Genomic DNA, 57,671 nt, shown 5'->3' with positions numbered 1-57,671 from the left:
GTGAACAACCGCACGTCGAGGGCGCGCTCGAGGGCGGCGATCCGCTTCGACACGGCCTGCTGCGTCACGCCCAGCTCCTCGGCCGCGTGCTGCAACTGCCCGAATTCGGCCGCTCGGACGAACGACCGCACCGCCTCGGTATCCACCGGAACATCATCCACCCGCACAACAGATGGTTGTGACGCGCCTGGACGTCGGTTGTTTGCGCCGACGTCGGCGGCGCTGGTGTGCTGCCCGGACCCGAACGTCGGTTGTCACGAGGGGGGCGGATGCGCGCGCGGTTGGGGTCCAGTTTCGGTTGGCTGTGGTCGGCGTACGCCGTCAGCACGTACGGCACGTGGATCGCCTTCGGCGCGTTCCCGTTGATCGCGGTGCGCGTCCTGCACTCGCCGGCGTTCGCCGTGTCGATCCTGGCGGCGGTCGGGCCGGCCGTCGCGGCGGTCGTGGCGTTCTCGCTCGGGCCGTGGGTCGAGCGCCGGGCGAAGCGTCAGGTGCTGGTCGCCATGGACCTGCTCCGGTTCGTGGCCATGGCGAGCGTCCCGCTCGCGTACGCCTTCGGTCTGCTGTCGTACGGCCAGTTGCTTGTCGTCTCGGTCCTCTCCGGGGCCGCGGGCATCGCCTTCGCCGCGGCGTCCGGGGCGTACCTCAAGCATCTCGTCCAGGGTGATCACCTGGTGGTGGCGAACGGACGGTTCGAGGCCACGAACTGGGCGGCGGTCGCGGTGGGTCCGCCCCTCGGTGGCGCGCTCGTCGGGCTGCTCGGGCCGGTCGTCACCGTCGCCGCCGACGCCGTCAGCTATCTGCTGTCGGCGCTCGCGGTCCTGCGCATCCGCGGCGGCGACGTCGCGGCGCCCCCGGACCGGGCCGGCCGGCTGCGCGGTGCCGATCTTCTGGTCGGCTGGCGGTTCATCCGGCACGACCGCGTCGTGCGAGGGCTGTTCCTCAACTCCATCCTGGTCGGCGGTCTCATCATGGCGACCGCTCCGCTCCTGGCTGTCCTCCTGCTGGGCCAGTACCACCTGCCGGCCTGGCAGTATGGCCTCGCCTTCGGCGTCCCGGCGCTCGGCGGCCTGGTGGGCGCCCGCCTGTCGTCCCGCCTCGTGGCCCGCCACGGTCAGCACCGGGTCATGATCGTCTCCGGGTGGCTGCGCTCGGTCTTTCCCCTCGGTCTCGCGTTCGTCCAGCCGGGCATCCCCGGACTCGTCACCGTGATCGTCGTCGAGGGCCTGCTGATCACCTGCATGGGCGTCTTCAACCCGATCTACGCGACCGAGCGACTGCACCGCACCCCACTCGGCCACACCGCCCGCGTCCTCAGCACGTGGAGTGCCGCCAGCAGACTCGTCCAGGCGGCCCTGGTGGTGATCTGGGGAGTCCTCGCGACGCTCACCAGCCCTCTCGCGGCGATCACCATCTCCGGCGTTCTCCTGCTCGCGACCCCGCTCCTGCTGCCCAGGAGGACACCGTCGGTGGTCGCCGAACCCGCCGCCTCCGCGAGGGACGTTCGGGTCGGATGAACGGGTGGCTCACCCTCCGTGCCCGCCACCTTCATATTTCCAATCATCGATGTTAACGTTAACTTAACTCCGTCGTCCGCCGGTCGACATGATCTCCGGCGGAGGCCCGCTGAGATCGGAGAACGCTCATGACCACACCCGGCAGGGTTCTTCGCGTGCGCTCGGTGGCGGTGGTGACCGTGTGCGCTCTCGCAGCCGCAGTCCCGATGGCCTCCGCCGCGTCCGCCTCCGCCTCCATCACCGTGGCCGCCGACGGCAGCGGCAACTACACGACCGTGCAGGCGGCGATCGACAGTGTCGCGGCGAACAACAGCGTTCCGGTCACCATCACCATCAGACCCGGCACCTACCGGGGCGTGGTCACCATTCCCGCCAACAAGCCCTACCTCACCCTGGTCGGCGCGGGCAGCTCCGCCGCCCAGGTGGTGATCGTCGAGGGGCACGCATCCGGCCAGACCAAGCCCGGTGGCGGCACGTACGGCACGTCCGGCAGTGCCTCGGTCTTCGTCAACGCCAACGACACCACGATCAGCAATCTGACCATGTCGAACGACTTCAACGAGGCCGCCAACGCCCTCGATGCCGAGCAGGCCGTCGCCGTCAACACCTCCGGCGACCGGGTGCAGTTCGACAACGTCCGCATCCTCGGCAACCAGGACACCCTCCTGGTCAACGCGCCGAGTGTCAGCTCGGTCCGGCGTCTCTACGTCCGTAACTCCTACGTGGAGGGTGACGTCGACTTCATCTTCGGGCGGGGCACCATGGTCTTCCAGAACGGCACCGTGCACTCGCTCACCCGGGGCTCGTCGTCGAACAACGGTTACATCACCGCGGCGGCCACCGACATCAACAACAAGTTCGGCTTCCTGTTCTGGGGCACCACCCTGACCAGCAACGCTCCCGCCAGGACCGTCTATCTGGGCCGACCCTGGCACCCCAGCGGCGACGTCAACGCCCGCGGTCAGGTCCTCTACCGGGGCGTCGCGATGGGCGCACACATCCGCACCGATCCCTGGACCGACATGTCCGGCTTCTCGTGGCGGACCGCCCGGTTCGCCGAGTACAGCAGCACCGGGGCCGGCGCCGGCGTCAACGCCAACCGCCCCCAGATGAGCGCCTCCACCGCCACCCAGTACACGCCCACCGCCTACCTGGCGGGTAACGACGGCTGGAACCCCATCCGATGACGAAGATCCGTTCCCTGCGTACCGCGGCCCTCATCGCAGTCGCCGCCGGCGTGCTCGCCGCAGGTCTGCCGGCCCTCAACGCCGAGGCCGCGGTCGGTGACGGCACACCTGCCGACTCGAACATCAGCTTCGTCGGCCGGTGGAACAAGACCAACGCCTCGGCCTACGTGCCGTACTGGGCCGGCGCGTACCTGCGGGTCGGGTTCACCGGTAAGACGGTGAAGCTCCGGCAGCGCAACACCATCCAGCTGTGGGCCAGCATCGACGGTAGGGCGTTCACGTCCTTCACCGGCTCCGGCACGATCAACCTGACGCCGACCGCGCTGGCGGCCGGCAACCACACGTTGATCGTCAGTTACCGGCAGGTGGCCGGCTCCTACACCGGTGACGCGGTCTTCCAGGGGCTGATCCTGGAGTCGGGCGCTGCCACCTTCGCGCCACCGGCCCGCCCCAAGCTTGTCGAGTTCGTCGGTGACTCGATCACCGCGGGCGCCACGAGCAGTCAGCTCGCCGTGACGGACTACGGCTTCAAGGTCGGTGAGAGGCTCGGCTACGACCACACCCAGATCGCGATCGGTGGCATGTGTCTGGCCGAGACGACCGACGGGTGCTGGGCGCAGGAGACCCGCTACTGGATGTCGTCCGGTGGCCAGGCCGGCACCGACCCGTGGGACTTCTCCCGCTACACGGCCGACGGCGTGGTGATCAACCTGGGGACCAACGACAAGAGCCATGGCGTGAGCGCCACGGCCTTCCAGGCGACGTACACCACCTTCCTCACGCGGATCCGGGCCAGGTTCCCGAACGCCAAGCTCTTCGCCATGCGGACGTTCATCGGTCGTTATGCCGCGGAGACGGAGGCGGCGGTGCGGGCACGCAACGCCGCAGGCGACGCCAACGTGTTCTACGTGGACACCACCGGCTGGCTGCCGTCCGGTGGTCTGAGCGACTCGGTGCACCCGAACGACGCGGGCCACCAGGCCATCACCGACCGGCTGGCCCCGGTCCTCAGCGCACGATTGACCACAACCCCGGACCCCACGACTCCGGCCCCCACGAGCCCGGTCCCCACGACTGCGCCGACCACACCTGCGCCTACCGCTCCCGCGGGCGGGGCCTGCGCCCTCACCTACCGCAAGACCGGTGACTGGGGTACGGGTGCCCAGTTCGACGTGACGCTCAGCAACACCTCCACCGTGCCAGTCAACGGTTGGACGCTCACCTGGTCCCTGCCCGGCAGTCAGCGGATCACGCAGTCCTGGAATGCCACAGTCACCCAGTCCGGCAGTGCGGCCACCGCGGTGAACGCCGCCTGGAACGCGGTGATCCCGGCCGCCGGTTCGACGAGCTTCGGATTTGTCACCGACAGCCCGCTCGGCGGAGCGACCGGGTTCGCCCTCAACGGCTCCCCGTGCGCCGCCGCCACCTGACGGCGCGCATCTCCGATCGAGGCAGGAGTAACCCGATGAAGGTTGGCCGATCGCGTCTCGTGGTCCTGGCGGCAACGGTCCTGACCGTCGCGGCCGGCGGGCTCGGCATCGCCACCGCCCGGGCCGCCGCCCCGGCGTGCGGTGTCGCCTATCGGGTCACCAGCGAGTGGACCGGCGGATTCGGAGCCGATGTCGTCGTCACCAACCTCGGTGACGCGGTGACCAGTTGGACCCTGGGCTGGAGTCTCGCCCCCGGGCAGGGTGTGACGCAGGCGTGGAACGCCACAGTCACGGTCACCGGCACGGCGGCGACCGCGACCAACGTGAGCTACAACGGTGCCGTCGGCTCCGGCGCATCGGTCAACTTCGGCTTCACCGGCTCGTGGAGCGGCAGCAACCCGGTGCCGTCGTCGTTCTCGTTCAACGGCGTCACCTGCGCCGGCCCACCGGCCGCGACCCCCACCGCACCGACTCCGACGCCGACACAGACGCCCGGGCCAACGCCCTGCCCCGAGCCGAGCACACCGCAGGCGACCCCTTCCACGTCATCGCCACCCGCGCCGATCAGGGTGTGGATGGCCGGCGACTCCACGATGATGAATGCCAGCGCCTGTCCGATCGGCTGGGGCAGCCAGTTCGCGTCCTACCTCACCTCGAACGTCACCGTGCAGAACAGCGCCGTCGGCGGTCGCAGCATCCAGACGTGGCTGTACGAGGGCAACGTGACCTCCACCAAGAACTCGGCCGGCGAGTGCACGCTCAGCTCGACCGCCTACAGCGCGCGGTGGTCGGCGATGCTGGACACCGCCAACGGCTTCAAGACCGGTGACTATCTGATCGTCCAGTTCGGCATCAACGACGGCGACTCGGCCTGCCCGCGACACGTCGGCAGCAACCGCTTCAAGGAACTGCTCGGCGTCATGGCGACGGCCGCCAAAGCCAGAGGGGTGAAGCCGATCTTCGTCACCCCGGTCGCGGCGATCACGTGCAGCGGCGGCACCGCCGTCGGCAATCGCGGTTTCGTCACCGAGACGACGGCCGCGGCCGCCGCCAACGGCGTACCGGTCATCGACCTGCATGCCAGGAGCGTGGCGCTCTACAACACGCTCCGGCTGTGCCCGAACAACGGTGACTACTCGACGGGCGCGGTCGGCGCGTTCTTCTGCAACGACCACACCCACTTCGAGGCCGCCGGCGCCCGACAGATCGCCGGCCTGATCGCCACCGCCCTCAAGGCGCAGAACATCCCGCTCGCCGCCTACCTGAAGTGACGCCACACCTCCCGCAGCGCTAGCCGACGACGGGAGCCAGCCGACTCCAGGTAATCAATTCGTCAATTCGGGGCCTGACGTCACGCCGCCGCGATCGGATATCCAATCGCGGCGATGTCCTCGCGCAGCCGGCCAACTGTCACTTCCGGGTTGAGGGCTTGGACGACGGCGTCGGTGAGTGGACGGTACGTGACGACGTGCTCGACCACCCTCGGATCCACCTCGATCCGGTAGTAGTCCTCGGCGAACTCGACGTACCGGTCGACGATGTCGTCGAGCAGGATCTCGAGCAGGCCGGCGCCGTCCGGGTCGTTGTCGCCGTGCGGTCCACGGAGCGGGGGGAACGTGATGCCTTCGCCGGCGTGCCAGCGGTCATCACTGGAGAGCCGCCACAGCACAGCGGTGGCGACGAACAGGCCCTCTTCGTCGCCGAACGCCGGCTCCTCGATCAGCGGACGGAACGCCGACGGGATGCCGTCGAGGAGCCCGGTCCACAGGTCGTGGTGCGGATCGCGGTAGGGACTCATCGCCGACTCGTGGTCGAACACGCGGATGAACGCGCCCGCAGTGGTGAACACGACGGTCCACTCATCGCCGCTACCGTTGTCCATCAGCGCCGCTTCGTCGTCACCCCACCTGCGGGTGTAGGCGTAGTAGGGCTCGCCACCGTCGATGATGCGCTCCAGCACGGCGAGTGCCTTGCAGCGGTCCCGCAGCACCTCGATCGGGGGCAGTCTGGCGGCGATGTCGTACACGGTCACCCGGTGAACCTACGCCCAGTCAACGCCCGGGCTCGTCGGTGGAGTCCGACGCCGTCGCCAACGGAGCGCGACGACTCGGGCAACGCGCCGCAGCGCCGGATGAGAGAGGATGCGCCGGTGCGTCACCAGCATCACGTCTTCCACAACCCGCCGCCATCAACACCGGACGAGGTACGCGCCGCGCTCGACCGCGGCGACCTGTCGGCCGCGCTGGACGCCATGGTCGGCACCGCCCTGTACGGCGACGGGGACTGGCGGGAGCTGCAGGAACTGCACCTTCGGTTGCTCGAACACGACGATCGTCAGGTCAGTGCGCTCGCCGCGACGTGCCTGGGGCATCTCGCGAGGGTCCACCGTCAACTGGATGAGCGCCGGGTGGTCACCGCGCTGCGCCGAGCCCGGGCGCTGCCACACCTCGCCGGTACCGCCGGTAACGCGCTGGAGGACATCGAGGTCTTCCTCCACCCGCGGCGCGCACGGATGCGCGGACGGGTGTGGAGGGCGATCCGCCCCTGGACGTGGCTCTGAGTCGAACGCGGAGGCGCCACCGACCCGTGGTGGAACCCCATCGGGCCCTCAACTCTGCTGGTAGTTCACCGCCGCGAACCCGCACGGCTGGTGCAGGTGCAGGTAGTAGGCGCCCTCGCCGTATTCGTCCAGATCGGCGCCGGCGATCAGACCCACGTAGTCCATCGGTTCAGCGCAACCGGGGCAGTCGGCGTGCTCGGCGTCCTGGATCCACTCGGGCCGGCCGCCCAGTGTCGATCCACCCTGGTTCCAGGCGCTGACCTGGTACGGGCTCGCCAGGGCCAGACCGAGGACCGGCGTCAGCGTCGGAGGTTCCTCCGGTTCGTCGGCGTCCGGGAGGTAGCTCGGGCGGGCGTTCCCGGCCCACCAGGTGGCGCCACCGGCCGGAGTGACGTGGCTGTACAACGTCGTGTAGCAGGCGCAGAAGTGGCAGGTCTCGATCACCAACCGCCCGGACCAGCCGGTGTGGGCCAGCGCCGCGGCGATGGCGGCATCGGTGGTGTCGAGGTCTGCGGCAACCCACAGCGGCGAGGCGCACCAGGGGCAGCCGGGCCGATCGGGGCCGGTCGCTGTTTCGCGCAGGAGCCACCGGTACGCGGTGTCCCCGCACAGGTCCCGTCGCCGGCCGTCCGAGCCGACCGCCCAGCCGCCCTCGTGAGCGTAGCTGAGCGCATCGACGTGCAGCTCGCCCGAACCCGCGGGAGGCTGCGCCGTCCAGCGGCGTAGTGCGCTCTCGGCGTACGGGTGAGCACTGTGCGCCAGGACCATGAGCAGGTGGTTGAGCCGATCGGGCGTGCGGCCGCTGTCGACCTGCTCGACGACCCGACGGACCACGTCGGCGTCCGCAGCGCGGTACAACTTCGCCGGGTACAGCACATCGAGGTCGAGCAGGAGACCCAGGTGCGGGGTCAGCCTTCGGGGGTCGGTGTCCGCGATCGCGCACAACTCCTCGATCGCGTCGTCGTCCTCGGCGGCAGCACGTCTGATCAACTCCTCGATCACGACAGGATGGTAGCCACGTTGATCCGTCCGCCATCCAACGGATCGATCTCTCTCCGGTGTCGCAGATCAATGGCAGACCGATCATGAGACACCGTCCACATCGGCTTCGTTCGGCGACGGTCCGACTGCTACCGTCCAGCACCGGAGTGACGATCATGATGAATGCTGGGGGAGTTGACGTGGATGCGTAGGAAGCCGAGTACGCGGTTGGCGGGTGCCCTGGTCATGGTGCCGACGACAGTGGCCCTCGTGCTGGTCGGAACCGCCTCGGCGGCGTCGGCGGCCACGGGCACGCCGAGCGGTGCGCCGCCGGCGGCCAACGGTGTCGACGTGTGGTGCGTGTCGACGACCGGCGCCAAGGCATGCTTCGCCGCGTACGGGGACCGGGTCTGGGTGAAGGACACCAAGGCGAACGGCGCGTCGGCCGCCGGCACGATCCAGGGACCGGACTGGAGTCGGCAGTGCTTCAACGGCAGCGGAGCTGACGCCGGCTGGGTCATGTGCAACTTCGACGTGCCGGAGTACGACGAGGGCCTGCTGTGGGCCGTCAACAACCCGTTCATCGGCAACGAGAGCAGCACGAGGATCTACACCAGCGGCCCGATCTGACGCTGGCGTTCGCCTAACGGGCCCCGGTCCGTCAGACCAGGGGCGCCTGCGCGGATCGGCCGCCGTCGTCGGCTGCGCGGACGCCCCCGGGAGCGGCGATCGGGGCGGTGACGATCCGGCGCGGCAGCACCGGCGCGTCGCGGCCGGTGCCCCGCCGACCGTTTCCGGTCGACTGCTCGTGGTAGTCCTGCTCCACGTTGACCGACCAGACGTCGTGGGTTGCGCCGGTGGCGATGTTCTCGACGGTCAGCATCGCGGTGAGCATCGAGTGGTCCTGATTGTTGTAGCGGTGCATGCCGTTGCGCCCCACCGGGTGCACGTTCGGCACGGCCTCCGCCAGCCAGGCCCGGATCACGTCCACGTTGTGCTGGTAGCGCTCGTCGTACACCGGGTAGGCCTTGGGCATCCGCACCACGTGCCCGGCCTCGACCACCCCCGGGCGGACCAGGCCCAACCGTTCCAGCTCCGCGGTGGCCAGGGCCACGAGGTCGGCGTCCGGGGTACGCCACATCTCGTCGTCCTCGAACACGAAGTACTCCAGGCCCAGGCAGGTGCGCCCGTCCTTGACCAGGTAGGGCGACCACGAGCCGAAGTTCTGGATCCGGCCCACCCGCACCGCCGGGTCGTGTACGTAGATCCAGTTGTCCGGGAACGAGAACTCGGCCGGCACCACCAGGGCGACCGTCAGGAAGTCGCGGTAGCGCAGGTCGGCGGCGCAGGCCAGCACCTCCGGGGGCGCCGGCGGACGCAGCGCGGCGACCAGCTCCGAGATCGGCATCGACGAGATCACGTCGTCGGCCGGCTCGGTGCGCTGCCCGCCCGCGCCGTTGAGCGTCACGCTGATCGCCCGTCGTCGTTTCGGGTCGCGGTGCACGGCGGTCACCCAGGTGCCCGTCGACACCTCCCCGCCGCGCCGACGCACCTCCTCGGCGCAGCGCTCCCACATCATCCCCGGCCCGTACTTCGGGTACTGGAACTCCTCGATCAGACTTGTCACGTCGGTGCGGCGGCGGCGGGGCAGCACCGCGTTGCGGACCGCCGTCGCCAGCGACAGGTTCTTGATCCGCTGCGCGGCCCAGTCGGCCTGCAACCGGTCCGCCGGCATGCCCCAGACCTTCTCGGTGTACGTCTTGAAGAAGATCGAGTACAGCCGCCAGCCGAACCGCGCCGACACCCAGCCCTCGAAGTGCGACTGGTCCTTCGGCGGGCGCAGGCGGGCCCGGGCGTACGAGCCCAGGCAGCGCACCGCCTCGGGCAGCCCCAGGTTGCGCAGGGCGTTCGTCGCGCTCAGCGGGTAGTTGAACAGGGCCCCCCGGTAGAAGATCCGGCTCATCCGGGGTCGGGTCAGGAAGTCCTCGTCGGGCAGGATCTCGTGCCAGAACGCCTCCACCCGGGGCACCTTGGTGAAGAACCGGTGCCCGCCGATGTCGAAGCGCCACCCGTCGCGCTCCACGGTCCGGCTGATCCCGCCGACCACCTCGTCGGCCTCGAAGACCCGGACGGACCGCCCGTGTCGAAGCAACTCGTACGCCGCGGTGAGCCCCGCGGGCCCCGCGCCGATGACCACCGTGCCGTGCTGCTCGCTCATGCCGCCCGTACTCCCTGCCGATGGTTGAGGCGCGGCGCGTACCCGTTATGCCCGGGATGTCACCTGCTGGTCGTGGTCGTTTCGCTCCGGCGGGGCGCATCGGGGCGTACAACGAAAGGGGCGGCACCCTCACGCGGCGGGTGGGTCGGCGGACCGGGGGAGCGGGGCGGATGCACCGGTGGCGAAGCGGCCGGCGACACGCAGCGATGCTGGCTGGCCGGCCCGCCGCGGTGGCGTGGGCCGCCCGGCTGGCCGGTACGGCCGGGGCGGGCGCGCGCCTGGCCCGGCGCGTGCCGGCGCCCTGGCCGTACCTCATCGGGCTCTTTCTCGGCGCGAAGCTGCTGCTGACAGTGCTCGGCCTGCTGGTCCTGCATGCCTGGGACGGCATCGGAGGTGCGCCGCCGCCGGACGAGGCGATGATGTGGGCGCAGCAGCGGGAGGTCTCCGGCCATCGGTGGATCTCCTTCTGGTTCGCCTGGGACGCGCTGCTCTACCTGCGGCTGAGCGAGCTGCCGCTGACCGGGCGGCCGTGGGGGGACTTCGGCTTCCCGCTGCTCTACCCCTTCCTCGCCCGGCCGGTCGGCGCGCTGCTCGGCGGCGACAACGCGCTGGCCCTGCTGCTGATCAGCAACGTCGCGTTCCTGGGCGCCCTGGTGTACGGCTACCGGCTGGCCGAGCTGCTGCTCGGCGACCCGGACGCGGCCCGTCGGTTCACCCGCTACCTGGTGCTGCTGCCGACGGCTTTTCTGTTCCAGGCCGCGCTGACCGAGTCGCTGTTCGTCTGCCTCGCGCTGGCCGCGTTCTACTACGCCGAGCGACGGCGGTGGCTGCTGGTCGGCGTGCTCGGCTACTTCCTGGCGATGAGCCGGTCCCTCGGGCTGCTCGTCGCGTTGCCGCTGGCGCTGGTGCTGCTGCGCCAGCACGACTGGCGGCTGGGCCCACGCGCCCTGCTCGGATACCTGCGGATCGGCTGGCCGTTGCTGCTGCTGCCCGCCGGATGGTTCACCTTCATGGCGTTCTGCCGGTGGCGCGGCGGGGACTGGTTCGCCTACCAGCACGCCCAACGGGTCGGCTGGGGGATCACGATGCAGAACCCGGTGCCGGTGGTGGTGGACGCTCTGGCCGGCGAGCCCCGCGACGCCGGACGGGTCCTCTTCGCCCTGGTCGTGCTGGCCGTGCTGGTCGCCGGGTTCCGTCGCCGGGAGCTGCCGTATCTGGTCTACGGCGTGCTCATGATCCTGGTGCCGCTGTCGATGGGCCCGGCGGTCTACAAGAGCCTGTTGCGTTACCTGCTGGCCGTGTTCCCGGTGGCCCTGGTGCTGGCCCGCTGGGCCCGCTCCGCCGGCGTCGACGTGTGGCTGACGGCGGCCCTCGCCGTGGTGCAGGGTGCGCTGTTCGTGCTCTGGCTCACCTACTGGACCCACATGATCATCTGATTGGAGGGCCGCCGGCCGGGGCAGGATGAGGCGATGACCGAGCCACGGGTGCGCCTCGACGATCTCGGCGCCTGGCTGATCAAGGGCAACGCCGACACGGTCGACCTCACCGCCCGGTTCGCCCGCGAACCGCTGGTGACGAGCTGGTGCGTACGCCCCGGCTACCGTGCCCGGCTGATGCGCGCCGGGCAGCCGGTGGTCTTCTGGGCCAGCGGCAGCCGCGCCCGACTGCCGTACGGGGTGTGGGGCGTCGGGCGGGTCACCGGGGTGGCCGAGCCGGGGCCACCGGAGCGACAGTGGTCGGTGCCCCTGGAGTTGCCCATCCTCCCCGAGCGCGAGCGGGTGCCCCGGCAGGCGTTGCGCGCCGACGACCGGCTCGCCGCCCTGGAGGTGTTCCGGCAGCCGCAGGCGGCCAACCCCTCATACCTGACCGTGGCCCAGTTCGCCGCCCTGCGGACGTACCTGCCGGTCTGAGGCCCGGTCGGGGCGAGCCGGCGGACCTGTGCGAGCCTGCTACTCGTCGTCGTGCACCCAACTGTCCCGGGAGGCCCGGTGTTCGCCCTGCCGCTGACCGACGAGGTCGAACTGCGCCCGCTGGAGCCGTGGCGGGCCGAGGAGTTCCTCGCCCACTTGGACCGGGCCCGCGAGCACATCCGCCCCTGGGTGTCGCCGACCTTCGTCGCCACCGACCTGCCGTCGGCCCGCGCGGTGCTGCAGCGCTACGCCGACCGCTGGGCCAGTGACAGCGGAGGCATCTGGGGACTGTGGCGGCACGGGACCCTGGTCGGCGGGGTCATGTTCGTGTCGTTCGACGTCACGCTTGGCGTCTGCGAGGTCGGCTGCTGGCTGGAGCCGGACGCGCAGGGGAGGGGCCTGATGGCCCCCGCGATCCGCCGCATCGTCGACTGGGCGGTCCGCGAGCGCGGCATCCAGCGGGTCGAGTGGCGCACCGACGCGGCCAACACCCGCAGCATCGCCCTGGCCCGGCGCCTCGGCCTGCGCCACGACGGCACCCTGCGCCAGGTCCACCCGAGCCCACGCGGGCGCATCGACCTGGAAATCTGGTCGGTGCCGGCCGACGAGTGGCTGGCCCGGCCCACACCGCTGCCGCCCACCGTCCACTGACGACTGCGGATTTCTGTCGTACCCGGGCGGCACCATGCATTCATGGCCGTCCCTGCGCTCACCCCTGGATCCGACCCGCCGCGTTCCGTGCCGCTGCGTGAGGCGCGCACCCGGTTCAGCCAGCTCGTCGCGTTGGCCGAGCTGACCGACGCCGTCACCGTCGTCACCCGCGACGGCGATCCCCGCCCGGTCGCCGCGATCGTTCCCGCAGTCGCCGCCCGCAGCGGCGCGCAGGCCCGCGCCGACGGCGACCGGCTCGCCGCGGTCACCGCCGGTTGGGCCCGCCGGCTCGACGAGCAGCACCGTCGCAGCAGCCAGCGGCACGCCGCCGAGCTGGGGGCGGTCCGCGCGGCGCTGGCCGAGGTGTGGGCCGAGCTGGACCGCCGCGTCGTCCCGGGCAGCGACCCGGCGCTGTCCCGGCTACGCGCCGCGCACGCCGACCTGCTCACCGACTGACCGCCGCTCGTCGCGGGGCCGTCGCCGACCCCGGCAGCATGCAGCGCGGGTGTCAGGTCGTGGCCGGGTAGGCGTGGGTCTCGGTGGCCTTGACCGCGACCCAGACCCGCTGGCCGGGGATCAGCCGCAGGTACGCCGCGGCGGCCGGCGTGACGTCGGCGGCCACGCCGATCGGCCCGTCCACCTGCACGCGCACGTTGTCGCCGTGGCGCTGCACGCCCGCCACGGTGCCCGCCCAGGTGTTGCGGGGGCTGCCGTCGGGCCGGGCCGGGTGCAGGGCCACCGCCGCCGGGCGGAATGCGACGAACGCGTCCCCGTCGAGCCGGTCGGCCACGCTGAGGGTCAGCTCCGGCGTGACACGTACCGCGTGACCCTGTGCCCGGCCCCGGTAGAGGTTCAACCCGACCAGCCGTGCCACGTAGTCGGTGCGCGGGCGGGCGGTGACGCTCGGGCCGTCGCCCTCCTGCACCACGCGCCCACCCTCGACGATGACCAGGCGGTCGGCCAGCGCCAACGCGTCGAGCGGGTCGTGGGTGACCAGCACCGTGGCGCCCGGGTGCGCGGCCAGGTGGCGGTGCAGCTCCGCGCGGGTGTCCAGGCGGGTGCGGGCGTCCAGGGCGGCGAGCGGCTCGTCGAGCAGCAGCAGCGACGGCCCGACGGCCAGTGCGCGGGCCAGCGCCACCCGCTGCGCCTGCCCGCCGGAGAGCTGCCGGGGCCGGCGGTGCGCCTGGCCGGCCAGGCCCACCCGGTCGAGCCAGTCCCGGGCCGTGGCCCGCGCCGTCCGCCGGTCGACGCCGTGCCGGCGCGGCCCGAAGGCCACGTTGTCCAGCGCGTCGAGGTGCGGAAAGAGCAGGTAGTCCTGGAAGACCACCCCGACCGGGCGGCGTTCGGTGGGCACCCAACCCCGGTTCGCCGGCCGATCCAGGTCGACGCCGCCGAGGGAGACGTGCCCGGCCGTGAGCGGATGCAGCCCGGCCAGCGCGCGCAACGCGGTGGTCTTGCCGGCGCCGTTCGGCCCGAGCAGCGCGACGACCTCGCCCGACGCGACCCGCAACGGCACGTCCAACCGGAAGGCGCCCCGGTCGACGACGAGCCGGGCGTCGAGCAGCGGTGCGGGCCCAGCCTCGTCGTCCCGCGGCGCGGGTCCGGCAGCGTCCAGCGGCGCGGTTCTGGTCTCGTCGTCCATCGGCGCGGTCACGGGCTGGCCAGCCAGCGGTCCCGCAGCGCGGCCAGGATGCCCACCGAGACGATCAGCAGCACCAGACTGAGCACGATCGCGGACTCCAGGTCGGTCTCCAACGCCAGGTAGACGGCCAGCGGCATCGTCTGCGTACGCCCGGGATAGTTGCCGGCGAAGGTGATGGTGGCGCCGAACTCGCCGAGCGCACGCGCCCAGCACAGCACCGCGCCGGCGGCCAGACCCGGTGCCACCAGGGGCAGCGTGACGTGGGTGAAGGTGGTCCACCGCCCGGCGCCGAGCGTCGCGGCCGCCTCCTCGTAGCGGTGGTCAGCGGCGCGCAGCGCACCCTCGACGGCGATGACGAGGAACGGCATGGCGACGAACGCCTCGGCCAGCACCACGCCCGCTGTCGTGAACGGCAGGGTGACGCCGAACGTCGCGTCGAGCCAGCCGCCGAGCAGTCCGCGCCGGCCGAAGACCAGCAGCAGCGCCACGCCGCCGACGACCGGTGGCAGCACCAGTGGCACGGTGACCAGGGCGCGGACCAGCCGGCGGCCGGGAAACTCGACCCGGGCCAGCAGCCAGGCCAGCGGCACCCCGAGCAGCAGGCAGAGCGCGGTGGCCAGGGTCGCGGTCTGCACCGACAGCCGCAGCGCGGTCAGCGCCCCCGGCGCGGTGAGCCGTTGCGGCAGGGTCGTCCACGGCGCCCGGACCACCAGCCCGGCCAGCGGCAGGACGAGGAAGAGCAGGCCCAGCCCCGCGGGGATCAGCAGCGCCGCCGGCACCCGCCCCCGTCGGCGCGGCACGACGCGGGCAAGGGCCTGACTCACGGCGCCTGGAAACCGGCCCCGGCGAGGACCGCCTGTGCCGGCGTCGAGCGGACGTACGCGACGAAGGCCCGCGCGCCGGCCGGATTCGGCGCGTCCTTCAGCGCGACGATCGGGTAGTCGTTGACCGCCCGCGCCGACTCGGGAAACTCGACGCCGGCCACGTCGGCGCTCGCCGCGCGGGCGTCCGTGCGGTAGACCAGGGCCGCGTCGACCTCGCCGAGCTTCACCTTGGCGAGCGCCCCCTTGACGTCCTGCTCCAACGTGACCGGGGTCAACGCGACGCCGGCCGCGGTCAGGGCGGTGCGTGCCGCCGCACCGCAGGGCACCTGGTCGGCGCAGAGCGCCACCTTCACCCCCGGACGGGCCAGATCCGCCAGCCCGGTTACGCCCCGCGGATTGCCGCCGGGCACCGCGATCACCAACTGGTTGCGGGCGAAGACGCTCGGTGTGCCCTCGGCGTTACCGGCCTCGGTCACCGTCGCCATGTTCTTCTCGGCGGCCGAGGCGAAGACGTCCGCCGGGGCGCCCTGGTTGATCTGGTTGGCCAGGGCGGAGCTGCCGGCGAGGTTGAGGGTGACGGTGACGCCCGGGTTGGCGGCCTCGAAGTCGCTGGCGATCCGGGTGAACGACTCGGTCAGCGAGGCGGCGGCGAACACGGTCACCGTGCCGGTGACCCGGCCGTCGGCGTCGTCGCCCGCCGGGTCGTCGCCTCCGCCGCAGCCGGTCAGCGCCAGTACGGCGATCGCCGTCAGCGTCGCCAGCACGCTCCGGCCGCTCATCCGCCGACCCTCGTCCGGGTGGGCGTGGCCCGCTCCACCACCACTGTCGTCGACTTGATCACCGCGACGGCCATCGACCCGACCTGGAGGTCGAGATCGTCCACCGCCTCCCGGCTCATCAGCGACACGACCCGGAACGGGCCGGCCTGGATGTCCACCTGAGCCATCACCGTGTCCTTGCGGACGTCGACGACGATGCCGCGCAGCCGGTTGCGGGCGGAGGAGAACTCCGCTCCCGCGTCCGGGTCGGCGGCGTGCGAGCGGGCGAACGCCGCGAGGTCGACGCCGTCGATGACGCGGTGGCTGTGCTCGTCGCGCCCGGCGGGCAACCGCCCGGCGTCCACCCAGCGGCGGATCGTGTCGGCGCTGACGCCGAGCAGGTCGGCGGCCTCGCCGATGCGGAACATCGTCACCGGGTCACCCTAGCTCTCGCATCTGCGAGCACGAAAGGGTGCAGCGGGCCGCTTCTGCGCTGGCATCGCGATCGCAGGGCCGCAGGTGCGGTCAGGGGCGTCGGGGATGGCCCTTCAGGTGCCGGCCCAGCTCCCGGGCGATCTCTCGGTTGGCGTCCCGTTCGGCGAGGGTCTGGCGCTTGTCGTACGCGCGCTTGCCCTTGGCCAGGGCCAGCTCGACCTTGGCCCAGCCGTTGTCGAAGTACAGCGACAACGGCACCAGCGTCACCCCGCCCTCGCGGACCTTCTCCAGGATCCGGCTGATCTCGGAGCGGTGCAGCAGCAGCTTGCGGTTGCGGCGCGGCGCGTGGTTGGTCCACGTGCCGTAGGTGTACTCGGCGATGTGCAGCCCGTACAGCACGATCTCGCCGTCGCGTTCGTGGGCGAACGCGTCGACAAGCGACGCCCGCCCCTCGCGCAGCGACTTCACCTCGGTGCCGACCAGCACGATGCCCGCCTCGTACGTGCGCAGCACGGTGTACTCGTGCCGGGCCTTCTTGTTCGAGGCGATCAGTCGACGCTCGGGCTGCTTGGACGGGCTCACCCGGCGACGATATCCGGCCGCCGCCTCAGTCCGTCGTCCGGCGCTGAGCGCGCAGCCGCCCGGCCAGGTCCCGCACCGCCTGCGTGAACTCCTCCTGTGACTCGCACGGCCAGTGACCCAGGATCGGCGGCGGCACGCTGTCGCTGGGCGGCGGCATCACGCCCTGCGGGTCGGTCAACCGGCGGTCCACCGCCGCCTCCGGCCCGGTGAGCGTCCCGGTGTCCCCGGGCCGGTGCGGAGCGAACATCCACCCGCCGATCGGGTCGGTGTCGCGCCACAGGTTCACCCAGCGCCAGCCGACGCGCTCGCCGATCTCCCGCAACGACGACTCGTCGACGTAGGCGGGGAACAGACGCGAGTACAGCCGGCTCAGCGGCGACCCGTAGGTGAGCAGGGCGACCCGGTCGGTGACCCGCGGCGGCAGTTGCAGCAGCGTGGCCGCGAGCAGCACCGAGCCGTGGCTGTGCCCCGCCAGCAGCACCCCCGCGCCCTGGTCCACGAGGTAGGTGATCCGCTTGGTCAGCTCCGGCACGGCCCGCTCGGCGTAGCAGGGTGGGGCGAAGGGGTGCGCCCCCCGGGGCCAGAAGGTGCCCAGGTCCCACAGGACGCCCACGTACCGGCGGAACCCGGCCGTCCGGTACGCGAAGATGCCGCCGATCACGAGCCCGACCAGGATCGCGGCGATCGTGTAGCTGCCCGCCCCGATGAGGAAGTTGACGAAGCTGTCGGGCACACCGACGTACTGCTCGAACACGTCCCCGGGGTAGATCTGGAGCAGGCCGAGGAAACTGGTGGCCAGTCCGAGCGCGGCGGAGCCGGCGTAGACGACGGTGAGGGGCTCCAGCCGTTCGGTGAACCGGGCCCGCGCCACCGCCTGCTCGACCCGGCGCAGCCGCGCCCCCGCCTCCGGCGGTGCGTCCGGGAAGTCGGCGGCCACGATCGCCCGCGCGGCCCGCCACCGGCTGGGACGGGTCGCCACGGTTGCCACCACGCCCACCAGCAGCGCGGCCAGCACTGCCAGGAAAAACCCGAAGATCGCCCACTTGTACGCCAGTGGCGGGCTGAAGGCTTCCGGCGCGGTGGGCCCGCCGCCGCGGTCCAACACGTCGGCAACCCGGTAGACCAACTCGGCGGAGAACGCCACCGCGAGCCCGGCGGCGATCGTGACGAACACCGGAGAGCCCAGCGCGCGCAGCCGGGAAAGCCGCTTTCCGTCGGCGCGTCGCCCACTGCCGCGCACCCAGATCACCACCGCCGCGAGGATCACCAGCAGGACGGTCTGGCTGACGAACAACCAGGCCACGGTGGCGCTGTAGCCGGGCAGCATCCTGCTCTGCGGCCACGGCTCGCGGCTGGTCAGGGTGTACGCGATCACCAGGATCGTCAGGCCGCACGCGATCGTGCGCAGCCCGCGCGTGGCCGCCTCCAGCCGGGGCACCGGGCTGGGTCGGTCCATGCCCCGCACCCTCGTCAGCAGCACCACGCAGGTGAGCAGAACGGCCCCGGTCGCCACCGCCAGCGCCGCCCGCACCAACGACTCGTTCTCGCTGTCCCAGGCGGCGAGCAGGCTGCCGTCCAGCGTCGCGAACGCGGCCGCGACGTGCACCGAGCGCAGCCGTCCCACCACCGGGGTCCCGTCCCACTGGCCGACCGCGCTCAACTGCTGGACGGACGTCTCCTGGGTCGCCCCGGTGCGAAAGGCGTCGAACGAGTGGCTCGGGCGCGCGCCGAGCCACCACACGATCCCGATCGCGGCGACCGGCGCCAGGGCCGCCACGCCGAGCCGTACCCCTGGCGGACGCCCGCCGAGCCAGGACAGCCAGCTCCGTCCGGCCGTGCAGGCCGGCGTGCCCATGCAGCGCCAGGCGATGAGGTCCACCGCCATCCCGACGATGGAGAGCACGTAGAGCATCGTCAGGGTGAGCGCGAGCACCCGACACAGCGCGACGATGACGTGTTTGCCCGGCAGGCTCTCCGGGCGCATCCAGAGCGCCACGTTGCAGAGCATGAACGGCAACAGGAACACCAGCGACAGCGTCCGTACGGCCGTGCCGGACGGCAGGTCGCTCCAGCGGTACGCCTCCAGCGTCACCCCGTCCGTGCCGGTCGAGTCCGGGTAGCCGGGTCGGGGGCGGTAGAACCCGCCGCTGCGGTCCCCGGCGACCTGGTGCACGTACGGCCGGTTGAGGACCTGGTCGGCACCCGCCCCGGAGACGCCGTGCACCCGCAGCTCCACGACTCGACCCGACGTCGTCGGTTCGGTCGGCGACGCGTCCGTCATCAGCCCCCCGAGGTGTGCGACCGCCGGCGGGTCGGCGGTCGCACACCGCCCGCGGCGGTGCCGCTTACCCGTCCCGGACCTTCTCACGCCTGCGTCGGTGCCCACGCGGTGGTGCGACCGGGCCCTGCGGGGTGGTTCTATTGGCGCCATGGCAAACCCGGTGATCCTGACCGTCGACGACGATCCCGCGGTGTCCCGCGCGGTGGCCCGGGACATCCGGCGCCGCTACGGCGACCGATACCGGGTGCTGCGGGCCGCCTCCGGGCCGGAGGCGCTGGACGCGCTGCGGGAGGTCAAGCTGCGCGGCGAGCAGGTGGCGCTGCTGCTGGCCGACCACCGGATGCCGGAGATGACAGGCGTCGAGTTCCTCGAAGCCGCGATGGACATCTTCCCCGCCGCGCGCCGGGTGCTGCTCACCGCGTACGCCGACACCGACGCGGCGATCGAGGCGATCAACGTGGTCGACCTGGACCACTACCTGCTCAAGCCGTGGCACCCGCCGGAGGAGAAGCTGTACCCGGTGGTCGACGGCCTGCTGGAGGCGTGGTCGGTCACCCCGGACGCGACGAGCGTCGAGATCCGGGTCGTCGGGCACCGCTGGTCGGCGCCGTCGTTCAAGGTCCGCGACTTCCTGGCCCGCAACCTCGTGCCGTACCGCTGGTTGTTGTCCGACGACCCGGAGGGCGCCCGCCTGCTCGACGCGGCCGGGGCCACCGAGGCGGACGTACCCCTCGTGGTGACCGCCGAGGGCAAGGCCCTGGTGGCCCCCAACGAGACCGAGCTGGCCGCGCTGGCCGGGTTGACAGTGGTGCCGGCGTCCGACTTCTACGACCTGGTGGTGATCGGCGGCGGTCCGGCGGGCCTGGGCTCGGCCGTGTACGGCGCGTCGGAGGGGCTGCGCACCGTGCTCGTGGAGCGGCGGGCGACCGGCGGGCAGGCCGGGCAGAGCAGCCGGATCGAGAACTACCTGGGTTTCCCGGACGGCGTCTCCGGCGCGCAGTTGACCGACCGGGCCCGACGGCAGGCGGTGAAGTTCGGCGCCGAGCTGCTCAGCGCCCGGGAGGTGGTCGGCCTGAGCGAGGCCGGCGGGGCCCGGCTGCTGCGTTTCGGCGACGGCAGCGAGATCGCCGCGCACACGGTGGTACTGGCCACCGGGGTCTCCTACCGGGTGCTCGACGCGCCCGGCCTGGCCGACTTCACCGGCCGGGGGGTGTTCTACGGCGCCGCCGCCACCGAGGCGCCCAGCTGTGTCGACCAGGACGTCTACATCGTGGGCGGGGCCAACTCGGCCGGCCAGGCCGCCGTGCACTTCTCCCGGTACGCCGCCCGCGTCCACCTGCTGATCCGCGGCGCGGACCTCACGGCGTCGATGTCGCGGTACCTGATCGACCAGCTGGAACGCATCGACCGGATCACCGTGCACCCGCACACGGCGGTCGTCGGCGCAGGCGGGCAGGGCCACCTGCAACAGCTCAACCTCTGCGACACCCGCACCGGGCAGGCCCGCACGGTCGACACCTCCTGGCTGTTCATCTTCATCGGCGCCGAGCCCCGCACGGACTGGCTCGACGGCGTGCTCGTCCGCGACGGGCGTGGCTTCATCGTCACCGGCCCGGACCTGCTGAGCGGTGGCCGGCGCCCAGCCGGGTGGTCACTGTCGCGTGACCCGTACCACCTGGAGACCAGCGTGCCGGGGGTGTTCGCCGCCGGAGACGTCCGTGCCGAGTCGGTCAAGCGGGTCGCCTCGGCCGTCGGCGAGGGCGCGATGGCCGTCTCGCTCGTGCACCGTTACCTGGAGGCCCAATGACCATCCCGTCGGAGCGGGCGACGCCCGCGCAGCTGCGTGCCCTGTTCCTGTTCGAGGCGCTCGACGACGAGCAGCTCGACTGGCTGGTCGAGCACGGCCGGGTGGAGCAGCGGGCCGGCGGCACCCTCGTGTACGGCGAGGGGGAGGCCGCGACCTGCTTCTTCGTGCTGCTGCGCGGCGCGGTGGCGTTGAGCCGTCAGGTCCGTGGCGACGACGTCGAGGTCAGCCGGACCGACCAGCCCGGGGTGTACGGCGGCGCCACCCAGGCGTACCTGGGCGACCAGGTCGAGCAGACCTACCGCAACAGTCTGCGGGCGGTGGTCGACTCGGACTTCTTCGTGCTGCCGGCGGAGGACTTCGCGTACGCCCTGCGGTCCTGGTTCCCGATGCCGATGCACCTGCTGGAGGGGCTGTTCTTCGGCATGCGGGACAGCCAGACCATCGTCGGCGAGCGGGAGCGGCTGCTGGCGCTCGGCTCGCTCTCGGCGGGGCTGACCCACGAGCTGAACAATCCGGCCGCGGCGGCGGTGCGGGCCACGTCGGTGCTGCGCGACCGGGTCGCGGGGATGCGGCACAAGCTCGCGATGATCGCCGACGGTCGGCTCGACGGCCGGGCGCTGCACGGGCTCGTCGCGTTGCAGGAGGAGGCGGTGGCCCGGGTGGCGACCGCGCCGAAGTTGAGCCCGGTGGCCACCGCCGACGCCGAGGACGTCCTCACCGACTGGCTGGAGGAGCACGGCGTGGGTGGCGCCTGGGACCTGGCGCCCATCCTGGTCGGCGGGGGTCTCGACGCGGCCTGGCTCGGTCAGGTGAAGGCGGCCGTCGGCCCGGCGGATCTGGAGGCCGCGGTGCGGTGGCTGTCCTACACCGTCGACACCGAGCTGCTGATGCGGGAGATCGGCGACGCGGTGACCCGGATCTCGGGTCTGGTGGGCGCCGCCAAGCAGTACTCCCAGTTGGACCGCGCCCCGCACCGGGTGGTGGACGTGCACGACCTGCTCGACGCCACGCTTGTCATGTTCAAGGGCAAGGTCCCCGCCGAGGTCAAGCTCGTCCGGGAGTACGACAGGTCGCTCCCGCCGATCCCGGCGTACGCGGCCGAGCTGAACCAGGTGTGGACGAACCTGATCGACAACGCGTTGGGCGCGATGGGGGAGAAGGGCGTGCTGACCGTCCGCACCGGCCGGGTCGGCGAGCTGCTGGCGGTGGAGATCACGGACACCGGTCCCGGTATCCCGCCCGAGGTGCGTCCGCGCATCTTCGAGCCGTTCTTCACCACCAAGCCGGTCGGTGCCGGCACGGGTCTGGGGCTGGACATCTCGTACCGGATCGTGGTCAAGAAGCACCACGGCGACATCCGCGTGGAGACCGAGCCCGGGAACACCACGTTCCGGGTACTGCTGCCGATCACCGAGGACGTCGAGCCGACTGTGTGAAACACCCGTACGACGCGCCGACTACCTAAAGACATCAGGCGGTCGCTGGCAGTAGTCTCGGGCGGCGTTCGTGCTTCCCGCCCCCCGAGGAGCGTCCGTGGACTCGATGGCCCGCCCGCGCACCGCGCCCCACGACGACGACCAGCCGATCGACCCGCCCACTGACGGCTCCATGCTTCCGGAGCTGGAGGACGCCGCCTGGATGCACCACGCGAACACGTTCGCGCACACCAGTTTCTGGGCGGTGGCCCGCCGCCTGCCGAGGTTGGTGCGGGAGGCGGTGGCGCTGGCCTGGGCCACCAACCGCATGGACGCGGTCGCCTCCATCGGCCTGAACGTCGCCGCCGGCGTGATGACCACCTTCGGCCTGCTCGCCACGACAAGCGTGCTGCGGGAACTCTTCGCCGCCGGTCCCACCCCGGACCGGGTGCGCTCCGCCCTGCCGGCGTTGATCATGGCCGCGGCGGCGGTCTCGGCGCGCGGCGGCCTGACGATCGCGGCCGGTTGGGCTCAGGCGCGACTCACCCCGCAGATCAACTACCAGGTGGAGCTGCGGCTGTTCGAGGCGACCACCGCCGTGGATCTGGCCGCGTTCGACGACGCCGGGTTCGCCGAGGAGATGGATCGGGTCCGCGACCGGGGGATGGGCGAGGCGGCGTGGATCGTCGACCACACCGTCAACCTGGTCACCGGCGTCGTCGGGATGCTCGCCACCGCCGTGGCGGTCACCGTCATCCAACCGCTGCTGCTGCCGTGCCTGCTGCTCGCGGCCGTGCCCCAGGCGATCACGGCGGTGCGGATGGCCCGCCGGGAGTACCTGGCGATGCTGGCCCGGATCACCCGCCGCCGGCGGATGTGGATGCTCGCCCACCTGATGGCCAACCGGCACACCGCCGCCGAGGTGCGCGCCTACCAGATGCGCGACTTCCTGCTCGCCGAGTACCGCGCTGTGATGGCTGTCGAAACCCGCGCCCAACTGCGGCTGGTGCGCTCGCAGGCCGGCACCCGCGTGGCCGGCGCCAGCGTGGCGGGGCTGGCCACCTTCGGGGTGTACGCCGTGCTCGGCGGCCTGCTGCTGGCCGGCATGGTCGCCCTCGCCGCCGCGGCGACCGCCCTGCTCGCCCTGCAGTCCGCCCGGACCAGCCTGGGCGTCGCGGTCGTCGCCACCAACTCGCTGTACGAGGACGCCCTCTACTACCAGGACTACCGGGATTTCCTGACCCGGGCGCAGGGCCGGGTGCCCGTCGGCGGCGACCAGGTGGTCGACGGCGTCGAGACGATCGACCTGCACGAGGTGAGCCTGCGCTACCCCGACACCGACACGCCCGCGGTGGACCGGGTCAGCCTGACGATCCGACGCGGTGAGGTGATCGCGCTGGTCGGCGAGAACGGCTCCGGCAAGACCACCCTGGCCAAGTTGATCGCCGGGCTCTACCAGCCGACCGGCGGGACGATCCGCTGGGACGACGTCGACGCCGCCGAACTGGACCCGCGGACGCTCGGCGCGCAGGTGGCCGTGATGACGCAGGAGTACTGGAAGTTCCCGTTCACCGCGGGGCAGAACATCCGCGTGGGCCGGCACGACCGTACGCCCGACCAACCCGGCCCCGACGTGCAGGCCGCCGCCGCGGCGGCCGCCGCCCACGACATGATCGTCGGTCTGCCGCACGGCTACGACACCCTGCTGGACCGGGAGTTCAAGAACGGTCACGAGCTGTCCGGCGGGCAGTGGCAGCGGCTCGTCGCCGCCCGTGGGCTCTACCGCGACGCCGCCCTGCTGATCTGCGACGAGCCGTCGGCGGCCCTGGACGCCCGCGCGGAACATGCCCTGTTCCAGCACCTGCGCCGCCGGCCCGACCGGGCGGTCGTCCTGATCACGCATCGGCTGGCCAACGTCCGGCACGCCGACCGGATCTTCGTCATGGACCGGGGTCGCCTCGTCCAGCAGGGCAACCACGACGAGCTGATGACGGCCGGCGGCCTCTACCGCGAGCTGTTCGAGTTGCAGGCCAGCGGCTACCGCGCCGGCGCCGCAAACCACTGACCGCCCGTCCCGCCCGGCACCACTTGCGTCGATCTTGCACTTTCGGTCGCCGAGATGAACCGATATGCCCCTTGTGTCGCGACAGAAAGTGCAAGATCGCGGGGTCAGGGGGTGAGGAAATCCTTGAGGACCCGCGTGTGGGTGGAGAACGCCAGCTCGACCGGGTCGGTGAGCACCAGCCACTCGGTGGCCTCCTCCGTGGGCGCCGACGGCGGCAGGTCCTCGACGGCCCGCTCGGGCAGCACTCCGAAGACCATCATGGTGCCGCCCGCCGGGGCGCCGTGCACGGCGAAGAGCCGGGCGTCCTCGGCCGCCGCGACCAGACCGGTCTCCTCCCGCAGCTCACGCACGAGCGCGTCGGACCACTCCTCGCCGTACTCGATGAAGCCGCCGGGCAGCGCGAGCAGCCCGCGGGCCGGTTCGATGTCCCGGCGCACGACCACCACGCCGAGGCCGTCGGCGGTGCGGACCGGGAGCACCGCTACCGCGACGGGCAGCGGGTTGCGCCAGACGGTCTCGCCGCAGACCGCGCAGACCCGCGGCCAGCCGGCCGCCGCCGGGTAGGCGGCGCCGCAGTAGGAGCAGTGCGAGTACGGCGGACCGGTCATGTCGCAGCACGTTACCCGCGCCCGATCGGATCGACGCGCCGCCCGAGGTTCAGTCCTCGCGGTCGAGCAACGGGCGCAGTTGGTCAAGCAGCTGCGCCCGGCTCACGTTGCGGGGCAGCTCGATGGTGAGATCCAGGCCCGGGCCTCGCGCGGTGAGCGTCACCGTCGGGCGGGGATCGCGCAGCCGCCAACCTCGGATGGCGGAGACCAGCGCCTCGGCCTGCGGTTGCAGGGTGGCCAGCGTGGCCAGGTTCGCCAGGACGCTGATTCCCTCGATGGCCAGGGTCAGGGCGCCCGCGTCCCGAACGCCCTCGTGCGGCAGGCGTAGCTCGGCGACAACCTCGGGCGGCAACAACAGTCGAACGCTAGTCATCCTCACCTCTCACCATCGCGGCGATCCGCTCCCGGACGCTCTGCCCGAGCGGACGCAGCGACGTCGACGCGGTCTCCCCGCAGATGAAGCCCTGTACGTGCCGGATCCGCAGGTCGTAGATCTGCTTGAGGGTCACCGGCGCCTGCTCGTCGAACCCCTCCACGATGACGGCGCGGGGGTTCGGCGCGTGGCCGAGGTCGCTGGCGTAGCGGGCGACCCGGGTCACCAGGTCCAGTTCCTCGACGGCCAGCGGGTGGTGCAGGACGGCCCGGTCCACTTTGATCTGGGTCAACGGAAGCTCCGCCATCCGGGCGAGCGAGGAGTAACCGACCCCGAAGTCGTCCACCGCGAAGCTGATCTCCAGGTCACGCGCCAGGCTGGTCAGCCGACGGTGAAAGTACGTCAGCGGCTCCTGCGGCCACACCTCGCCGGGAGCGGGCCGGATCGGGTCCTGCTCGGAGATCTCCAGCGTGACGGTGCGCGGATCGAGGTTGGCCTCCATGATCGCCGTGCGCACCTGGGCGATGTAGGCGTCGCTGAGCAGGGAGCGCACCGCGACGTTGACCGAGATCGGCTTGGTGACGTCGAAGACGGACGCGACGTCGGCCTCGGCGTACGAGTCGATCGCCTTGGCCAGCAGCAGCGCGTCGCGTTCGATGACGAAGCGGTCACCCCAGGCGTACGCCATCTGAAGGGCCGCTACCGGCGCGCGCACGTCGGTCTCCAGCCGCCTCGCCAGTGCCTCGTAGCTGTGGATGCCCACCCCGGCGGGCCGCCGGTCCAACGACATCACCGGCTGGAACACCATGATCAGCGACTCGATCAGCTTCTGGTACAGGCTGAAGGCGTGCGAGTACAGATCCACCGGCAGCCGGCCGTAGGCCGAGCGCAGGGCGGTGAGCACCTGCATCTCGGCGTGCACCGGATCGTCGCGGACATCGGAATTCCAGATGGCGCGCAGCATGGTGGCCAACGGCTCGCCCATGTCCAGCGCGGCGAGGGCGGGATCGACCACCGCGAGGGTGAGGTTGCGGCTGTTCTCCTGGGACAGGGGGACGCAGAGGATCCGTCGGCCGGCGTCGTCGGCCACCACGTGCCCGGGGGAGGAGGTGCGGACCAGGGTCGTGTCCGCGGCGCTCAGTTCGAGCAGTGGCCGCAGCTCCTCCTTGTTGAACCGGGCCGTGGAGGTGACCTGGCCGATACCCGTGGGGCCGGATTCCACCACCGCTACCGAATCCGCCTCCAGGGCGTACCGGATCACCTCGACCCGTTCGGCGTGCCCCGCCTGCTGGGCGGAACGCGGTGGACGGGACTGCGAGCGGAACACCCGTCCGAGCAGCTGCGTGATCGAGCTGGACAGGTCGTCGAGCGGGTTCTTGCAGGGCCGGATCGTGCCGGAGTTGACCGGGGCCGTCAATGACTGCCGCTCGTGCCGGGACACCGGCGGCTGGGTGAGCACAGTGGTCGGACCCCACATGTGGACGAGCTGCCCGGGCGCGGGGTGGATGCCCTGCTCGGCGACGAAGGTGGCCATCTGGGCGAAGGAGACCCGGCCGCCGGGGTCGGCGGCCTCGCCGCGCAACGCCCGCAGCAGCTGGTGGGTGAGCACGCCCTGCCGGTGTTCCTCGCTCTCCCGGGCAGCGGCGCCACTCGGGCACGCCAGCAGGGCGCTGTGCCTGTCGACCTGGGTGCGGTACGTCTGCATCGCCTCGGTGTGCCGCAGCTCCGAGTCCAGGTAGACGCCCGCGTGGCAGCAGTCGAGGATCAGGAACGAGGTGCCGGCGAACGCCTCGAAGACGTCCCGCTTGAGGAACGCCATCCGCAGTCCGTTGTCCGGCTCGCGGCGCAGCCCGTCGGCCTCCAGGTCGGCAGTCACCAGATACGCGTCGGACTGCGTGCCCCATTCCGGCACGAGGGCGTGGCCGGCGAAGTAGACCAGCAGCACGTCGGAGGGGCGCGACTCCAGCACCCGCTCGCGCAGCCGGGCCTTGATCTCGCGCCAGCTGGCGCCGTCGCCGATGAACAGGTCGACGTCGCCGTCGTCGAACGTGCCGATCCGCTCGTCCAGCAGCACCGCCCGCACCGCCCGCGCATCGTCCTCGGCGTAGCGCAGGCTGGGCAGGTTGACGTCATACCCGCAAGCGTTGGCTCCGATCAGGATCGCCCACCGTCGGCTCATCACGGCACCCCCAGGTGATCCAGTGGGCAATCACGTTGCGACAGCACGGCAACGCTTTGCGTGACCCTACCGGATCTAGGACAGGGCGCTGATCCAACCGATGAGTCGGATTCACGTCAGGCTCGAATCCGAGCCGGGTGCGCCGGACGACGGCGGCGGCAGGTCGGCCACCGCCGTCGTCGGCGCCGCTCAGGCCTGGGGGGCGCCCGTGTAGAAGGCGGTGGTGCGCTCGGCGGCGGCCTTGGCCTCGTCGGCGTCGGTGCCGGCGGCGATGCTCGCCTCGCACCACAGCTGGCTGCTCAGCTCCATGGCGCGTCGTCCCTCGGCGGAGGCGACCCACTCGGCGCTGTCCTCCGGCCGGACGCCGCTGCCGTCGCCGGAGAGGTAGGTGGCGAGACCGAGCAGGCCCAGGTCCCAGCCGACGCCGACGGCGCCCGGCCCGAACTGTGCCCACCGGTCCTGGTCGACGTGCGCGATGTGGTCCAGGTCGAGGCGGGCCTGTTCGTCGCCGACCGGCGTGACCCGCACCTCGATCCAGCTCACCTCGCCGCCCATCTCCCAGGTGGCGGTGAAGCGGTGCGGAGGCTCGCAGCTCTCGACGGTGCCGTGGGCGTTGCCCTCGAGCTGGTACGTGCCGTGCAGCCGCAGGTCGCCGCTGATCGGCAGGAACCAGCGGGGGATGCGCTCGGCGTTGGTGCAGGCGTCCCACAGGTCCTCGGCCGTCGCCTGGTAGGTCTGGCTGATCGTGGTCACCCGGGCCTCGCCCGCGGCCAGGGTGCGGCTGCCGACCTGCCGCTGGACGGCGTTGATCTGCTCGGTCGCGTCGAACATCAGGTGTTCCTCTCCTCGGGTGGGTCGGCGGGCCCGCGCAGGCGACGGTCGCGTCGGCCCCGGGCCAGCTCGGTGGCGAGTGCCGCCAGGGGTGGCGTCCAGAACCGGCGGAAGTGCTCCAACCAGCCGTCGACCTCGCGCAACGGGCGTGGGTCGACCGCGTACAGCCGCCGGGCGCCCTCCGGCCGCACGGTGGCGAAGCCGTTGTCCCGCAACACCTTGAGGTGCTGTGACACGGCGGGCTGGGAGATGCCGAACTCGTCGCGGATGACCGCGCTGACCGCGCCCGCGGTCTGCTCGCCGTCGGCGAGCAGTTCCAGGATGCGGCGCCGGACCGGGTCGCCCAGCACGTCGAAGGCGTGCACGGCGACAGTTATATCACCGTCGGCTTATTTAAGCCAAGCCTGAAACCCCGATGAGCTTGTCCAACCGGATCGGCAGGTCCCGGATGCGGACGCCGGTGGCGTGGTGGACGGCGTTGGCGACCGCCGCCGCGGTGCCGACGATGCCGATCTCGCCGATGCCCTTCACCCCGGCCGGGTTCAGCTCGTCGTCCCGCTCATCCAGCCAGTACGCCTCGACGGCCTCGACGTCCGCGCAGCCGGTGATGTGGTATGTGGCCAGGTCGTGGTTGACCCAGTCGCCGTAACGCTCGTCGAGCAGGCCCTCCTCGTGCAGCGCCATCGACAGCCCCATCGTCATGCCGCCGATCAGCTGACTGCGCGCCGTCGTCGGGTTCACCACCCGACCGGCGGTGAACACCCCGAGCAGCCGGTTCACCCGCACCTCGCCGGTGTCCGCGTCCACCCGGACCTCGACGAACTGCGCCCCGTACGCGTACCGGGGTCGGGTGGGCTGCCCGCCCACCTCGTCGGTGGTGTCCGCCTCGGCGCTGACCTCGGTGCCCGGCGACGCGCCCTCGCGCAGCTTCGTCCGCAACGCCTCGCAGGCCCGGATCACGGCCCAGCTCCACGAAGCCGTGCCCATCGAGCCCCCGGCCAGCGGGGCCACCGGCAGGTCGCTGTCGCCGATGCGGATCTCGACCCGCTCGGGCGGCACCCCCAGCGCGTCGGCGGCCACCTGCCAGAGCGCCGTCCGGGCGCCCGTGCCGATGTCGGTGGCGTCGATCCGTACCAGAAAGGTGCCGTCGGGCCGGGCGGTGGCCGCCGCCGACGACGGTCTCGCCCGGGCCGGGTAGCTCGATCCGGCCACGCCGGTACCGATCAGCCACCGCCCGTCGCGCCGGGCCCGGGGCGTGGGATCCCGGCCCGTCCAGCCGAACCGCTGCGCCCCCTCGCGCAGGCAGGCCACCAGGTTGCGGCTGGTGAACGGCTCGCCCTGGTCGGGGTCGACCTGGGCGTCGTTGCGGATCCGCAGCTCCACCGGGTCGACCCCCACGGCGATGGCCAGCTCGTCCATCGCCGACTCCAGGGCGTACGCGCCGGGGCACTCGCCGGGGGCGCGCATCCAGAACGGCGTGGGCACGTCGAGGCGGACCAGCCGGTGGGTGGTGCGTCGGTGCGGGGCCGCGTACATGCTGCGGGTGTAGACGGCGATCTGTTCGGCGAACTCCCGGACCGTCGAGGTCTGGCTGATCGCGTCGTGACAGACAGCGGTGAGCCGACCGTCGGTGTCGGCGGCGAGGCGGACCCGTTGGATGCTGGGCGTGCGGTAGCCGATCGGCCCGAACAGCTGCTGGCGGGTCAGCGCGAGCTTGACCGGGCGGTCCACGTGCCGGGCGGCGAGCGCGGCGAGCACCACCGCCGCCTTGGCGTAGCCCTTGCTGCCGAAGCCGCCGCCGACATGCTCGGCGATGACCCGGACGGACTCCTGGGGCAGTTCGAACAGCTCGGCCAGCGCGCTCTGCACCGGCACCGCGCCCTGGGTCGAGTCGTGCACCAGCAACCGCCCGTCGTGCCACAGCGCCGTCGTGGCGTGCGGCTCCATCGGATTGTTGTGGTACGCCGGTGTCCGGTAGGTGGCGTCCACCCGCACCGGCGCGGCGGCGTACCCGGCGTCGAAGTCCCCCTCGGCGGTGTCCGTCGGATAGCTGGGGTTGACGTGCTCCGGCTTGTACAGGCCCGGGTGGTCGTCGGTGAGCACCGTGCTGTGCGGGCCGGCGTCGTAGTCGATCCGCACCAGTCGGGCGCCCTCGCGGGCCGCCTCCAGGCTGGTGGCCACCACCACCGCGACGAACTGCCCCCGGTAGTGCACCGCCGGCTCCTGCAACAACCACAGCTCCGGCTGCGGCCCGGGTGCGAGCCGGGGCGCGTTGCCGTGGTGCACCACGGCCAGCACGCCCGGGGACGCGAGCGCGTCCGTCGTGTCGATCCGGGTGATCCGGCCCCGGACCACCGTCGCCGGCACCGCCCAGCCGTACGTGACACCGTCCACCGGGTACTCGACCGCGTACCGGGCCGTGCCGGTGACCTTCTCCCGGCCCTCCAGCCGGGGATGCGCCCGACCGACCGCGCCGGTGCTCACGAGGCCGCCAGCTCGCTGAGCACCCGCACCGTGATGGCCCGGGTCAGTGGCAGCTTGAAGCCGTTGTGCCGCAGCGGCCGGGCCTCGGTCAACTCGGCGTCGGCGGCCCGCGCGGCCAGCTCGGGGCTGAACAGCCGACCGCGCAGCTCCTCCTCGGCCCGGTACGCCCGCCACGGCCGGTGCGCCACCGCGCCGTACGCCAGGCGGACGTCGCGGACCACGTCGCCGTCGAGGTCGAGCACCGCGGCCACCGAGCCGGCGGCGAAGGCGAACGACGCCCGGTCGCGCACCTTGAGGTACGCCGAGCGGTGCGCGGCCGGCAGCGGCGGTAGCCGGACGGCGGTGATCAGCGCACCCCGGGCCAGGGTGGTCTCCCGTTCCGGGTGCGCGCCGGGGGAGCGGTACAGCGCGGCGAGCGGGACGTCCCGGGGGCCGTCGGACTCGTGCACCTGCACCACGGCGTCCAGCGCGGCGAGGGCGACCGCCAGGTCCGACGGGTGGGTGGCCACGCATTGTTCGGACCAGTCCAGCACGGCCAGGTCGCGGTTCTGCCCGTGCAGGGCGGCGCAGCCGCTGCCCGGGTCGCGCTTGTTGCACGCCTTGCCGGTGTCCTGGAAGTAGACGCAGCGGGTGCGCTGCAACAGGTTGCCGCCGGTCGTGGCCAGGTTGCGCAGTTGACCGGACGCCGCGGCGAGCAGGGCGCGGGCCAGCACCGGGTAGTCGCGGCGAACCGCGGGGTGGGCGGCGAGGTCGCTGTTGCGCACTGTCGCGCCGATCCGCAGCCCGCCGTCGGGCAGCTCCTCGACCGTGTCCAGCGGCAGTCGGGTCACGTCCACCAGCAGCTCGGGCCGCTGCACCCCGAGCTTCATGAGGTCCACCAGGTTGGTCCCGCCGCCCAGGTACGCCGCGTGCGGCTCGCCGGCCAGCACGGCGACGGCGTCGGCCACGTCGGCCGGCCGGTGGTAGCGGAACGGCCTCACGGCGCGGTCGCCGTCTCGCGGATGGCCGCGACGATGTGCGGGTACGCGGCGCAGCGGCAGAGGTTGCCCGCCATCCGCTCGCGGATCTCGGCGTCGGTCAGCTCGGGCGGCGAGTCGAGGTCGTCCGTGACCGCGCTGGGCCAGCCCCGGGCGACCTCGTCGAGCATGCCCCGGGCCGAGCAGAGCTGCCCGGGGGTGCAGTAGCCGCACTGGAACGCGTCGTGCGCGACGAATGCGGCCTGCAACGGGGACAGGTCGTCCGGACCGGCGAGCCCCTCGACTGTCACCACCGACCGGCCGTCCACCGTGACCGTGAGGACGAGGCAGCTCTTGGCCCGGCGGCCGTCCAGCAGCACGGTGCAGGAGCCGCACTGGCCGTGGTCGCAGCCCTTCTTCGCCCCGGTCAGGCCCAGGTGTTCGCGCAGCGCGTCGAGCAGTGTGGTGCGGTTGTCCAGCGTCAGCTCACGGCGGTCGCCGTTGACCTCGAACGCCACCCGGGACGAGTGACGCTCGTCCGTCGTCGTCTCGTTCTCCGGTCCGTCCCGCACCGGCCCAGACTAGCGGCAGTGGCACATAAGCGGGCGAATTACGCACAGAGCCCACCGTGGTGCGGCCCGGGCGCCGCCGGCCGCGGCGCCCGGGACCGGCGGCCTCAGGCCACCGGCGCGGCGGCGTCGGTGGCGCGGGCGAGGTGGCGGTGGGCGCGGATCAGCTCGGCGTAGCGCAGGCCGCTCGCCTTCACCGTCCGCCGCTGCGTGGCATAGTCGACGTGCACCAGCCCGAAGCGCTTGTCGTAGCCGTACGCCCACTCGAAGTTGTCCAGCAGCGACCACACGAAGTAGCCGTCCAGCGGCACCCCCCGGTCCACCGCCGACGCGCACGCCGCCAGGTGCTGCTCCAGGTGGTCGGTGCGCTCCTTGTCCTCGACGGTGCCGTCGGCGGTGACCTCGTCCGGCCACGCCGAGCCGCTCTCGGTGACGATGATCCGGCCCGGCCGGTACTCCTCGTGCACGTCGACGAGCAGCCGCTCCAGGCCCGCCGGGTACATCTCCCAGCCCATGGCCGTCTCCACCGACCCGGGCACCGGCACCTGCTTCGCGTACGGCGCCGGGCCGGTCGGATCGTCGACCACCAGCTGGCGGAAGTAGTAGTTCACACCGAGGAAGTCGGTGGGCGTGGCGATCACCGCCAGGTCGTCACCGCGTACCGGCGGCTCGACCCCGTACGTGGCGATCATGTCGGCGGGGTAGCCCCGGCCGTGGATCGGGTCGAGCCACCAGCGGTTGACGTGCCCGTCGGCCCGCCGGGCCGCCGCGACGTCCTCGGGTCGGTCGGTCGCCGGCTCGATCGGACTGAGGTTGAGCACCAGACCGACCGACGCCGCGCGGGCAGCGTTGGCCCGGATCGCCTGGGTGGCCAGGCCGTGCCCGAGCAGCGCGTGGTGCGAGGCGTGCACGGCGCGGGTCAGGTCCCGCTCGCCGGGAGCCATCGTCCCGTCCAGGTGCCCGATCCAGCACACGCAGAGCGGCTCGTTGACCGTGTTCCAGTCGGCCACCCGGTCACCGAGGCGGGCGGCGACAACCGCCGCGTAGTCGGCGAACGCCTCGGCCGTGGCGCGCTCCGGCCAACCGCCGCGGTCCTGCAGAACCTGCGGCAGGTCCCAGTGGTAGAGCGTGACGAACGGCCGGATCCCGTCGGCGAGCAGCGTGTCCACCAGCCGGTCGTAGAAGTCCAGCCCGGCGGGGTTGACCCGCCCGACACCGTCGGGCATCACCCGGGGCCAGGCCACCGAGAACCGGTACGCGTCCACGCCGAGCCGGCGCAGCAACGCGAGATCCTCCGGCCACCGGTGATAGTGGTCGCAGGCCACCGCTCCGGTGTCGCCGTTGTCGACGTTGCCGGGGACGGCCGAGAAGGTGTCCCAGATGGACGGCGCCCGGCCGTCGACGTCGACGGCCCCCTCGATCTGGTACGCCGCCGTGGCGACGCCCCAGAGGAAGTCGGGTGGCAGCTTGGACAGGTCGGGCACGGGAAGGCTCTCCTCTGGGATGGGGTGACTCACTTGACGGCGCCGGCGGTGAGGCCGGCGACGAAATACCGCTGCAGGGCCAGGAACCCGGCCACGACCGGGATGCTGACCACCAGCGAGGCGGCCATGATCTGGTTCCAGTAGACGTTGAACTGGGTGGAGTAGCCCTGCAGGCCCACGGCCAGGGTGCGGCTGCCCTCGTCGGTCATCACCGAGGCGAACAGCACCTCACCCCAGGCGGTCATGAACGCGTACACGGTCACCGCGACCACGCCGGGCACGGCGGCCGGCAGGATGACCCGGAACAGGATGCGCAGCGGCCCGGCCCCGTCGACCTGCGCCGCCTCGTCCAGCCCGCGCGGGATCGAGTCGAAGTAGCCGACCAGCATCCAGATCGAGAACGGCAGCGAGAAGGTCAGGTACGTGATGATCAGGCCGGTGCGGCTGGCGTACAGCTCGATGCCCGTGGCGTTGCCCAGGTTGACGTAGATGAGGAACAGCGGCAGCAGGAACAGGATGCCGGGGAACATCTGCGTGGACAGCACAGTCACCGAGAAGACCCCCCGGCCGCGGAAGCGGTACCGGCTGACGGCGAACGCCGCGAAGATCGCCACGGCCACCGAGCAGACCGCCGCGACGCTCGACACCACCAGGCTGTTGACCAGGTAGCGGGCCAGCGGCACGGTGCTCCACATGTCGACGAACGGTTGCAGGGTGGGCCGGCTGGGCAACCAGGTGAACCCGTTCTGCACGTCCCGCAGCGGCTTGGCCGCCGAGGTGACCATCACGTAGAGCGGAATGACGACGAAGAGAGTGAGCAGGGTCAGCACGATGCGCCGGCCCCAGCGCTCACCTGCGGTCTCACGCATGGTCGTCCCTCCGGCGGTTGGTGATCAGCAGGTACGCGGCCGAGACGACCAGCAGGAACAGCAGCAGCGCCACCGACATCGCCGAGCCCGACCCGAAGTCCCAGGTCTTGAAGGAGCTGCGGTAGATGTGGATGGAGATCAGGTCGGCCTGTTCGGGCGCGGACCCGCCGAACAGGACGTACGGGGTGTTGAAGTCGTTGAACGTCCACAGGAACAGCACCAGCAGCAGCACCAGGTTCACCGGCCGCAGCATGGGCAGGGTGACCGAGCGCAGCCGGCGCCAGAACCCCGCGCCGTCGATCGCGGCGGCCTCGTACAGCTCGCCCGGCACGTTCTGCAGGCCGGCCATCAGGCACAGGAACGCGAACGGCCAGTTGCGCCAGACCGACACCACCAGCAGCGACCAGAAGCTGTTGTCGCCGATCAGCCAGAACGGGCGCTCGTTGAGCAGCCCGAGCTGGTCGACGAGCACGTGGTTGACCAGGCCGGTGTCGCGCTGCAGCAGGAAGCTCCAGGTGATCACGGCGGTGTAGACCGGCAGGGCGTACGGGGTGAGGAACAGCGCCCGCAGGATGGCCCGCCCGCGAAACGGCTTCTGGAGCACGACGGCCGCCGCGATGCCGAGCAGCCAGGCGAACCCGACCGAGAGCACGCTGTAGATCAGGGTCACCCAGAACGAGTGCAGCAGCTCCTTGCCGGCGGCGGAGTTCAGATCGAGCGTGGCCCGGTAGTTCTCCAGGCCGACGAAGGGCGCGGTGGACCAGTCCCGGATGTGGAACTGGGTCAGCTCCAGCAGACTCATCCAGACCCCGACCACCATCGGGATCACGTGGACGGCGAGTTCCAGCACGATGGCCGGGGCGAGCAGCAGGTACGGCAGGAGGGAACGGCGCGGGCCGCGCGGCCGGCGGGCGGCCCCCCGGGCGGGTGACCCGGCCCGGGGTACGCGCCGGTCGGCGTCCGGCGCGGTGGTGCTGGTTGCCATCGGGGTCCTCTCGGAGGCGGTGGCCGTGGTCGGGCTCGTCGCCCGACCACGGCCACCGGCGCTGCGTGGGTCAGCGCATCTTCTGCTGCGCGTCGGTCAGCTTCGCCTTCACCGATGCCTCGGTGACCGGCTTGCCGCTCGCCGCGTCGGCGAACAGCTCCTTCATCGCGGTGCCGACCAGGGTCTCGAAGGTGCTCTCGTCGGGCACCTGCGGCAGCGGGGCGGCGGTGGTGACAAGCGTCTCCTGGATGCTCTTCTGCTCCGGGGCGCTGAACGCCGGGTCGGAGGCGGCGGTCTTGACCGCCGGCAGCGACCCGTACGTCTTGTTGAGGATCGTCTGCTCCTCGTCGCTGGTCATGAACTTGACGAAGCTCAGCGCGCCGTCCTTGTTCTTGGTGTGCTTGAAGACCGCCATGTTGATGCCGGCGACCATGCTGTTGACCTTCTTGCCGCCGGCCGGCGGGCTGGCCAGGAACGGCACCGGGGCCACCCCGTACGCGTCGGCGGGCATGTTCTGCGTCTTGAGGTTCGAGCCGGCGGACTGCCAGAGCAGCATGGCGGCCTTGCCGTTGGCGAAGTCGGAGACCGACTGGTTCTGCGCGTACTCGGCGTTGCTCGGGTTGGTGATCTTGTCGGCGGCCATGAAGTCGATGTAGCGCTTGATGGCCGAGACGTTCTGCGGGGTGTCGAAGGTCGGCTTGCCGGCCGAGTCGAACCACTCGCCGCCGTACTGCTGGCTGAAGGTGAAGGCGTGGTGCGCGTTCTCCGACGGGTTGGCGCCCTCGATCGCCAGGCCCCACTTGCCGCCCTTGGTGAGCTTCTTGCCGTACTCGGAGACCTGCTCCCAGGTGGTCGGCGGCGCGGTGATGCCGGCGTCGGCGAACGCCTTCTTGTTGTAGTACAGGCTGTACGCCATGCTGTAGAGCGGCACGGCGGCCGGCGGCTTGCCGGGGGCGCCGGCGGCGGCGAGCGCGGCGGGCACGATCCGGTCCTTGCCGCCCACGGCCTGCAGGGTGGCGTCGTCGAACTCGACGAGCGCGCCGGTGGCCTGCAACGACGCCGACCAGGTGTTGCCGATGTTCACCACGTCCGGGCCCTTGCCCGACGCGGCGGCGGCGAGCAGCCGGTTGAGCAGGTCCGACCAGGGGACGACCTCGAGGTTGACCTTGATGCCGGACTGCTTCTCGAACTTGTCCAGCTCCGGCTGGAGGGTGGTCTTGTCGACCTCCAGGCTGGCGCCCTGGTTGCTGGCCCAGTAGGTGAGGGTCTTGGGCGATGCGGCGGAGTCGTCGCCGGAGCCGCCGCAGGCGGTCAGCGATGCGGCGGCCAGTACGGCGGCGGTGAATATCCCGAGGTGTCGTCTCGACACGGTCAGCCCTTCCGGTGCGTGGTGGGGGTCCGCCGACCGCCGTCGTCGATAGGGGTGCGGCGACGGTTGCCGGCTGCGGACGGGGTTTCTCCGGATGCGCCGTCGGGGGTCCGTCGGCGTTTCCCGGGAGTTACATCACGGCTTAATGAATGTCGTCATTAAAGTTGCTGGCAGGTGGGTCGTCAAGCACGGTGCGGTTACAGTCGCCACCAACGGCCGACGGGAACGAGGTGACGAGTGGAGCTGGCGCGTGCCACCAACCGGAGCGTCCGGCTGCGCAACCGGTCCGCCCTGCTGACGAAGCTCTTCCTCGATGCCCCGCTCACCCGGCAGGACCTGGTGCGCAGCACCGGGCTGAGCCAGCCGGCGGTCAGCAACGTGGTGGCCGATCTGATCGACGAAGGCATCGTCGCCGAGGCCGGTGCCGCCGAGTCCGACGGCGGCCGCCCCAGCATGCTGCTGCGCGTCGCCCCCCGGTACGCCTTCGTGATCGGCGTGGACGTCGGCGAGACCCGGGTCCGGGTGGAGCTGTTCGACTTCGCGATGACCCTGCTCGCCAGCATCGAGTACCCGCTCGACCCCGCGCGCACCGAGCCCGACGTGGTGGCCGGGCACGTGCTGGCCGGCATCGAGGTGGTTACCGGCAAGGCCCGGGTGGCCACCGCCGACGTGCTCGGCGTCGGCATCGGCGTCTCCGGCGTGGTCGAGCAGGGCGTCGAGGCCGTCGTGCACGCCCAGGCCCTCGGCTGGGACCGGGTGCCGCTGGAGCGGCTCATCGGCGCCGGCACCGACCTGCCGCTGCACATCGACAACGGCGCGAAGACCCTCGGCCAGGCCGAGATGTGGTTCGGCGCTGGGCGCGGCGCCCGGCATGCCGTCTTCGCCCTGGTCGGCTCCGGCGTGGGCGCGGCAGTGGTGACCAACGGCGCCACCTACCGGGGCGCGTCCAGCAGCGCGGGGGAGTGGGGGCACACCACCCTGGTGTACGGCGGCCGGGCCTGCCGGTGCGGCGCGCGCGGCTGCCTGGAGGCGTACGTGGGGGCGGAGGCGATCATCGACCGCTACCGCGAGGCGCGTCGGGGTCGCGCCGTGCCGGGCGAGGACGAGGAGTCGCAGCTCGCCGCGCTGGTCAGCGCCGCCGATTCGTCGGCCACCGCCCGCCGGGTGCTGAACGACACCGCCGGCTACCTCGGCGCGGGGGTGGCCAACCTGATCAACCTGTTCAACCCGGAGCGGGTCGTCCTCGGCGGCTGGGCGGCGATGGCGCTGGGCGACCTGCTGCCGGCTGTGCGCGAGGCCGCCGGTCGGCAGGCGCTGCGCCAGCCGTACGAGCAGGCGTCGATCGAGCTGTGCCGCCTCGGCGTGGACGCGGTGGCGCTGGGCGCGGCGACCCTCCCGATCGCCCGCTTCCTCACCGAGGGCGGCGTCCGCCGAGCCTGACCGCCCAACCCGCCCCTTCCTCGCCCGCCCCTTCCTCGCCCGCCCCTTCCTCGCCCCTCCCTCCGCGCCGGGCCCTTCCGCGCCGGTGATCAAGAGGTTTGCGTCATCCGGGGCGCGATTTTTGACCCGAACCTCTTGATCACCGGGAGCGGCTACCGGGAGCGGCCACCGGGAGTTACCGGGAGTTACCGGGAATGGTCGGGGCGGGGTGCGGGGGGCGGGGACGGTGGGCGGGGGTGGGGAATTACACAAAACCTGATCCTCGGGATAAATAACGAAGTTATAGATCGATGTCTTGACGCCGTCGCAATCTCGCCGCAACACTCCTACGAGAGCGCTCTCCTCCCCGCGGCGTCGCATCGGCGGCTCCACCCACGGCACCACGGGCGAACACCGATCCCCACCCTCTGGCGTCCGTAACGCCCTATCGACAGGCGATGTCATGACATCTCGTGCTACATCCGTACGCCCGCGTCCCCGGCGGCGGACCGTCCGGCACCTCCTCACCGGTGTCGTCGTGGCCCTGGTGGCGGCCCTGACCCCGGCCGTGGCCAGCACCGGCGCGCAGGCCGCGCCCACCCTGCTGTCGCAGGGACGCCCGGCGACTGCCTCGTCCACCGAGAACGCCGGCACCCCCGCGTCGGCAGCTGTCGACGGCAACACCGGCACCCGCTGGGCCAGCGCCTTCAGCGACCCCCAGTGGCTCCAGGTCGACCTGGGCGCGCGGGCCACCATCAGCCAGGTCAACCTGCTCTGGGAGGGCGCCTACGGCCGCGCCTTCCAGCTCCAGACCTCGGACGACGCCGCCACCTGGACCACGATCTACTCGACCACCACCGGCGCGGGCGGCACCCAGAACCTGACCGTCACCGGCGCCGGCCGGTACGTGCGCATGTACGGCACCGCCCGGGGCACCGGCTACGGCTACTCGCTCTGGGAGTTCCAGGTCTACGGCGAGACCGGCGGTGACACCTCCACCTGCGGCAGTGCCAACGTGGCGCAGGGCAGCCCGGTGACCGCCTCGTCCACCGAGAACGCCGGCACCCCGGCGTCCGCCGCCGTCGACGGCAACACCGGCACCCGTTGGGCCAGCGCCGCCAGCGACCCGCAGTGGCTGCGCGTCGACCTCGGCAGCACCCGCACGATCTGCCGGGTGACGCTCACCTGGGAGGCCGCGTACGCCCGGGCCTTCCAGCTCCAGACCTCCGCGGACGGGTCCACCTGGACCACCATCTACTCGACCACGACGGCCACCGGTGGCACCCAGAGCCTCACCGTCACCGGCAGCGGTCGCTACCTGCGGGTGTACGGCACGGCCCGGGGCACCGCCTACGGCTACTCGCTCTGGGAGCTGGCGGTGAACACGACCGGCGGCGGCACCACCGAACCCCCGGTCGGCACCACCGACCCGTACAACCCCAACCTCGGGCCGAACACGTACGTCTTCGACCCGGGCACGCCGACGTCGACGATCCAGAGTCGACTGAACACCCTCTTCACCCAGCAGGAGACCAACCAGTTCGGCCCGCAGCGCTACGCCGTGCTGTTCAAGCCGGGCACCTACACCGCCGACGTCAACCTCGGCTTCTTCACCCAGGTCGCCGGGCTCGGCATGAGCCCCGACGACGTCAACCTCAACGGCCACGTCCGCACCGAGGCGTTCTGGATGGGCGGCAACGCCACCCAGAACTTCTGGCGGGCCGCGGAGAACCTCTCGGTCACCCTGCCCGCCGGGCAGACCGTGGAGCGCTGGGCGGTGTCGCAGGCTGCGCCGTACCGGCGGATGCACCTGCGCGGCGCGCAGAACCAGATCCAGCTCTGGAACGGCGGCGACGGCTGGTCCAGCGGCGGCCTGCTGGCCGACACCCGCATCGACGGCCTGGTCGTCTCCGGTTCGCAGCAGCAGTGGTACTCCCGCAACAGCGAGTTCGGCAACGGCTGGACCGGCTCGGTGTGGAACATGGTCTTCCAGGGCGTCGTCGGCGCTCCGGCGCCGAGCTTCCCCAACCCGTCGCACACGGTCATCGCGCAGACCCCGCAGGTGCGGGAGAAGCCGTTCCTGTACGTCGACGGCAGCGGTGAGTACCGGGTCTTCGTGCCCGCCCTGCGCACCAACTCGACCGGCACCAGCTGGTACAACAAGACCCCCGCCGGCTCGTCGATCTCGCTGTCGCAGTTCTTCGTCGTGCAGCCCGGCACCAGCGCGGCCACCATCAACGCCGCCCTCGCCCAGGGCCGGCACCTGCTGTTCACCCCGGGCGTGCACCACGTGACCGAGCCGATCCAGGTCAACCGGGCCGACACGGTCGTGCTCGGTCTCGGCCTGGCCACCATCCAGGCCGACAACGGCAGCGTGGGCATGCGGGTGGCCGATGTGGACGGCGTCAAGGTCGCCGGCCTGATGTTCGAGGCCGGCACGACCAACTCGCCGGTGCTCATGGAGGTCGGGCCGTCCGGCTCGGCGGCGAGCCACGCCAGCAACCCGACCTCGCTGCACGACGTGTTCTTCCGCATCGGCGGCCCGCACGTCGGCAAGGCCACCAACACGCTGACCGTCAACAGCGACAACGTGATCGGTGACCACATGTGGCTGTGGCGGGCCGACCACGCCGCCAGCGGCGTACCGACCGGGTGGACGTTGAACACCGCCGACACCGGGCTGACCGTCAACGGCGACAACGTCACCATGTACGGCCTCTTCGTCGAGCACTACCAGAAGTACCAGACCGTCTGGAACGGCAACGGCGGCCGGACGTACTTCTATCAGAACGAGCTGCCGTACGACGTGCCCAACCAGGCGGCCTGGATGAACGGTTCGACCCGGGGCTACGCCGCGTACAAGGTCGCCGATTCGGTAACCAGCCACGCGGCGTGGGGGCTCGGAAGTTACAGCTACTTCAACGTCAACCCCGCGGTGGTCGAGGAGCACTCCTTCGAGGTGCCCGTCAACCCGAACGTGCGATTCACCAACATGGTCACCGTCTCGCTCGGTGGCGTCGGCACCATCAACCGGGTGATCAACAACGCCGGTGGCACCGCGAACGCGGCCAACCAGACGGTGTACCTGACCACCTACCCCTGACCGGGGCGCCCGCGCCGGCCCGCTCGCACGAGCGATCGGGCCGGCGCGGGTGGCACCCAGGGCCGAGCCGGCCCGGTCCCGCCGAAGACCGGGCCGGCCACGGTCCTGCCTCAGTACGCCAGCACCTCGGCCGCCGCGCGCTCACCGGCGCGTACCGCCCCCTCCAGGTAGCCGGCCCAGCGGGTCGCCGTCTCGGTGCCCGCCCAGTGCACCCGCCCGACCGGCGCGCGCAGCCGCGGCCCGTACGTGCGCCACGCCCCCGGAGTCAACACGCCGCCGAAGCAGCCCCGCGTCCACTCGTCGGCCGACCAGTCGTACTCCACCAGCGCCACCGGATCCGCCGCGCGCGGCCCGACCACGGCGGCGAACGCGTCCAGCACGCACTCGCGCCGTCGCGCCGGGGACATCTCCCGCAGCGCGGCGGCGTCGCCGGCGTAGCTGAACCCGGTCAGCACTCCGCGCGGCGAGGTCGGGGTGGAGTTGTCCACCGTCTCGGTGAGCGGTCCGGCGCTGCTGGTGGACACGCCGGAGCGCCCGTCGGCACGCCAGAACGGCTCGGCGTACACGGCGTGCACCTTCCACGCCGACCCCATCGGCATCCGCTGCGTCAGGCCGTCGCGCACCGCCGGCAGCGGCGGGTCGTACCGGATCCGCCCGGCCAGCGCCGGCGCCAGCGCGACCACCACGGCGTCGCCGTCGACGCGCCCGTCGTCAGTGCACACCGTCACCCCGTCGGCGTCCTGCCGGATCGTGCGCACGGCGACGCCCAGCCGCAGCGTCTCCGGCGGCAACCCGGCCGCCATCCGTTCGGCCAGCGCCGGTGGGCCGCCCACGATCCGGTCCTGCTGCGCGCCGCCGGCCATGCCCAGCAGTGGCCCGGTGCCGCCCGCGCTGCGCAGGTAGAACAGCAGGTGCAGCAGGGACAGCTCGTCCGCTCCGGTGGCCAGCAGCCCGCCGGCCAGCAGCCGCCCCAGGTAGTCGGCCGTGTCGGTGTCCCCGGCCGTGGCACGCAACCAACCGCCGAGCGTCGTCGCGTCCCACCGCGCGGCCTCCGGCGCCCGCCACGGCTCGGCCGGGTCCAGGACGGAGGCGTACTCGTCGAGCAGCCTGAGCACCCGGGCCACCTGCGCCGGCGGATCGGGTCGCCGCCCGCCGGCCCACAGCACTGTGGACGCGCCGACCGCCGCCGAGGCGAAGGTGACCAGGCCGTGCTCGGCGACCAGCGCGTACATCCGGTCCTGGGTCGGGCCGATCCACTGGGCGCCCAGGTCGAGTTGCGTGCCGTCGGGCAGCCACCGGGTCAGCACCCGCCCGCCGACGCGGTCCCGGGCCTCCAGCACCCGCACGCGCGCGCCGGCCCGGTGCAGCGCCGCGGCGGCGGCGAGACCGGAGAAGCCGGCGCCGACCACGACCACCCGGATGCCCTCGGACACGGCCACGGTCTACCCCAAAGCGTCGGGCATATGACTCTGCGCGGGCCAGCGGCGATGATCGCGGCCCGGGTGAGGTGGCATCGACGGTCCTATACTGTGCCTACCGGTCGTGGAACCCGTGAGCGGAGGCGGGCGTGCCACTCTTTTTCCTGAGTTACGCCCAGGAGGACAACCGCAACAGCCAGATCCAGGAGTTCTTCGTCGATCTCAGTGAGGCCGTCGCCGGGCTGGCCGCCCTCCATTGGGACGAGGCAGGGTTCATCGACGGGCACATCCCGCTCGGCAGCACCTGGCCGGACACCCTGTCCGACGCGTTGTCCACCAGCGCCTGCCTCATCGCGCTCACCTCGCCCCGGTACGTCGTCAGCGACTACTGCGGCCGGGAGTTCCAGGTCTTCGTCGACCGGATCGACGAGCACGAGCGGCAGTTCCGCGTCCGTCCACCCGCGATCGTGCCGGTGCAGTGGCTCCCGTGCGACCGGCTGCCCAAGGCGGTCGCCGGCTTCCAGTACCGCAACTTCCACACCGGCACCGCCTACGCCCAGGACGGCCTGCTCACCCTCAAGCAGCGCAAACGGCACGAGGACGACTACAAGGACTTCGTCGACGCGCTCGCCCGGCACATCGTGCAGACCGCCCGCGACCACACCCTGCACCGGCCGGCGCAGCGTCCCGTGCTGTCCAAGGTGACAAGTGCCTTCGACCGGCCGACGCGGCCGCAGGCGCACCACGGCCCGAGCGTGTCGACGACTGTGCAGCGGGCCACCAGCGCCCGGCACGTGCACATCGTGCTGGTCGCCGGCAGCTCCGCCGAGCTGGCCGGCAGCCGGCCCGGCGCCGAGGAGCGCTACGGCGCGGTCTCGCGGGACTGGCGGCCGTACCGGCCCGAGCTGGAGGTGCCGATCGGCAGCTGGGCCGGGGCCATCGCCACCACCAAGAGCTACGGCTGGACGGTGGAGGACGCCGAGGAGCTGGCGGCGGTCCGGGAGTGGGCGCGGGCGCACAACCAGATCGTCGTGCTGGTGGTCGACGTCTGGTCGGCCGACCTGCCGCGTTACCAGGTCAGCCTGATCGGCTACGACCGGGACGTGGACTCGCCACGGGCGCCGGTGCTGGTGCCGTGGACGGCCGCCGACGACGCCGCCGCCGGCGGCAACCGCAAGATGTGGGACACCCTGGCCCGGGTGCTCCCGCATCACGTGCTGCACAACACCCGCGACGTGTGGCGCACCGAGATCGCGACCTCCGCACGCTTCCAGGAGGAACTGGAGGACGTGCTGGTGGTCGAGCAGGGCCGGATCTACCGCACGGGCACGGTCTACCAGGAGCCGCCCACCGACGGCTCCGGTCTGCGCCCGATCCTCGAAGGTCCCTAGGGGAGGCACGCCATGGCGGTGAACGAGACGGCACGCGGCCAGATCGTGACCTTCTACTCGTACAAGGGCGGCACCGGCCGCACGATGGCGCTGGCCAACGTGGCCTGGATCCTGGCCAGCCAGGGGTTGCAGGTGCTGGTCGTCGACTGGGACCTGGAGTCTCCGGGCCTGCACCGCTACTTCCACCCGTTCCTGCGGGACAAGGAGTTACGCGCCACCCCCGGCGTCATCGAGATGATCTGGGATTACTCGATCGCCACGATGCAGCGCAACCGTGACGAGGACTCCCAGGAACTCCTCACCGGTCACGCCAAGATCCAACGTCGTGCGGTCTCGCTGAACTGGGACTTCAGCCACGGCGGCGTGATCGACTTCGTGGCCGCCGGGCAGCAGGACTCGGCGTATTCGCGGCTGGTGAGCACCTTCGACTGGGCCAACTTCTACGAGCGCCAGGGCGGCGCGTCGTTCATCGACGCGGTCCGGGCACAGATGCGCACCGAGTACGACGTGGTGCTGATCGACAGCCGCACCGGTCTCAGCGACGTCGCCGGCATCTGTACCGTCCAACTGCCCGACCTGGTCGTCAACTGCTTCACCATGTCCACCCAGAGCATCCGCGGCGCGGCGGCGGTGGCCCGGTCCATCCGCAGCCAGCGCCCGGACGACCCGCCGCTGCTGCTGCCGGTGCCGATGCGTGTGGAGGACGCCGAGCTGCGCAAGTTGGAGACCGGCCGAGACCTGGTCCGCGCCGAGTTCGCCCCGTTCCTGGACCACCTCTCCGACGCGGCGGCCGCCCGCTACTGGAACACCATCGAGGTGCCGTACCGCACCTTCTACGCGTACGAGGAGATCCTCGCCGCGTTCGGCGACCGGCCCGAGCAGGTCGGCACCCTGCTCGCCGCGTACGAGCAGCTCGCCTCGGTGATCACCGACGGGCGGATCACCCAGCTGCACCCGATCGGCGAGTCGGACCGTCGCCGCTCGCTGGCCGAGTTCGAACGGAGCCGGCTCACCGCCGAGCAGGCCGTGCTGCTCAGCTACGCCTCCGCCGACCGGCTCTGGGCCGAGTGGATCACCGACCAGTTGGAGGACGCCGGGTTGCGGGTGGACCGGCGCGCGCTGGACGTGCCGCTGCTCGCCGGCGGGCGGGCCGAGTTCGACCGGGCGGTCAGCGGTGCCAGCCGGGTGCTGGCCGTGCTCACGCGGCACTACGCGAGCACCCCCCTCGCGGGTGAGGTGTGGAAGAGCGCCACCGGCCGCGACCAGCTCGGCGGCGGGGGAGTGCTGGTGCCGCTGCGGGTCGACGAGTCGCGGCTGACCGCCCCGTACAGCGAGCACAGCCCGGTCGACCTCACCGACAGCGACCCGTCCACGGCACGGACCCGGCTGCTGGAGGCGGCGGGAACGGCGACGGTCACGGCCGGCGGCCGCGCGGTCGGCCGGTTCCCCGGCCCGTTCCCGGCGATCTCCAACGTCCGCCAGCACGGCACGCCCTTCGTCGGCCGCGCCGCCCAGTTGGAGGCGCTGCGCGACCGGCTCACCACCTCGCCGGACTCGGCCACCCAGGTCGTGCACGGCCTCGGCGGCGTCGGCAAGACCCAGCTCGCCGCCGAGTACGCGCTGCGCTTCGGCCGCGACTACGACCTGGTCTGGTGGATCCCGGCGGACAGCGAGGACCGCATCCGCGGCGGTCTGGCCGACCTCGGCCAGGCGATGGGTCTGGGCACGGGCGGCGGCGCCGAGGCGGCCCGCCGGGTGCTCGACACGCTGCGCCGCGCCGGGCCCGACCGGCGCTGGCTGATCGTCCTGGACAACGCCGACAAGCCCACCCGCGCCACCCGGGCGCTGCTGCCGCAGGGGCCCGGCCACGTCCTGCTCACGACCCGCGACCAGAGCTGGAGCGAGTACGCCACCGCTACCGAGCTGACCGTGTTCGACCGCGCCGAGAGCGTCCAACTGCTGCGCGACCGGGTCCGCGGGCTCACCGACGCCGAGGCCGCGCAGGTGGCCGAGAAGCTGGGCGACCTGCCGCTCGCCGTCGAGCAGGGCGCGGCGTACCTGCGGGCCAGCGCCATGCAGGTCGAGAAGTACCTCAGTTCGCTGGACACCCCCGGCCTGCTGCGCATCCTCGACGGCCGGCAGTCCGCCGGCTACTCCAAGGCGCTCGCCGCGACCTGGCTGTTCACCCTCGGCCAGTTGCGCGAGGAGAAACCGGCGGCGGCCCGGCTGCTGGAGCTGTGCTCGTTCTACGCGCCCGAGCCGATCCCGGTCGCGATGCTCACCGGCGACCGCTTCGCCAGCTTCATGGCCCCGATCGACCCGACGCTCACCGACCCGATCCTGCAGGGTCTGGTCACCGCCGAACTGGGCCGCTACGGCCTGGCCCAGGTCGACGCGGAGAACAACTCGGTGCGGATCCACCGGCTGGTTCAGCTCGTCATCCAGGACCAGTTGGACGATCCCGACCAGGCCCGCCGGGAGGCGCAACTGTTGCTCGCCGCCGCCAGCCCGCGCGACCCCGACAAGCCGGTCAACTGGCCGCGGTACGCCGAGCTGTGGCCGCACGTACGCCCCAGCGGTCTGCACCTGTCCACGATGGACGAGGCCCGGCAGCTGGTCGTGGACATCGTGCGCTACCTCTACCGCCGGGGTGACTACGACACCAGCCGTGCGCTGGCCGAGGAGTCGCTGTCCGCGTGGCGCGACACCGACGAGGACGACCCCACCACGCTGCGGATGCGCTTCCACCTGGCGAACGTCCTACGCGCGCAGAGCCACTTCGACCGGGCGTACGAGATCGACCGGGACGTCTACGACCGGCAGCGGCGGATCTTCGGCGAGGAGCACCTCTACACCCTGATGACGGCCCGCAGCCTCGGTGCGGACCTGCGCGCCCAGGGCCTGTACCACGAGGCCGAGGCACAGGACCGGCGCACCCTGGAGCTGAGCGTGCGCAGCTTCGGCGACGACAGCGGTCGTACGCTGACCGCGGAGAACAACCTCGCCGTGTCGCTGCGCCTGGTCGGCGACTTCCGGGGCGCCGCCGCGCTCGACCAGCACATCCACGAGCGGCGGCGGGACCGCTTCGGTGAGGAGGACCCGTCCACCCTCGCCTCGGCCAGCAACTACGGCCGCGGCCTGCGCGACACCGGCGAGCTGTGGCGGTCGCACAGTGTCCTGCAACGCACCTACGCCACCCAGCAGAAGGTGATCGGCGCGGACCATCCGGAGACCCTGCGGACGGCGAAGGAGTTGGCGCTGACCCTGCGTCAGCTGGGGCGCTTCGCCGACGCGCACCGGCTGATCGAACGGACCGTGGTCCGCTACCAGCGCACCCTCGGCGGTGAACACGCCGACACGCTCTCCGCCGAGATGGCCCTGGCCACCACCTGGTCGGCGGTGGGCGACAACCAGACCGCCCTGCGGGTGGCACGCCGCCTGCGCGACGGCTACAACGAGGTGCTCGGCGAGTCGCACGCCATCACCCTGGCCTGCCTGAACAACCTCGGCGTGCTGCTGCGCAAGCAGGGCGACCACACCCAGGCCCGCGAGCTGTCCCAGCGGGTCCGTGACCAGTTGCTGACCAACCTCGGCGAGCGGCACCCGCACACCCTGCTGGCCACCCTCAACCTGGCCAACGACCTGTTCGCCCTCGGCGACGGCGACAACGCCCTGCTGCTGGACACCACCGCGTACGTGGAGCTGACCCGGGCGCTGGGCGCCGAGCACCCGGACACGCTCTCCGCCTCGGTCAACCTGGCGCTGAGCCGGCAGGCCACCGAGAGCGAGGCGGACGCCGGCCGGGCCCTCTACGACGAGGCGTTCGGCCAGTTGGTACAGCTCTTCGGCGGTGACAACCCCCGGGTGACGCAGGCCCGCCAACGCGAGCGCTCCAACGCCTACATCGAGCCGGCGCTGCTCTGACCCGCCCCGCCGTCCCGCCCCGCCGCCCCGCCCCGCCCCGCCGCGCCGTCCCGCCCCGCCGCCCGCCGTCTCGCGCTGCCGTCCCGCGCCGTACCGGGGCCGCCGTCCTGTGCCGCCGCCCGCCGCGCCGTCCCGCGCGGCCCCGCCTCGACGGCGTCGCGGTCCCGCCTCGGACATCTCTCGTGCGTCCTTTGCTCTGCTTCACTCCACGCAACACCGCTCGGCCGCGAGTGTTGCGCCCGTTGAAGCAGAGCAAAGGACGCAACTGCCCCTGCCCCCTGGCCTCGCGACCGGGCCGGGGCAGGCCGGGGCAGGCCGGGGCGGGGCGGGGCGGCGTTACTGTCCGCAGCCGACAGGTCAGGCGGGCTGCGCCAGCCAGGTCGCGAGCGCGAGCGGGTCGGCGTCGGGGAGCGCGTGGCTCAGCGCCCGCACCAGCTCGGGCCGGCTGGTCAGCACCCCGGCCGCGACCGGCTGCCCGGTGTGGTGGGCGGTCAGGGCCAGCCCCACCCAGGCGTCGACGTCCCCGCAGTCGGCGGCGACACGTCGCCGGTACCCGGCCAACGCGTCCTCGGCGTTGCCCGCCGCGTACGCCTGGTCGCTCGGGCTCGACCCCGGCGGCCCGCCGGAGCCCAGGAGCCGATGGCGGACGGCGCCCTCGGGACCGCTGCCCATGGTGAGGGCGGGACGCGGCGCGGCCGGGACGACCGTCGACGCCTGGCGACCGGTCTCCGGCGGCAGGCCCTGTCGCCACGCGTGCGCCAGGCGGGCGACCTGGTCCGGGTCGGGGAGCAGGTTGGCCAGGCCCCAGCGCACCGCGCTGGCGTCCGCCACGTCCCGCACGGCCGCCTCGACCGCGCCGTCGACCGGGTCACGCCAGCCGCGCAGGGTGCTCGCCATGTCTGCCACGAAGGACCGGCCGGCCGCGGTCAGCTCGTCCGCGTCGGCGAGCTGCCGGACCGCGCGGATGGTCTGCTCCCGCCAGTACGCGTACTCGAACGCGGCGGCGGTCCCCTCGTGCCGCCGGCAACGCCACACCTCGGCCACCCCCAGGTGCGCGTACGCGCCTTGCAGCAGCGCGCCGACGGGGCGTGGGTCCAGTCGCCAGGGCGCCCGGTAGCGGGCCGGCCCACCCGGGCGGTGCAGCGGCACCAGATCGGAGAGCGCGCCGAGTTTGGTGTGCTGCAACTCGTGCACGAGCAACAGCGCCAGGGTCGGCGCGTCGGCGGGCACCGAGAGCGCGATGGCACCGAGAGCGTCCCTGCTGGTGGCGCTCACCGGGTTGCCCGAGGGCGGCGGTCGCAGCGGCACGAGTGTGCGCAGCAGCCCGGCCAGCGCGTCGGCGTGCGCCGGAAGATGGGCCCGCAGCCACCGCCCGGCCTCGGCGGTGAGCCGGGTCAGCCGGTCGGCCGACACGTCGTCCAGCCGGGGTGCCGACGGCCGGTGGTAGCAGTCGCGCCACGGGTCCTGGTCGTCGACCAGCACCTCGACCGCGTCGAACGGTGTGGTCCGGCGTATCGGCAGCCAGCCGATTGCGCCGCCACCCGCGTCGAGTAGCCGGCCACCGCCCGCCTCGATCCGTACGCCCTCGTCCGCGCCGCTGCCGATCCGCACCGTGCCCGCCTCGCCGGTGAGCCGTACCGGGCTGTCGAAGGGCAGGCCGGTCGCCGCGCCGACGGTGGGCAGGGACAGGACACCGTCGCCCGGGCGGGGCAGTGTCAGCGTGAACGTCAGGCCGGCGCGTGTCGCCGCGGCCGCCGCGAGGGCGGCCAGGTAGGCGGGGCCGGCGGCGCCGTCGAGCGCGGCGCGGGCCCATCCGGTCACCGGTGGATGGGTCAGCACCGCGGCGACCGTTGCCGGGTGGGCGTGCTCGGCGCGGGTGAGCAGCTCCAGACTCTGCCGGACCAGTGGCTCGCCACGGCAGGCGCGGGCGGCGGCCACGGTCAGCAGCCGACGGCGACCGAGCTGCCCGCCCCGCAACACCGCGATGGTGGAGGCGTCGCCGTGGCCCTGGGCCAGTCCGGCGAGCTGCGCCGCCGACAGGGGGCCCGTCACGGGCGTGCCACAGGCGTCGGCGCGCTCGCCCCGGCGACGCGGCGGCGCAGCGCGTCCAGGTCGGCGGTCACCACCGCCCGCACGTGCTGGATCAGCCGCAGCAGGTCGGCACAGTAGACGGACGGGTGGGTGAAGCCGGCGCCGTCGCGGAAGCGGTGCGCGTACAGGCCGCCGCCGCAGACGTCGACGACCGGGCAGGCCCGGCAGGCCGCCGCGAGCGCCGCGGTCCCGGTGGGACGCCCGGCCAGCGACGGGTGACGCAACGCCTCGTCGAAGCTGTGCCGAAAGACGTCGAAGCCGGTCCGCATCGCCGACGCGGTGGTCGTCTTGAGCGTGTCGGCGCCCTCGATCGTGCCGTCGGTCTCGATCGTCATGACGTCCGGCTCGGCGGCGCCCAGCGCCTGGGTGCCGCTGCGTCCGCCCAGCAGCAGCACGATCAGTGACTCGAACAGTCGGATGCCGGTACGCCGAGGGGTCTCGGCGTACCAGCTGTCGAAAATGGCGATCAGCCAGTCCGCGTACGGGGTGGCGGGGTCGTCGGGGTGGCGCCCGGGTGGGGGAATGCTCCAGTTGCCGTGCGGCAGCAGCAGATCCAGTCGGGGCGGGTCGAACTCCCGCAGGCCCTCGTAGACGGCGATCGGGTCGTTGGCCAGGTCGACGGTGCACAGCAGACCTGCGTAGCGGGCCCGGTGTTCGGGTCGGGCCAGCAGGCGCAGCGCGGCGGCCACCTCGGCGAAGCTGCCCCGGCCGTCGGCGTGGCGGCGGTGGCGGTCGTTGGCTACGCGGTCGCCGTCCACGCTCACCCCGACGTCGATGCCGTGCGTGTGGCACAGGTCGAGCGCCGCCTCGTCGAGCAGGAGCCCGTTGGTCTGCATCGCCACGTCGAGTGCGACGCCGCAGGGCATCGCGGCGCGCAGTGTGCGTACCGTCCGGTCGAGCACGGCGGGGCCGGCGAGCAGCGGCTCCCCGCCGTGCAGCACCACCCGGACCCGGTCGGTGCCGTGCCGGGCCACGTGGGCGGCGAGCCGGTCGGCGACCCGGCTCACGGTGCCGGGTGCCATCACCCGTGGCCGGTCCCGCCAGCCCTGGTCGGCGTGGCGGTAGACGTAGCAGTAGTCGCAGGCCAGGTTGCACCGGGAGTGGACCTTCAGCACCACCTGACGGATGCGGGGCGCGGCCACGGCAGGGCGGTGTCGGGTGGCCGACGGCGGGGCGTCGGCCGGCACGGTCAGAAGCTCGACTCGAATGCCGACACGTCGCCGGGCCGGCCCGGCTCACCCTCGGCGGCCAGCGTGCCCAGCACGTGGGCCAGGACGCCGTCACCGGCGCCGGCCAGCAGGTCCGCCAGAGGGACGTCGCCGAGCTGCACCAGAGCGGCGCCGACAGTGCCTCCGATGGGTGGCTGGTCGTGGTCAGCCACCGTGGACCGTCCTTCGGTCGAAGACCGGCACCTGAGTCACCGCTGCGCTCACTCCGCCTTTCTACACCATCGCACCCGACCCCGGACGGCACGACACCGCGGCCCGTACGCGCTGGCCACCGTGCCGTTACCTGGCGTACGACAGGGCCGCCCGGCGCGGCGTGGCACACCCGGTGGCCGGGACCGCCGATTTTTCCGGCCGGCCTGTCGAGATGGGCGCTGGTCGTTCGTGTGGAGGATGAGAGGTCGGCGTCGCGCCGGCCGTCACGAGGAGGAACGATGACGCTCTACCTGCTCAGCATGCACCAGCCGCAGGGTGGGGTGCCGGAGCCGGAGTTTCTGGCACAGGTGATGCGCGAGGTCGGTGAGCTGCGCGACGAGCTGGCAGCCGCCGGGTCCTGGGTCTTCGGTCAGGGTCTGCACGGTCCGGAGACCGCCACGGTGCTGCGCGCCCGCGACGGTGACGTCCTGACCACCGACGGACCGTTCGTGGAGGGCAAGGAGTACCTGGGCGGCGTCACCATCATCGACGTGCCGGACCTGGACGCCGCCCTGCACTGGGGTCGCCGCTACGCGCTGGCCACCACCCTGCCGATCGAGGTCCGCCCCTTCCGGGCCGGGGCCGGAGACTGACCGTGCCCGACGTGGAGGCGGTGTTCCGCGCCGAGTACGGCCGCGCGGTCGCCGTGCTGGTGCGCCTTCTCGGGGACATCGACCTCGCCGAGGAGGCCGTCCAGGACGCCTTCGCCATCGCGCTGCGACGCTGGCCGGACAGCTGCCCGCCGCCCAGCCCGGCCGGTTGGATCATCACGACGGCCCGCCACCAGGCCATCGACCGGCTGCGCCGGGAGGCGACCCGCGCGCACCGGCACGCCCAGGCGGCCCTGTTGTACGCCGCCGACCCGCCCGACGAGGAGGGGCCCGTGCGCGACGACCGGCTACGTCTGATCTTCACCTGCTGCCATCCGGCGCTCGCCCCGGCCACCCGCGTCGCGCTCACCCTGCGTCTGCTCGGCGGTCTGCGCACCGCCGAGATCGCTCGCGCGTTCCTGGTGCCGGAGGCGACGATGGCGCAGCGACTGGTCCGGGCCAAGTCGAAGATCCGCAACGCCCGCATCCCGTACCGGGTGCCGCGCGACGCCGACCTGCCCGACCGGCTGCACGCCGTGCCCGCCGTGCTGTACCTGATCTTCAACGAGGGGTACACGGCCAGCGCCGGTCCGCACCTGGTTCGAGCCGAACTGTGCGTCGAGGCGATCCGGCTGGCCCGGCTGCTCGTCGAGCTGATGCCGGACGAGCCGGAGGCGTCGGGCCTGCTCGCGCTGATGCTGCTCACCGAGTCCCGCCGGGCCGCGCGCACCTCGGCGGCCGGCGAGCTGGTGCCGCTTGGCGAACAGGACCGGGACCGGTGGGACCGCGCCCTGATCGCCGAGGGGCAGACACTGGTGCGTCGCTGCCTGCGCCGCGACCGGCCGGGGCCGTACCAGATCCAGGCCGCGATCGCCGCCGTGCACAGCGCCGCGCCGCGCGCCACCGACACCGACTGGCGTCAGATCCTTGCCTTGTACGACCAGCTGACGGTGGTCGCCCCCGGTCCGGTGGTGGCGCTGAACCGGGCTGTCGCGCTCGCCGAGGTCGCCGGCGCGGCCGTGGCGCTGGCCGAGGTGGACCGCCTTGATCTGCCCGGCTACCACGTGCGGCACGCCGTGCGTGCCGACCTGCTGGCCCGGCTCGGCCGGGGCGGCGAGGCCGTCGAGGCGTACCGGACGGCCGCCGCGTTGACGGACAACGCGGCCGAACGGGCCTTCCTCGACAGTCGGGCGGCGGCGGTGTCGGCGCTCTGACCGCGCGTTTGCCGACGGCCCGGGCCGGGAAACCGAGCCGCCCGGCCGGGGTGTCCACCCGTGGCCGCAGCAGCGGATGGAGGCGGCCATGGCGTATCGTCCGACGACCGTCGACACCGTGCCCGACATCGGCACCCTCACCCTCGGCGTCGAGGAGGAGTTCCTGCTCCTCGACCCGCACAGCGGCCGGAACCTGCCGGTGGCCGACCAGGTGCTGGCCGCGCTGCGCGGCCCGGCCCGCGACCAGAGCCGCCAGGAGTTCCGGCACAGCATGGTGGAGATGGTCACCCCGGTCTGCGCCGATCTCACCGAGCTGCGCACCCACCTGGTGACGCTGCGCCGCTCCGCCGTCGAGGCCGCCGCAGCGGCCGGGGCCCGGCTCGTGGCGGTCGGCGCCACCCCGGTGGCCGAGCCGCACCGGACGGTGCCCGACCGGCCGCGCTACCACGCGATGTCCCGGCGGTACGGGCCGGTGGCGCACGACCCGGCGGTCTGCGGCTGTCACGTGCACGTCGGGCTGCCGGACCGGGAGCTGGCCGTGCAGGTCTGCAACCACCTGCGGGTGTGGCTGCCGGTGGTGCAGGCGATCACCACCAACTCGCCGCTGCACGACGGGTACGACACCGGCCACGCCAGCTGGCGGTCGATGCAGTTGGAGCGCTGGCCCAGCATCGGGCCGACGCCGTACTTCGACTCGGTCGCCGACTACGACCGCACCGTCGACGAGCTGATCGCCGCCGGCATCATGCTGGACGCGGCGATGGTCTACTGGTACGCCCGGCCGTCGTCGGCGTACCCGACGGTGGAGGTCCGTGTCGGTGACGTCTGTCCGACAGTGGACGACGCAGTGCTGGTCGCCGCCCTGGTCCGCAGCCTGGTCGCGACACTTGCCGACGACGTACGCGCCGGTGCGCTCGCCCCACCCGTGCGCGACTGTCTCGTCGCCGCGGCGCACTGGCGGGCGGCCCACGACGGCCTGGACGGCGAGCTGATCGACCTGCGCGCCGGCGGCACCCGACCGGCCTGGGACCTGGTGGACGAGCTGATGGCGGCGATCGCCCCGGCGCTGCTGCGCCACGGCGATCTCGGCTACGTGCTGGCCCAACTGGCCCGGCTGCGCCGCGACGGCACCGGCGCGACCCGACAGCGACGGGTGCTGGAGCACACCGGTGACCTGCTCGCGGTCATCGACGACCTCGCCGCGCACACCGCCGCCGGCTGACGGGCCGTCCTCACCGGATATCGTGGGTCTGCAACCACAGTTCCAGCAGACCGAGCTGCCACAGCTTGTTGCTGCCCGCGGCGGCCTCGGCGCGGTCCGGCTCGGCGAGCAGCCGCGCCACGTACTCGGGGCGGAACAGGCCCCGCTCGCGCGCGACCGGAGCCTGCAACGCCTCGGCGACCAGCTCGCGCACCGGCCCGTCCACGTTGCGCAGCGCCGGCACCGGGAAGTAGCCCTTCGGCCGGTCGATCACCTCGGCCGGCAGCACCTCCCGGGCGACCTCCTTGAGCACCCCCTTGCCACCCTGGGCCACCTTGTGCTCCGGTGGGCAGTGCGCGGCGAGGGTGACCAGGTCCTGATCCAGGAACGGCGTACGCACCTCCAGCCCCCAGGCCATGGACATGCTGTCCACCCGCTTCACCGGGTCGTCGGGGAGCATCAGGTGGGTGTCCAGGCGCAGGACGGCGTCCAGCGCGGTCTGCGCCCCGGGCGCGGCGAGGTGGCCGGTGAGCAGGTCGCGGCTGGCGTCGTGTTCCAGCGCGTACGCCGGGCCGACGATGGCGCGCAGCTCGTCGTGGTCACGGTCGAAGAAGGCGGCGGCGAACGTCTCGGCGGCGCCGTGGCGGGGCGCCTCGGTCAACGGCTGGTGGTAGCCGTAGCCGGCGAACACCTCGTCGGCGCCCTGCCCGGACTGCGCCACCTTCACGTGCCGCGCCACCTGCTCCGACAGCAGGTGGAAGGCGACCACGTCGTGGCTGCCCATCGGCTCGGTCATGGCCAGCACGGCCCGTCGTACGGCGGGCGCCAGGTCGTCGTCGGCGAGCCGGATCCGATGGTGGTCGGTGTCGTACGCGCGAGCCACCAGATCGGAGTAGTGGAACTCGTCGCCGGACTCGTCACCCCGGCTGTCGAAGCCGATGCTGAACGTGCGCAGGTGCTCCTGGCCGGCCTCGGCGAGCAGCGCCACGATGAGGCTGGAGTCCAGGCCGCCGGAGAGCAGCACCCCGACCGGGACGTCGGCGACCAGCCGCCGGCGTACCGCCGCGCGCAGCGCGTCGCCGATCGCGGCCCGCCAGTCGGCGGCGTCCATTCCCGCGTCGGCCGGCTCCCGTACGTAGTCGGGCTGCCAGTAGATCTGCTCCCGGCTGCGCCCGTCGGCCTCGATCACCCGCACGGTGGCGGGCGGCAGCTTGCGCACACCGCGCAGCACGGTTCGCGGCGCGGGCACGATGGAGTGCCAGGACAGGTAGTGGTGCAGCGCCACCGGATCGATGCCCGTGTCGACGTCGCCAGCGGCCAGCAGCGCGGGCAGGGTGGAGGCGAACCGCAGCCGGCCCGGTGCCTCGGCTAGGTAGAGCGGTTTGATGCCGAGCCGGTCGCGAGCCAGGATCAGCCGCCGCCGGGGCCTGTCGACCAGCCCGATCGCGAACATGCCGACCAGGTGGTCGACGAAACGTTCACCCCAGTGGGCGTACGCCACCAGGATCACCTCGGTGTCGCTGGTGGAGCGGAAGGAGTACCCGGCGTTCCGCAGTTCCTCGCGCAGCTGCGGGTAGTTGTAGATGCAGCCGTTGAAGACCAGTGCCAGGCCCAGGTCGTCGCGCACCATCGGCTGACCGCCGGCATCGGACAGGTCGATGATGGTCAGCCGCCGGTGCCCGAGGAGCACCCAGTCGTCGGCGTACAGGCCCTCGTCGTCCGGGCCGCGCGAGCGCATCGCCTCGGTCATCCGGGTGACCGCCGCCGCGTCGGGCGGCCGGCCATCGAAGCGCGCCTCCCCGCTGATCCCGCACATCAGGCGGGGTGGTGGTTCAGGGCAGACATGAGCGCCTCCTGTCACGTCTCCCCGGCTGGTGGTGGCGGGGGTCCGGCGAACGAACGGGGCGGCTGCCTACCCGCGCGTGGGGCGGTTATGCGCGCAGGGTGCGCAGGATGCGGGCCAGTTCGGCGCGGTCGCTGTCGGGGAGGTGGCCGAAGAAGCGATCCGCCTCGGCACGGCGGGCGGCCCGGATGGCGGCGCTGACGCGGGTGCCCTCGTCGGTGAGCGCGACCAGGGTCGCCCGGCGGTCGGCCGGGTCGGGTCGGCGCTCGACGAGCCCTCGGGCCTGCAGATCGTCGACGACCTCGGTGGCCGAGCGGGGCGCGATGTGCAGGTGCTCGGCGAGCGTGCCGGGGCGTACCTCGCCGTGGCGGCCGAGCACCCCGAGCGCCCGGGACTGGCTGGGGGTGACGTCCCACGGCGCCAACGACTCCCGGGTCTGTCGGCGCAGACGGGACGCCACCGCCCAGAACGTCTCGGCCAGGCTCTCGTCGCCGCTGTCGGTGGTGTCCTCGGTCACCGGAATACGGTAGCAGCCGATACTGTTGTTCCCTCATGTTGAGGTAACCTCAGCATATCCCGACTGGAAGGCAGTGCCCCTTGGAACGCACCCTCATGGGCCGCGACCGCGGCCACCGCACCGTCAGCGCCGAGGAGAAGACGCAGGCCCGCCAGGTGTCCCTGCGCCGCATCGGCCGCCTGTTCACCCCCCACCGGCCCGCGCTGGCCATCGTCACCGCGATCATCGTGCTCTCCTCGATCGTCGCGATGGCCAGCCCGTTCCTGCTGCGGGAAGTGATCGACAGTGCCCTTCCGCAGGGCGACGTGACCCTGCTGGTCTGGCTGGTCCTCGGCATGGTCGCCGTGGCCGCCGTGACCGCCGCCCTCGGCGTCGTCCAGACCTGGATCTCCACCCAGGTCGGGCAGCGGGTCATGCACCGGCTGCGCACCGACGTGTTCAGCCACCTCCAGCGGCAGTCACTCGGCTTCTTCACCCGCACCCGCACCGGCGAGGTGCAGTCCCGCATCACCAACGACATCGGCGGCATGCAGTCCGTGGTCACCTCCACCGCCACCGCCGTTGCCGCC

49 protein-coding genes (2 of these 49 running past the window's edge) are annotated in these 57,671 nt (G+C 72.4%); 21 read left to right on the top strand and 28 right to left on the bottom strand.

Annotated features, from left to right (window positions below; translation table 11 throughout):
* Positions 1-146: the 5' portion of a LysR family transcriptional regulator gene (locus tag AB0B39_RS08985; protein WP_357573929.1), read on the bottom strand. Its footprint begins 820 nt before the window's first position; 146 of the gene's 966 nt are visible here — the first part of the coding sequence; its start codon is at positions 144-146; its stop codon lies beyond the left edge, outside the window.
* 123 nt (positions 147-269) lie between these two features.
* On the opposite strand from AB0B39_RS08985, the gene AB0B39_RS08980 reads away from it, so the two are divergent.
* The 4 genes from AB0B39_RS08980 (at position 270) to AB0B39_RS08965 (ending at position 5,405) form a co-directional block, all read left to right on the top strand.
* Positions 270-1,517, top strand: a complete 1,248-nt coding sequence (locus tag AB0B39_RS08980; RefSeq protein ID WP_357573928.1) for an MFS transporter — start codon at positions 270-272, stop codon at positions 1,515-1,517.
* Between the two features lie 155 nt (positions 1,518-1,672).
* On the top strand, positions 1,673-2,704 hold the full coding sequence (locus tag AB0B39_RS08975) for a pectinesterase family protein (RefSeq protein ID WP_357573927.1): 1,032 nt from the start codon (positions 1,673-1,675) through the stop codon (positions 2,702-2,704).
* On the top strand, positions 2,701-4,134 hold the full coding sequence (locus tag AB0B39_RS08970) for a cellulose binding domain-containing protein (RefSeq protein ID WP_357573926.1): 1,434 nt from the start codon (positions 2,701-2,703) through the stop codon (positions 4,132-4,134). Before AB0B39_RS08975 ends, AB0B39_RS08970 begins: the two co-directional genes overlap by 4 nt.
* A 35-nt stretch (positions 4,135-4,169) precedes the next feature.
* Positions 4,170-5,405, top strand: coding sequence for a cellulose binding domain-containing protein (locus AB0B39_RS08965; protein ID WP_357573925.1), 1,236 nt, complete (start codon positions 4,170-4,172; stop codon positions 5,403-5,405).
* 80 nt (positions 5,406-5,485) lie between these two features.
* Here the strand turns inward: AB0B39_RS08965 and AB0B39_RS08960 are convergent, their stop codons facing one another.
* The gene (locus AB0B39_RS08960; RefSeq protein WP_357573924.1) at positions 5,486-6,166 is read right to left on the bottom strand and encodes a hypothetical protein; all 681 of its coding nucleotides are present in this window, start codon (positions 6,164-6,166) and stop codon (positions 5,486-5,488) included.
* A gap of 117 nt (positions 6,167-6,283) precedes the next feature.
* On the opposite strand from AB0B39_RS08960, the gene AB0B39_RS08955 reads away from it, so the two are divergent.
* Positions 6,284-6,694 (top strand): hypothetical protein, encoded by a 411-nt coding sequence (locus AB0B39_RS08955; protein WP_357573923.1) that lies wholly within the window; start codon positions 6,284-6,286, stop codon positions 6,692-6,694.
* A gap of 48 nt (positions 6,695-6,742) precedes the next feature.
* Here the strand turns inward: AB0B39_RS08955 and AB0B39_RS08950 are convergent, their stop codons facing one another.
* Positions 6,743-7,696 carry a hypothetical protein gene (locus AB0B39_RS08950; RefSeq protein WP_357573922.1) on the bottom strand — a complete coding sequence of 318 codons (954 nt, stop codon included), beginning with the start codon at positions 7,694-7,696 and terminating at the stop codon, positions 6,743-6,745.
* A 183-nt stretch (positions 7,697-7,879) separates the two neighbouring features.
* On the opposite strand from AB0B39_RS08950, the gene AB0B39_RS08945 reads away from it, so the two are divergent.
* Positions 7,880-8,305 carry a hypothetical protein gene (locus AB0B39_RS08945; protein ID WP_357573921.1) on the top strand — a complete coding sequence of 142 codons (426 nt, stop codon included), beginning with the start codon at positions 7,880-7,882 and terminating at the stop codon, positions 8,303-8,305.
* A 31-nt stretch (positions 8,306-8,336) separates the two neighbouring features.
* On the opposite strand, the gene AB0B39_RS08940 is transcribed toward AB0B39_RS08945, so the two are convergent.
* Positions 8,337-9,893, bottom strand: a complete 1,557-nt coding sequence (locus AB0B39_RS08940) for an NAD(P)/FAD-dependent oxidoreductase (RefSeq protein ID WP_357573920.1) — start codon at positions 9,891-9,893, stop codon at positions 8,337-8,339.
* Between the two features lie 170 nt (positions 9,894-10,063).
* Between AB0B39_RS08940 and AB0B39_RS08935 the strand changes: the two genes are divergently transcribed.
* The 4 genes from AB0B39_RS08935 (at position 10,064) to AB0B39_RS08920 (ending at position 12,910) form a co-directional block, all read left to right on the top strand.
* A complete protein-coding gene (locus tag AB0B39_RS08935) occupies positions 10,064-11,329 on the top strand; it encodes a hypothetical protein (protein WP_357573919.1) in 1,266 nt (421 codons plus the stop codon).
* 33 nt (positions 11,330-11,362) lie between these two features.
* Positions 11,363-11,803, top strand: a complete 441-nt coding sequence (locus AB0B39_RS08930) for a hypothetical protein (protein WP_357573918.1) — start codon at positions 11,363-11,365, stop codon at positions 11,801-11,803.
* Between the two features lie 78 nt (positions 11,804-11,881).
* Positions 11,882-12,454: a GNAT family protein gene (locus AB0B39_RS08925; protein ID WP_357573917.1), complete on the top strand. Its 573-nt coding sequence runs from the start codon at positions 11,882-11,884 to the stop codon at positions 12,452-12,454.
* Between the two features lie 42 nt (positions 12,455-12,496).
* Positions 12,497-12,910, top strand: a complete 414-nt coding sequence (locus AB0B39_RS08920; RefSeq protein ID WP_357497212.1) for a type II toxin-antitoxin system Phd/YefM family antitoxin — start codon at positions 12,497-12,499, stop codon at positions 12,908-12,910.
* 52 nt (positions 12,911-12,962) lie between these two features.
* On the opposite strand, the gene AB0B39_RS08915 is transcribed toward AB0B39_RS08920, so the two are convergent.
* From AB0B39_RS08915 to AB0B39_RS08890, 6 genes are all read right to left on the bottom strand, one after another.
* A complete protein-coding gene (locus tag AB0B39_RS08915; protein WP_357497210.1) occupies positions 12,963-14,108 on the bottom strand; it encodes an ABC transporter ATP-binding protein in 1,146 nt (381 codons plus the stop codon).
* Positions 14,105-14,920 (bottom strand): ABC transporter permease, encoded by an 816-nt coding sequence (locus AB0B39_RS08910; RefSeq protein ID WP_357497208.1) that lies wholly within the window; start codon positions 14,918-14,920, stop codon positions 14,105-14,107. The genes AB0B39_RS08915 and AB0B39_RS08910 overlap by 4 nt, the downstream gene beginning before the upstream one ends.
* A complete protein-coding gene (modA, locus tag AB0B39_RS08905) occupies positions 14,917-15,699 on the bottom strand; it encodes a molybdate ABC transporter substrate-binding protein (protein ID WP_357573916.1) in 783 nt (260 codons plus the stop codon). The genes AB0B39_RS08910 and modA overlap by 4 nt, the downstream gene beginning before the upstream one ends.
* The gene (locus tag AB0B39_RS08900; protein ID WP_357573915.1) at positions 15,696-16,112 is read right to left on the bottom strand and encodes a TOBE domain-containing protein; all 417 of its coding nucleotides are present in this window, start codon (positions 16,110-16,112) and stop codon (positions 15,696-15,698) included. Before AB0B39_RS08900 ends, modA begins: the two co-directional genes overlap by 4 nt.
* A 91-nt stretch (positions 16,113-16,203) precedes the next feature.
* Complete coding sequence (gene smpB / locus AB0B39_RS08895) at positions 16,204-16,695, bottom strand: SsrA-binding protein SmpB (protein ID WP_357573914.1); 492 nt, start codon at positions 16,693-16,695, stop codon at positions 16,204-16,206.
* 25 nt (positions 16,696-16,720) lie between these two features.
* Positions 16,721-18,976, bottom strand: coding sequence for a hypothetical protein (locus AB0B39_RS08890; protein WP_357573913.1), 2,256 nt, complete (start codon positions 18,974-18,976; stop codon positions 16,721-16,723).
* A gap of 148 nt (positions 18,977-19,124) precedes the next feature.
* On the opposite strand from AB0B39_RS08890, the gene AB0B39_RS08885 reads away from it, so the two are divergent.
* From AB0B39_RS08885 to AB0B39_RS08875, 3 genes are all read left to right on the top strand, one after another.
* Entirely contained in the window at positions 19,125-20,783 is a 1,659-nt protein-coding gene (locus tag AB0B39_RS08885) for an FAD-dependent oxidoreductase (RefSeq protein WP_234582485.1), read from the top strand.
* Positions 20,780-22,219 carry an ATP-binding protein gene (locus AB0B39_RS08880; protein ID WP_357573912.1) on the top strand — a complete coding sequence of 480 codons (1,440 nt, stop codon included), beginning with the start codon at positions 20,780-20,782 and terminating at the stop codon, positions 22,217-22,219. The genes AB0B39_RS08885 and AB0B39_RS08880 overlap by 4 nt, the downstream gene beginning before the upstream one ends.
* A 106-nt stretch (positions 22,220-22,325) precedes the next feature.
* A complete protein-coding gene (locus tag AB0B39_RS08875) occupies positions 22,326-24,263 on the top strand; it encodes an ABC transporter ATP-binding protein (RefSeq protein WP_357574371.1) in 1,938 nt (645 codons plus the stop codon).
* A 104-nt stretch (positions 24,264-24,367) separates the two neighbouring features.
* Here the strand turns inward: AB0B39_RS08875 and AB0B39_RS08870 are convergent, their stop codons facing one another.
* The 12 genes from AB0B39_RS08870 to AB0B39_RS08815 all read right to left on the bottom strand — a co-directional run bounded on the left by AB0B39_RS08870 (position 24,368) and on the right by AB0B39_RS08815 (position 36,970).
* Positions 24,368-24,871: an NUDIX domain-containing protein gene (locus AB0B39_RS08870; protein WP_234582483.1), complete on the bottom strand. Its 504-nt coding sequence runs from the start codon at positions 24,869-24,871 to the stop codon at positions 24,368-24,370.
* A 49-nt stretch (positions 24,872-24,920) separates the two neighbouring features.
* On the bottom strand, positions 24,921-25,244 hold the full coding sequence (locus AB0B39_RS08865; RefSeq protein WP_357573911.1) for a hypothetical protein: 324 nt from the start codon (positions 25,242-25,244) through the stop codon (positions 24,921-24,923).
* On the bottom strand, positions 25,237-27,423 hold the full coding sequence (locus tag AB0B39_RS08860; RefSeq protein ID WP_357573910.1) for an EAL domain-containing protein: 2,187 nt from the start codon (positions 27,421-27,423) through the stop codon (positions 25,237-25,239). Before AB0B39_RS08860 ends, AB0B39_RS08865 begins: the two co-directional genes overlap by 8 nt.
* Positions 27,424-27,612: 189 nt before the next feature.
* Positions 27,613-28,254, bottom strand: coding sequence for an SRPBCC family protein (locus tag AB0B39_RS08855; protein WP_234582480.1), 642 nt, complete (start codon positions 28,252-28,254; stop codon positions 27,613-27,615).
* Positions 28,254-28,619 carry a metalloregulator ArsR/SmtB family transcription factor gene (locus AB0B39_RS08850; protein ID WP_234582479.1) on the bottom strand — a complete coding sequence of 122 codons (366 nt, stop codon included), beginning with the start codon at positions 28,617-28,619 and terminating at the stop codon, positions 28,254-28,256. The genes AB0B39_RS08855 and AB0B39_RS08850 overlap by 1 nt, the downstream gene beginning before the upstream one ends.
* Before the next feature lie 28 nt (positions 28,620-28,647).
* Positions 28,648-30,738, bottom strand: a complete 2,091-nt coding sequence (locus AB0B39_RS08845; protein WP_357573909.1) for a xanthine dehydrogenase family protein molybdopterin-binding subunit — start codon at positions 30,736-30,738, stop codon at positions 28,648-28,650.
* Positions 30,735-31,718, bottom strand: a complete 984-nt coding sequence (locus AB0B39_RS08840) for a xanthine dehydrogenase family protein subunit M (RefSeq protein ID WP_357573908.1) — start codon at positions 31,716-31,718, stop codon at positions 30,735-30,737. The genes AB0B39_RS08845 and AB0B39_RS08840 overlap by 4 nt, the downstream gene beginning before the upstream one ends.
* A complete protein-coding gene (locus AB0B39_RS08835) occupies positions 31,715-32,212 on the bottom strand; it encodes a 2Fe-2S iron-sulfur cluster-binding protein (protein ID WP_357574370.1) in 498 nt (165 codons plus the stop codon). The genes AB0B39_RS08840 and AB0B39_RS08835 overlap by 4 nt, the downstream gene beginning before the upstream one ends.
* Before the next feature lie 158 nt (positions 32,213-32,370).
* Positions 32,371-33,747, bottom strand: coding sequence for a GH1 family beta-glucosidase (locus AB0B39_RS08830; protein WP_357497186.1), 1,377 nt, complete (start codon positions 33,745-33,747; stop codon positions 32,371-32,373).
* Between the two features lie 29 nt (positions 33,748-33,776).
* Entirely contained in the window at positions 33,777-34,616 is an 840-nt protein-coding gene (locus AB0B39_RS08825) for a carbohydrate ABC transporter permease (RefSeq protein WP_234582475.1), read from the bottom strand.
* On the bottom strand, positions 34,609-35,601 hold the full coding sequence (locus AB0B39_RS08820) for a sugar ABC transporter permease (RefSeq protein ID WP_234582474.1): 993 nt from the start codon (positions 35,599-35,601) through the stop codon (positions 34,609-34,611). Before AB0B39_RS08820 ends, AB0B39_RS08825 begins: the two co-directional genes overlap by 8 nt.
* 70 nt (positions 35,602-35,671) lie before the next feature.
* A complete protein-coding gene (locus AB0B39_RS08815; RefSeq protein WP_234582473.1) occupies positions 35,672-36,970 on the bottom strand; it encodes a sugar ABC transporter substrate-binding protein in 1,299 nt (432 codons plus the stop codon).
* Between the two features lie 237 nt (positions 36,971-37,207).
* Between AB0B39_RS08815 and AB0B39_RS08810 the strand changes: the two genes are divergently transcribed.
* Positions 37,208-38,410, top strand: a complete 1,203-nt coding sequence (locus AB0B39_RS08810; RefSeq protein WP_357573907.1) for an ROK family transcriptional regulator — start codon at positions 37,208-37,210, stop codon at positions 38,408-38,410.
* Between the two features lie 442 nt (positions 38,411-38,852).
* Positions 38,853-41,492, top strand: a complete 2,640-nt coding sequence (locus tag AB0B39_RS08805; protein ID WP_357573906.1) for a discoidin domain-containing protein — start codon at positions 38,853-38,855, stop codon at positions 41,490-41,492.
* Positions 41,493-41,602: 110 nt separating this feature from the next.
* On the opposite strand, the gene AB0B39_RS08800 is transcribed toward AB0B39_RS08805, so the two are convergent.
* The gene (locus tag AB0B39_RS08800; RefSeq protein ID WP_357573905.1) at positions 41,603-42,925 is read right to left on the bottom strand and encodes an FAD-dependent oxidoreductase; all 1,323 of its coding nucleotides are present in this window, start codon (positions 42,923-42,925) and stop codon (positions 41,603-41,605) included.
* 134 nt (positions 42,926-43,059) lie between these two features.
* Between AB0B39_RS08800 and AB0B39_RS08795 the strand changes: the two genes are divergently transcribed.
* The gene (locus AB0B39_RS08795; RefSeq protein ID WP_357573904.1) at positions 43,060-44,301 is read left to right on the top strand and encodes a TIR-like protein FxsC; all 1,242 of its coding nucleotides are present in this window, start codon (positions 43,060-43,062) and stop codon (positions 44,299-44,301) included.
* A 12-nt stretch (positions 44,302-44,313) separates the two neighbouring features.
* Positions 44,314-48,225 carry an FxSxx-COOH system tetratricopeptide repeat protein gene (gene fxsT, locus AB0B39_RS08790; protein ID WP_357573903.1) on the top strand — a complete coding sequence of 1,304 codons (3,912 nt, stop codon included), beginning with the start codon at positions 44,314-44,316 and terminating at the stop codon, positions 48,223-48,225.
* Positions 48,226-48,582: 357 nt separating this feature from the next.
* On the opposite strand, the gene AB0B39_RS08785 is transcribed toward fxsT, so the two are convergent.
* Genes AB0B39_RS08785 through fxsA form a run of 3 tightly spaced genes read right to left on the bottom strand, consistent with a single transcriptional unit; the run spans position 48,583 to position 51,697 of the window.
* Positions 48,583-50,277, bottom strand: coding sequence for an HEXXH motif-containing putative peptide modification protein (locus AB0B39_RS08785; RefSeq protein WP_357573902.1), 1,695 nt, complete (start codon positions 50,275-50,277; stop codon positions 48,583-48,585).
* On the bottom strand, positions 50,274-51,503 hold the full coding sequence (locus AB0B39_RS08780) for an FxsB family cyclophane-forming radical SAM/SPASM peptide maturase (RefSeq protein WP_357573901.1): 1,230 nt from the start codon (positions 51,501-51,503) through the stop codon (positions 50,274-50,276). Before AB0B39_RS08780 ends, AB0B39_RS08785 begins: the two co-directional genes overlap by 4 nt.
* 2 nt (positions 51,504-51,505) lie before the next feature.
* Positions 51,506-51,697 carry an FxSxx-COOH cyclophane-containing RiPP peptide gene (gene fxsA / locus AB0B39_RS08775; protein ID WP_234582465.1) on the bottom strand — a complete coding sequence of 64 codons (192 nt, stop codon included), beginning with the start codon at positions 51,695-51,697 and terminating at the stop codon, positions 51,506-51,508.
* Between the two features lie 279 nt (positions 51,698-51,976).
* Here fxsA and AB0B39_RS08770 point away from each other — a divergent pair, with 279 nt between their 5' ends.
* The 3 genes from AB0B39_RS08770 (at position 51,977) to AB0B39_RS08760 (ending at position 54,763) form a co-directional block, all read left to right on the top strand.
* A complete protein-coding gene (locus tag AB0B39_RS08770) occupies positions 51,977-52,330 on the top strand; it encodes a YciI family protein (RefSeq protein WP_357497169.1) in 354 nt (117 codons plus the stop codon).
* Positions 52,331-52,332: 2 nt separating this feature from the next.
* Positions 52,333-53,541, top strand: coding sequence for a sigma-70 family RNA polymerase sigma factor (locus tag AB0B39_RS08765; protein ID WP_357573900.1), 1,209 nt, complete (start codon positions 52,333-52,335; stop codon positions 53,539-53,541).
* An 88-nt stretch (positions 53,542-53,629) separates the two neighbouring features.
* The gene (locus AB0B39_RS08760; RefSeq protein ID WP_357573899.1) at positions 53,630-54,763 is read left to right on the top strand and encodes a glutamate--cysteine ligase; all 1,134 of its coding nucleotides are present in this window, start codon (positions 53,630-53,632) and stop codon (positions 54,761-54,763) included.
* 10 nt (positions 54,764-54,773) lie between these two features.
* Here AB0B39_RS08760 and AB0B39_RS08755 read toward each other — a convergent pair whose 3' ends face one another.
* Together AB0B39_RS08755 and AB0B39_RS08750 are read right to left on the bottom strand one after the other, a co-directional pair.
* Positions 54,774-56,558, bottom strand: a complete 1,785-nt coding sequence (locus AB0B39_RS08755; RefSeq protein WP_357573898.1) for an N-acetylglutaminylglutamine amidotransferase — start codon at positions 56,556-56,558, stop codon at positions 54,774-54,776.
* Positions 56,559-56,673: 115 nt separating this feature from the next.
* Positions 56,674-57,102 carry a MarR family winged helix-turn-helix transcriptional regulator gene (locus AB0B39_RS08750; protein WP_234582460.1) on the bottom strand — a complete coding sequence of 143 codons (429 nt, stop codon included), beginning with the start codon at positions 57,100-57,102 and terminating at the stop codon, positions 56,674-56,676.
* Positions 57,103-57,197: 95 nt separating this feature from the next.
* Here AB0B39_RS08750 and AB0B39_RS08745 point away from each other — a divergent pair, with 95 nt between their 5' ends.
* On the top strand, positions 57,198-57,671 hold the 5' end (the start) of the coding sequence (locus tag AB0B39_RS08745; RefSeq protein ID WP_357574369.1) for an ABC transporter ATP-binding protein. The gene runs 1,305 nt beyond the window's last position; 474 of the gene's 1,779 nt are visible here — the first part of the coding sequence; the start codon lies at positions 57,198-57,200; the stop codon falls past the right edge of the window.

This window comes from Micromonospora sp. NPDC049114 (assembly GCF_040648635.1).
GTDB lineage: Bacteria > Actinomycetota > Actinomycetes > Mycobacteriales > Micromonosporaceae > Micromonospora.
Note: the sequence above shows the minus strand (reverse complement) of the source record. Positions and strands in the feature narration are given on the sequence as shown.

Bases quoted from the DNA above. Each gene is read 5' to 3' on its own strand.
- AB0B39_RS08930 (WP_357573918.1), top strand. From the start codon at position 11,363: ATGACCGAGCCACGGGTGCGCCTCGACGATCTCGGCGCCTGGCTGATC.
- AB0B39_RS08965 (WP_357573925.1), top strand. From the start codon at position 4,170: ATGAAGGTTGGCCGATCGCGTCTCGTGGTCCTGGCGGCAACGGTCCTG.
- AB0B39_RS08825 (WP_234582475.1), bottom strand. From the start codon at position 34,616: ATGCGTGAGACCGCAGGTGAGCGCTGGGGCCGGCGCATCGTGCTGACC.
- AB0B39_RS08860 (WP_357573910.1), bottom strand. From the start codon at position 27,423: ATGAGCCGACGGTGGGCGATCCTGATCGGAGCCAACGCTTGCGGGTAT.
- AB0B39_RS08770 (WP_357497169.1), top strand. From the start codon at position 51,977: ATGACGCTCTACCTGCTCAGCATGCACCAGCCGCAGGGTGGGGTGCCG.
- AB0B39_RS08945 (WP_357573921.1), top strand. From the start codon at position 7,880: ATGCGTAGGAAGCCGAGTACGCGGTTGGCGGGTGCCCTGGTCATGGTG.
- modA (WP_357573916.1), bottom strand. From the start codon at position 15,699: ATGAGCGGCCGGAGCGTGCTGGCGACGCTGACGGCGATCGCCGTACTG.
- AB0B39_RS08760 (WP_357573899.1), top strand. From the start codon at position 53,630: ATGGCGTATCGTCCGACGACCGTCGACACCGTGCCCGACATCGGCACC.
- AB0B39_RS08890 (WP_357573913.1), bottom strand. From the start codon at position 18,976: ATGACGGACGCGTCGCCGACCGAACCGACGACGTCGGGTCGAGTCGTG.
- AB0B39_RS08940 (WP_357573920.1), bottom strand. From the start codon at position 9,893: ATGAGCGAGCAGCACGGCACGGTGGTCATCGGCGCGGGGCCCGCGGGG.
- AB0B39_RS08920 (WP_357497212.1), top strand. From the start codon at position 12,497: ATGGCCGTCCCTGCGCTCACCCCTGGATCCGACCCGCCGCGTTCCGTG.
- AB0B39_RS08755 (WP_357573898.1), bottom strand. From the start codon at position 56,558: ATGTGCGGGATCAGCGGGGAGGCGCGCTTCGATGGCCGGCCGCCCGAC.
- AB0B39_RS08970 (WP_357573926.1), top strand. From the start codon at position 2,701: ATGACGAAGATCCGTTCCCTGCGTACCGCGGCCCTCATCGCAGTCGCC.
- AB0B39_RS08820 (WP_234582474.1), bottom strand. From the start codon at position 35,601: ATGGCAACCAGCACCACCGCGCCGGACGCCGACCGGCGCGTACCCCGG.
- AB0B39_RS08880 (WP_357573912.1), top strand. From the start codon at position 20,780: ATGACCATCCCGTCGGAGCGGGCGACGCCCGCGCAGCTGCGTGCCCTG.
- fxsT (WP_357573903.1), top strand. From the start codon at position 44,314: ATGGCGGTGAACGAGACGGCACGCGGCCAGATCGTGACCTTCTACTCG.
- AB0B39_RS08865 (WP_357573911.1), bottom strand. From the start codon at position 25,244: ATGACTAGCGTTCGACTGTTGTTGCCGCCCGAGGTTGTCGCCGAGCTA.
- AB0B39_RS08875 (WP_357574371.1), top strand. From the start codon at position 22,326: ATGGCCCGCCCGCGCACCGCGCCCCACGACGACGACCAGCCGATCGAC.
- AB0B39_RS08870 (WP_234582483.1), bottom strand. From the start codon at position 24,871: ATGACCGGTCCGCCGTACTCGCACTGCTCCTACTGCGGCGCCGCCTAC.
- AB0B39_RS08855 (WP_234582480.1), bottom strand. From the start codon at position 28,254: ATGTTCGACGCGACCGAGCAGATCAACGCCGTCCAGCGGCAGGTCGGC.
- AB0B39_RS08885 (WP_234582485.1), top strand. From the start codon at position 19,125: ATGGCAAACCCGGTGATCCTGACCGTCGACGACGATCCCGCGGTGTCC.
- AB0B39_RS08980 (WP_357573928.1), top strand. From the start codon at position 270: ATGCGCGCGCGGTTGGGGTCCAGTTTCGGTTGGCTGTGGTCGGCGTAC.
- AB0B39_RS08805 (WP_357573906.1), top strand. From the start codon at position 38,853: ATGACATCTCGTGCTACATCCGTACGCCCGCGTCCCCGGCGGCGGACC.
- AB0B39_RS08935 (WP_357573919.1), top strand. From the start codon at position 10,064: ATGCACCGGTGGCGAAGCGGCCGGCGACACGCAGCGATGCTGGCTGGC.